Raw genomic sequence first — 57671 nt, forward strand, 5'->3', positions numbered from 1 at the left:
GCAAAGGAAAAGCACGAATTAATTCTGTTGAACTTCTCCGGTTCAGACTGGTGCGGGCCTTGTATCGTGATGCGCAGAGACTATCTGGAAAATCAGGCTTTCACAGATATGGCAAATGCAAATCTGGTACTCGTTAATGCTGATTTTCCACGAAAGAAGAAAAACATTGGAACTCCCCAGCAGGTAAAGCGAAACGAGGATTTAGCCGAAATTTACAATAAAGAAGGAAGTTTCCCTTTAACTCTTCTTCTTGATGCTGATGGAAAAGTTCTTAAAACCTGGCACGGAAAACCAGAAACTACTCCTGAGCAGTGGACAGCCGAAATAAAAGCAATCTGTGACAGCAAAAAGTAACATACTGAAAAAACAGAAGTATTCCGAGTCCCTAAAACTCATGGGAAACAACTTTACTATAACTGTTGTGGCCGAAAATGAGAAAACAGGAAAGGAGAATATTAATCTTGCTATTGAAGAAATCAGACGCATCGAAAGGCTTTTGACTACGTATAAAGACGACAGTCAAACCAATCTGATTAATGAAAATGCAGGAATTAAACCTGTAAAAGTAGATCCTGAAGTTTTTAATCTTATCGAAAGATGTATTGGAATTTCAAGAATTACACAAGGGGCTTTTGATATTTCATACGGAAGTATCGATAAAAGTCTATGGAATTTTGACAAGGCAATGACCCAGTTACCAGATGCCGAAACAGCCCTCAAAATGGTACACCTTATTGATTACAGAAATATCATTTTAGACCCGGAACACACAACCGTATTTTTAAAAGAAAAAGGAATGCGGATTGGTTTTGGCGGCATTGGAAAAGGATATGCCGCTGAAATGGCAAAACAAATACTTTTAAATCATAATGTGCAGAGCGGCATTATTAATGCCAGCGGAGATCTTTCGGCCTGGGGATTACAGCCAGACGGTAGAAAATGGACAATTGGCGTAGCCGATCCTAATTCGCCAAATGCAGCATTTTCGTATATGGAAATTTCCAATAAAGCAGTGGCAACCTCTGGAAATTATGAAAAGTTCGTGACCATTAACAGCAAAAAATATTCGCATACCATTGACCCAAAAACAGGACTTCCGATAACCGGAATAAAAAGCGTGACCATTATTAGTGGAAACGCAGAATTTGCAGATGCAATGGCAACACCAATAGCGGTTATGGGGATTAAAGCAGGCTTGTTTTTAATAAATCAGATAGCAGATCTATATTGTATTATCATCGACGACAACAATAAAATTTACACTTCTAAAAACATTAACCTGAAATGAAAAAGCCCAAACAAAAAGCGCTCGTACTGTTATGCAGCATTACTTTTACGGGCATTCTACTCACCTCCTGCACATCGGTAAAAGAGTACCAGAAAGGAAAAATCAACGATTCTGAAATGGTCCTTTCCAACAGGAAAATAGAAAAAACAGAACTTAGTTTTCAATCCTACCGTGAAGGAGCTTCCGGAGCAAATTCAGGAAAAAGCGGCGGCGGCTGTGGTTGTAACTAATTTTCATACCATTAAAAAATGAAAAGAATATTCATTACAGGATTTGCCTTACTGGCATTATTTCAAACAAGAGCACAAAATGTTCCTACAGATTCCACAGCTTACAAAAGCAGAAAATTAAAACTCGAGGAGGTAAATCTGGTTTCCAGCTATTACAAGCAGGACGGAAACAATTCAGCTGTTACCGGGGGGATTGGTTCTGAGCATCTTACCGATATTGCCAATACCATTGATGTTAAATTGATAAAATACGGAGAGACCGGAATCAAACATACTTTTGATATTGAAGCCGGTATTGACCACTATACCTCTGCCTCATCAGATATGATTGATTTAAGTGCCAATTCATCTGCATCTTCTTCAGACAACCGCTTTTACCCTTCTTTGACTTATCTGAGAGAAAATGAAGAAAAAGGAAGAACATTGGGTATTGGCGTTTCATCATCGACCGAATTTGATTATCAGTCGTTTGGAGGCAATATCAGCTTCTCCCAAAAAACAAAAGACAGAAACGGAGAATTTACTGCTAAATTTCAAACCTTTCTCGATCAGTTAAAACTGATTGAACCTGTTGAGCTTCGCACTTCGGGAGGCGAAGGCTACGGAAGCGCGAACCGAAATACTTTTGCAGGAACTTTGAGTTATTCTCAGGTGGTAAACAAAAATCTGCAGGTAATGCTTGTAGGTGATGTTATCAGCCAAAACGGGTATTTAAGCCTTCCTTTTCACAGGGTTTATTTTACTGACGGATCTGTACATCAGGAAAAAATGCCCGATACCAGATTAAAAATTCCACTAGGAATCAGGGCTAGTTACTTTTTGGGAGATAATGTAATTATTCGTGCTTATTACAGATATTATTCAGATGACTGGAGCTTAAAAGCCCATACTGCTGATCTTGAAATTCCGGTGAAATTAACGCAGGCCTTTTCAGTGAGTCCGTTTTACAGGTATTATACCCAGACAGGAACGAAGTATTTTAAACCCTACGGAGAACATACGGCAGCTGATGAATACTACACCAGCAACTATGATTTGTCTAAGTTTGACAGCAGTTTCTTTGGAATGGGTATGAAATTCACGCCCCTAAACGGAATCTTCGGCCTCAAACACTGGAATACACTGGAGATTCGTTACGGTCATTATACAAGAACTACCAATATGACTTCTGATATTATCAGCATCAACATTAAATATAAATAATCCCTGGGATTTAAAAATGTTCAATATAAAATGTAAACCTCCAATTATTTGATTTTGGCGGGTTTACATTTTTTATGATAATTGCGAAACTTATAAGAATATTTCTTTGCTGGTTGAAGAAAATGGTATATCAAAGTAGTATAAGGTCTTAAGTATAGAAAGCGGCTAACAGAAATCACATTATTGCTGCAGTAATTGTTGAGTTCTTACTTTATAGAGATTTGCTTACTCCTAAAATGTCATTGCCATCGCTAAACCATATTGTTTTCCATTGTAAGTGGGCATAATTACTCCATTCAGGTTTTCTTTTTTTCTGAATACTGTTTTCGTGACAAGCGGATGAATCCAATATGCTATTTTAGTGCTTAAAATTCCAATACCGGCTCCGGCGGCTACATCACTAAACCAATGCCTGTCATTGTACATTCTAAAAAATCCGGTTCCAGCAGCGACTAAATAACCAGAAATTCCATACCATACCGATACATCTTTATATTCCTGGTATAAAAATTCAGCACCCATAAAAGCTGTTGCCGTGTGTCCGGAAGGAAAGGAGTTGTTTGAAGTCATGTCTGGGCGCATCTCGTTTCCTGTATGTTTTATAATATTGACTGTTGTGCCCATAATCAAATAGGCAGTGGTTAAAATAACTGTACGGTGCCTGAAATTATTTTTCCCTTTTACCCCGGCTGCATTTAGTGCATATACAGAGAGAAAAGTACTGTACTGCGAAAAATCATCAATAGTGAACTTCTCGTCAATATGTTCATTGAGTTCTGTTTTGGTATCGGTATTGATATCTTTAATAGTATGGCTCTCCAGTCCAATAACTCCATAGCTGATTAAAGAAACGGGAATAACCAATGCCTCGTATTTAAATTTGATATTCTTTTTTGCAGTTATACTGTCGTTGCTTTTCTCCTGCCCAAAAATGTTTAAGGCCAAGAGACCAAATAAAATCAGTAATTTTTTTTTCATCAAATTTATTTTGAAGTATTTACAGCTGCAAGCTTTAAAAAATTTCATATCCAAGTTTTTACCTGGCCTTGCTTTTCAAATATATACTTTTTTTTAAAACCATACGGGTAGTGATCAAACTCTTTACTAAAATACTAGATAGTACTTCTGTTTTATTTTCTACATCACTAGATCTTAATTTCAGTATTTATACCCAAAACAGCAGTACTTTGTAACTATGAAAGGAAAATTTGTACAGAAAAAGTATTAAAATCAACCCTGTCCTGATTTTTGGCTACATACATAAATCCCATAGTGGTATTCTCTTAAAATAAAAGCCAAATTTCAGCAACTGGGCTTGATTTTTTTATTATGGGAAGATCAAAAGAAAAAATGTAAATTTATCTTATTTTTTTTGTGAATTGGAGACCTTTTTTCCACAGAGATTTAAGAAGCTATTAGCAATACATCATTTTTAATTTCGTGGTAGAAATGTATCACTGGGTGTTTGGAATGGATACCTTTTTTGCCAGAATAAGCTAAGGCGGTTTTGGCAAAGAGAGTAACGATTTGTGTTCTTGACTCTACATTTTCGTGCAATCACCAACAGGGCATCCAAACCAAATTGCTGAAGCCACTGAAAGTCATTCCCTACCAATAGTAAGCCAATCTCTTCAAATCTTCCAAAAATTTTGTTGAAATTTGTCACGTAGAGATCACAAACAAGCCAAATGGCGCAAATTGAAGACAATCGGTGCCATTTTTTTATAACTTTCCTTATTTTTATTAGTCTAAAGAAGCCGGGCTCCTCGGCAGCCCCAGCACCGATTGCTTCGCCAGTTCGCTTCGCTCGTGTGCAGTGAAATCCTTTTGTGCCAGGGTTTGGTACAAAAGATTGGAACGAATAGCGGAAGAGCTGCTAAAAATAGCTTTACGGAAAGATGAAACTTATAAACCCTGTGCTGGATCACGCCATAATCCACAATTACTCCTCTAATCTTCATCATTTCTTCAATATCCCGGTAACTAAGTGCAAATCTTAATTTAAAATCTAGCGCCTGAAGAATTATGTGTTTTGGATAACAATGACCTTTTGTATCCATTTTTTTGACAGGTTTAAAAATATAAAGATAAAAGTTATTCAAAGACGCGAGAGAACCAATTAAAAAACAGTTAAGACTAAATATAGGAAAATATTGCTAAATTTAAAATCATCAAGAAAAAATTACAAATTATTTCAATCAGTAAAACATTAAATAACATGTTTTTTTAACCAGATTAAGATGAGTATTTAAATTTTAATTATTAACTTTAATTAAAAATTAGATTGTTAAATTAAATAATACGCAATTATGATAAGTTTCAAACAGAGCTGCGCTATATTGATGCTTCTATTTACGATTCTAAACTTCGCACAGAATAAAAGCACTGCTAAACTTGACAAAATAATAAAAAAAGATTACCAGATCATTGAGTGCAAAATTTCAAAGATGTCTGACAGCACCGTTGAATATTCCCTGCCGGGAGAAACAATGCAGATCTCTTTGGAGATAAGCAAAATTGCCAGAATTGATTTTGCAAGCGGCAGGTCGCAGACTTTTGATACAGGAGCAGCTGCCGGCACCAGTGCTGGTCCGCAGACATCTCAGGTTATTGAAAATGCCCCGATGAAAACAAATACAATTGCTGTACTTCCCATACCCTACGTGAATTCAGATAACCTGCAGAGTTCTGAGGATATGGCAAAGTTTGCCCAAAACGACATCTACAACAAACTCATTGATAAATCTTCGAATATTTTTCCTTTGACTGTACAGGATTTAAGGGTAACCAACAGTCTGCTGCATAAGGCAGGAATAAACAGTGCCAATATTGATGATACACCAATAGAGGATCTGCAGAAAATTTTGGGAGTCGACAATATTGTTGCCGCTAAAATATCCTATACCATAACCGAAGGGCAGACCACTTCAACTTACAATTCAGGATCAGCCAAAGTAAATGACAGCTACACTAAAGCCAAAACAAACAACAGTTCGGTGACAACTGCCAATACACAGGTGTATTATCATTATACTGTTTATTTTGATATGTATAAAAACGGAACAAAAATATATACCCAGACCAGAAAACCATTTCTTAATTTAAAAGACAGCTGGATCGATTCGATCACTTACCTGCTAAAACGAAGTCCTATTTATGTTAAATAATAAACCAAAAACAATGTAATTGTGAGAGTGCCGGTGGTGCGATTCCGATAGAATGGAAAAAAAGCGTTCAAAATATTCGTTATTCAATCCTTTTTCCTGTATTCCAAAATAGAAATTAAGGTATATTGAGATACGAAAGCTCCTCTGGATCAAAAAAACTGATCAATATTAAATATGAGCCATACCTGCAAAAACTGTGGAAATATATTCGAAGGCAACTACTGCAATTACTGCGGACAGGCTGCTGAAACCCATCAAATAAATGCTTCTTTTGTACTGCATGACCTCCAGCATGGTCTAATCCATCTGGATGGGGGAATATTACATTCGGCACGTGAATTATTTACAAGACCCGGGCACAGTGTCCGGGACTATATAGAGGGAAAACGCATAAAGCATTATAAACCTTTTTCAATGCTTATTGTTGTTGCGGGCCTTTACGGCCTTCTGTATCATACATTAAAAATAGATCCTTATAAAGATATACATGACAGTACATTTAATTATGAGCAGTTCAACGAGTGGATTTCACACCACTTCTCTATTATTACCCTGCTGCTGCTGCCGGTATTATCATTAAATTCTTTTTTATTATTTCATAAGCAGGGCTATAATTTTACAGAACATTTGGTCATTAATGCATTTTACAGCACTCAGAAACTCTGGGCAGAAAATGCACAATTCATCCTGAAGATTCTACTAGTGATAGATTTTGCATTGATGTTGTGGATTTACGGCCAATTCTTCAAAAATATCTCCAGAATAAAAACCTTTATATTAACACTTTCAGCAGCTGTTTTAAATTTTCTAATCGTATTGGCGGCAACTTCAATAGCTATAATGTTCACCATGCCTTGATTGGAATGGATACCTTTTCTGCCACAAAAAGTTACGGCGGTTTTCCAAAAAAATATTTTAACCTATTGAAGTTTCATGGCAGAATCGTGGCGCACCAATATTGTAAAAACAGAAAACGATTTATGATAGCGGATCCAATAGTCAGGTTCGAATTTGCGGCTCTCCGACTAAATTTTTTCAATAAAAATTACATTTTCAATAGCTAAGCCAATACAAGATTTACAGTAATTAGTTATAAATCGGCATCAATCCCCAGCAGGACATCCAAACCAAATTTACTAAGCCAATGAAAGACAGCGTCTACATGTAGTAGGCCAATACCTTTAAATCTTCCATAAATTTTGTTGAAATTTGTCCCGTGGAGGTCACCAAATTAAAATCCCATTTCTAACGAAATGGGATTTTTTATGCTTTTTCGTTGCAGTTTAGTATACTATTTTAATATATTATTACTTTCAATGTAAGCACTCATAAGCTAAAATCTCATACTAACTGGTAGACGATATTTTTCTAACATAAACGACTGTGTAATTTATTTAATAAAAGAGATATTCTTATTACTAATCGAATATGCAGTTTTCCATTCCTTTTTTTAAATAAAAAATTCAATAAATTAAAGTAGCTGGTACGCCATTTTTTTGAGGATATGAAAACTCTAATGAAATATAATTTAGATGAATAACATATCTTTGTATCATATGTCTATTCAAAAACTCATATCACATTTTAACAACTATCTTCCTTTAAACTTGGAAGAAATAGATGCTATTACAAAAATAGCTACTGAAAGAAAGATTAAGCGGCGACAATTTGTTTTACAAGAAGGAGACCGATGCAAACATTATAATTTTATTGTTAGCGGGTGTTTTAAAATGTACAACGTTGACAATGCCGGAAAAGAGCACAATTTACAATTTGGAGCAGAAAATGCCTGGCTTACTGATATGGCTAGCTTCCATTCTGTAAAGCCAGTTGATTTTAAAAATCCTAATGCAGGTAAACCAAGCCTGTTGTTTATTGAAGCAGTCGAGCATTCTGTAATTATTCAAATAGAGCAAAAAAAATTGGTTTTCCTATTTGAAAACTTTCCCAAGTTCAATAGAATTTTTAGAGTAATAGTTGAAAATAATTTTATCGAGCTTCAAAATAGAATGTTGCAAAATATTAGCATGACAGCAGAGGATCGCTATCTTTCCTTTTTAGAACAATATCCAGATCTTTCCAAGAGACTTCCTAATACTCAAATAGCCTCTTTCCTAGGAATTACGCCTGAATTTCTGAGCAATATTCGAAAAAACATCGCTAGTAAATAACCGTACTCTTAAACTATCTTAATCTTATTTCTTAAACTTTATTATTAGCCAGTTTTTCTTGCTTGTCTCATCTTTGTATGACAATTATAAAACATAGATTATGAAAAAATTATCACAGGAACTCAACTCTCGATATTCTCTGAGGAGACAAACTCATAAACAATTTTTAGTCGTAATGTTAATAATCATAACTATGGGCTTTCAAACAACACAAGGACAAGTAACTAAAAAAAGAACAGAAGAAAAAATGACACTAGAACAAAACAAACAGGTAATAATTAAGTTTAATAAGGAATTTTTCGAATTGGGAAATATAGAAATTACAAAAGAACTTTTATCACATTCATTTACGAATCATACTGCCCCACCAAATGCTCCAAAAGATGCAAGCGCAATGATTATATTTATAAAAGACTTTCATAAAAGTTTTTCTAATATTTCAGTTCGAATTGATGAAGTGCTAGCAGAAGCCGATAAAGTATCTCTGAGAAAAACGATAACCGCAACACATACTGGTGAGTTTATGGGAAAGACCGCCACGGGAAAAAAAATAGAAATGAATGTCATAGAAATAGATATTCTTGAAGATGGAAAGATAACAGACCACTGGAGTAGAAACGATTTTATGCAGATTGTGCAAGGTTTGTAGAGCTATAACAGACCGATTATACGATACGCCAATCTCTTAAATCTTCCATAAAAGCATAGAAATTTATCCCTTCGAGGTCACTCTTAGTTATAAAACTAATAGTTTGTAAATTCCATATATCGAAAAATCAGTTTTCTTTGCACCTAAATTTCGTAAGTTTTAAACAAAACAAAAAGCTGAATACATTAATATTCAGCTTTTCTATTTTAAATTTCTTTCTGATGGAAAAACCATCTTAATACTTTTATTTTTGTTACGATTTTAAAAACCGTACATACCGCCCGAAACGGAAATTTGCTCTCCAGTTATCCAACCAGCGTCATCGGAAGCTAAAAATACTGCAGCTTTCGCAATATCTGAAGGCTGTCCTCTTCGACCAAGCGGTGTTTTTTCTACAAACATTTTTTCGTAATCACTGCCAGCGGTAACGCCTGCGCTTGCCGCGCCTTCTGTATCAGTAGCACCAGGCAAAATGGAATTAATACGAACGTTTTTAGCTCCCAACTCTTTAGATAAAGCAATTGTAAACGCATCTAGTGCAGCTTTTGTTGAAGAGTACAAAGAAGCATTTTGGAGCGGAGACTTACTTGCACCCGAACTGATATTAATAACGTTACCTCCCTTATCGCCAAAAAGTTTTAAAGCTGACTGAATAGTTAAAATTGGACCCAACACGTTAACATTAAAACTTTGATGAAAGTCTTCTGCCGAAATGAGTTCAATTGGCGCATATCCCTGAGATACTGCATTATTTACTAAAATATCAAGTGTACCAAATGACTTCTCAGTTTCGTTAAATAATCTGGTCACATCAGCTTCTTTCGATACATCTGCTTGAATTGCAATGGCTATTCCGCCATTATCTATTATCTCTTTAACAACCTTGTCTGCTCCTTCTTTGCTTGAAGCATAATTTACAACAACCTTTGCGCCTGCCGCTGCAAAGTGTTTCGCGATAGCTGCACCTATTCCTTTGGAAGCACCTGTAACTACTGCGACCTTGTTTTCTAATTTACTCATGATTTCGACTATTGATTATATTTAAATCTTCAATTTTTTTTCGTTCTGAAGAATATTCAAAGTTGTGAAATCATGACAAACTGTAGATTGACATAAATCATTAAATATAGATGACAAATGTCATGTCAAATTGATGACTTAAGTCAAAAAAAATAAGATAAGCATCGTGAAACAAAACAATTACAACTTAAATTACATTTATAAATACTTTTCCTTAATTTGAAAAAAATAATCACTATGTCTCGAATTAGTTTAAATATTAAAATTAATTGATACATTATTATTAAAAATCCGACTTAATAAGTAGAGCATTTTTGTATAAAGTAAACCTGAAATAAAAAAAGGATTATTATAAAACGTTTTTCTTAATACGGCTTAAAGTTTCAGAAGACAACCCTAAGTAAGAAGCAATCATGTTTTGCGGAAACCGTTGAAGGAAATGAGGATAATTCTTGACCAATTCTTCGTAACGCTCTTCTGCCGAATAATTAATAGCCTGCATTCTTTTCTGGGCTGCAATGGTGTTATTTTGACTAATCACGTTTGACATCGCTGAAAAAGCAGGTATTTGTTTAAGAAAATCTTCAATTTCTACATTAGTTGACTGCAGGATCTCAAGCTCTTCCAAAGCTTCAATATTAAAGCGGCTTGGCGTTAATAGATAAAAGCTTTCAAAATCTGTCAGCCACCACTTTTCTACAGACAATTTTAATATCTGTTCATTTCCTTTTTTATCTACCGTAAAGGTCTTGGCAGATCCTTTTACAATAAAGGCTATGTATTTGCAGACGTCACCTTCCTGCAGAAAATATTGTCGTTTTCGAAGTTTTCTCGGTTTGAAATGTGCTATCAACAAATTCTTATCTTCATCTGATAATAGTTTACCAGATATTTTTTGAATGTAATCGAAAAACGTTTCAAAATTGGACATTATAAAAGTATTTTAAAAGTTCGCAATTTACTTAATTTAAAATATATCTCAATTATGTCGAGAAATTTATCCGATCCCGCAGATTTGTAATCCGTGCCCGCAAAGTATATCACAACAAATAAAAAAAGTAAGTCTAGTTTTTATTAATACATAGGAAAGCGCACGGAAAGAATTTCCGCACTATCGTTGCTTGCGGAACTATCCGTACAAATTTTTTATCTCCGCCATGACAAATGTACTTTGGGTGCTGCCTATGCTTTCAACTGAGCCTAATTTATTAAAGACAAAATCCTGATAGTGCTTCATATCTTTGGCAGATACTTTCATTAAAAAATCGTAATCACCTGAGATATTGTAACATTCCACAATTTCTTCTATTTTCATAATATCACTAACAAACTGATTCCCAATATTGCGATCGTGCTGTTTAAGTTTGATATTACAGAAAACAATGAATCCCCTGTTTAATTTTTCTGCATCAAGGAGTGCTATATATTTTTTAATATAGCCACTGTTTTCCAATCTTTTAATTCGCTCAAAAACTGGCGATGCCGAAAGATTTACCATTTTAGCAAGCTCTTTTACAGTGTATTTAGAATTATCGTGAAGTATATTTAATAACTGAAGATCAATTTCATCTATCTGCTCCATAAAATTTTTATTTTGAATTTTTGATTTAATTTATTTCTAAATTAGAATAAAATTCTTCAAATACAACTAAAAGCAACACAAAAATCTTATTTTAAACAAATTAAAAACATAACAACCTGCAAAACGTACTTTTACAGTATAAAAATCTAAAAAGGCATTATTTTATAGCAGGGAACGTTATCCTTGGTGCCCTTTATCGAAAAAGATAAAGGGCCACATCATAAATAAAATTATACTTCTTTTCGTCGAGCCATACCCTGAGCGATGATACTGGCGGCAATCAATTGCAAGGCATGGTAAAGCATGAGCGGCAGCAATACGATACCGGTGATGGTACTGTGCTGAAAAAGTACTTTTGACATAACGGTGCCGTGTACCAATGACTTTTTAGACCCGCAGAATAAGACAGTAATGCGGTCTTCATCTGAAAAACCAAGCAGGCGGCTGAGTAGTCCGACACAAAAGAATACGGCAAAAAACAAAGCCATCATCCCTGCAGCGAGTCCGGCAAGTTCAAGGGCGGTGAAATCCTCAAAAAGATGTTCGGAAAATGACTTGCAAAACGACGTGTAAATAATCGTTAGAATAACTGCCTGATCGAAATATTTGAGCTGTTTCTTGTATTTTTCGGCAATGGCGCCGAAACGGGAATTGAGGCTTATGCCAATGATGACAGGCAGCAAGACTTGCAAAATTAACTTTATGACGATTTGAGTAACATCAAAATCCCCTGTCGCAGAAGCTATAAACAGCCCAACCCAGATAGGCGTAACGACTACTCCGATCAAACTGGAAATACTCGCATTGAAAATGGCTGCGGGAATGTTTCCTTTAGCGATGGAAACCATGACCACGGAAGAGGAAACTGTAGACGGTAAAGCTGCCAGAAAAAATACACCCAGCCAAAGCAGCTCGAAGCCATTATTGACAAACAACGGGCGAAACGCCAAAACAATGAGCGGAAAAAACAAAAAAGTTGTCAACTGGACTACAATGTGCATTTTCCAGTTGGAAAGTCCGGCTTTTAGTTTCTCAGAACTCAGTCGCATGCCATAAAACAAGAAAATCAAGGAAACGCCAGCATTGGCAATCTCCTCCAGCGAAACAGGTTCTTTGACCATGCCTGGCTTTGGCAAAAAATAAGCCATCAGAATCATGGTGGCTATCATTAACAGGAAACCGTCAAAACCTGCTTTTTTTAATACTTCTAATAATTTCTTCAATGTGTTTTAAATATTATTCCTCCGTAGAGGTACGGACTCCATTATTAATATATTGAGACTAAATCCCAAGTTCTTTGCGTATAATTTCTGCTCCTGCGCTTAAAGCGCTTAACTTGCCTCTTGCTATGTTTCGAGATAGCGGGGCCATACCGCAGTTTGTAGAAGGATAAAGATTTTCGGCATCTACAAACTCAAGGGCTTTACGCAGGGTAGCAGCTACTTCTTCTGGTGTTTCGATAGTGTTAGTTGCTACATCAATGGCACCGACCATTACTTTTTTACCGCGAACAAGTTCCATTAAATCTAAAGGCACATTGGAGTTGTGACATTCTAAAGACACTACATCAATTTTAGATTTTTGAATTTTCGGGAAAATTTCTTCGTATTGTCGCCACTCAGAACCTAATGTCTTTTTCCAATCAGTATTGGCCTGTATTCCATAACCATAGCAAATATGAACCGCCGTTTGACAGTGTAAACCTTCAATGGCTCTTTCTAATGCTGCCATTCCCCAATCGTTTACTTCATCAAAGAACACATTAAATGCAGGTTCATCAAACTGGATAATATCTACCCCTGCGTCCTGAAGTTCTCTTGCTTCTTCATTGAGTGCTTTCGCAAATTCCCACGCCAATTTTTCCCGGCTTTTATAATGGTCGTCGTATAAAGTATCTACCATTGTCAGCGGGCCTGGCAATGCCCATTTTATAGGCTTATTAGTCTGTTTACGTAAAAATTTAGCATCTTCAACAAAAACTGCTTTTTGACGTGCAACCTCACCTACCACCACTGGAACACTCGCGTCATAACGGTTACGGATTTTTACTGTTTTACGATTTTCAAAATCTACACCGCTTAAATGCTCGATAAAAGTCGTTACAAAATGCTGGCGTGTCTGCTCGCCGTCACAAATGATATCTAGATCTGCCAATTGTTGTTCTTGCAGAGAAATGCGTAAAGCATCTTGTTTCCCTTCAATTAGCTGATCGCCTTCTAATTTCCATGGTGACCAAAGTTTTTCGGGTGGTGCAAGCCAGGCAGGTTTGGGTAAACTTCCAACAATAGAGGTGGGTAATAATAATTTCTTCATAATAGTATAATTTTAATGCGTTGTAATCAATTAAAGGGTAAAATTAGCAGCCCATTGTTCCAGGAGACTTTTGTAAGGCTTAATGAAATGCTCTTCTGCATATTTACCCTGTTCAACAGCCAGACGGCTGCGCTCTTCGCGGTCATAATCCACACGAGTCAGTGAATAATCTTCGTGTTTAAGACTAGGTTGATAGATTTTCCCGGCCACTGAATTTGCATTGTAAATTTCAGGGCGATAAATCTTCTGGAAAGTCTCCATCGTGCTGATTGAGCTGATTAGTCCAAGATCAGTATAATCAGCAAGCAGATCTCCGGAATGATAAAAAGCCATCGGTGCCACACTATTCGGAGGCATAAAAAAACGAACCTTTAAGCCCATTTTAGAGAAATATTCATCAGTGATAGAATACTGATCCTGCAGATATTCAAAACCCAGAACCGGATGCTGATACTCAGTGCGAGTATAAGTTTTGTTGCCCGATACACTTAGACAAATGATCGGTGACATCTTAAAGTGCTCTTTATAAGTGGCTGAACTCACAAAGCACTTATAAAGTTTTCCGTGCAAATCACCAAAATTTTCAGGAATACAAAAACTAGATTTATTTTTATTGTGCTCGATCAATAAAATACTGAAATCATAATCACGAACATAAGACGAAAAATTATTTCCGGCAACTCCTTCGATCTGCTGGCCAGTCTTACGGTCAAAAATATTCGTTTTTAAAACTTCAATCAACGGCAGATTGTTAATACCATTCTTATCATCAATACTCATCGTTACTGTGATGATTTCAAGTTCTACAAGGTAACGATCAGCTTTTGGATTATCCACATGAGCCAATGCATTGAATCGATTGTTAATCATATTTAAGGCATTACGTAAGTTTTGCTGGCGATTAGCTCCTCTAGCCAGGTTTGCAAAATTGGTTGTCAAACGCGTTTGACTTGAGGGGTGATAGTTTTCATCTAAACAAGTGCTCTCTAATGTGAATGCAAAATTATTCTGGGTATTTTCAATATCTTGCTTTTCGCTTATTCTTAAATCTTCTTGTATGTTCGCTTTCATTTGATGACAAGGTTTAGTTTTTTTACCCTGCAAATTTGAAAATAAAAGATTTAATATTTTACAAAACCAAAAAAATCAGATAATTATTCTTTTTTAATACTATTTTAAAGATTATTAATCTTTTTATAAATATAATAACAAAGGAAAACAGATAATTATTCTTTAGAGAACTAGGATATGACTGATTTGAAGTTTCCCATAGCAATTCAAGCCTCGAAAAACAAAACAAATAAATTTATATTTGTCAAAATTTAAGACAGACATAGCAATGAATTTGATAGAAAATTTAAAATGGCGCTACGCCACAAAAGCTTACAATAACATTAAAGTAACAGAAGAGAAGATCGATCAGATCTTAGAGGCTATAAATCTTTCAGCATCTTCTTGTGGTCTGCAATCTTATCGTGTTTTTGTTGTAAGCAACCCAGAAATCCAAAAGAAATTAGGTGCTGATTCGTTTAATGGACAGATTAGCTCTTGTTCTCATTTGTTGGTTTTTGCTGCATTCAATGATATGACTTCGACTTACATTGACGATTATATGGCAATGACAGAAAAGCAAAGAGGTCTTGACGCTGGTACCTTATCAGGATTTAGAAATGGATTGCATTCCTATTTCAGCGCTATCAACGCAGAGCAAAAAGCTCTTTGGGCAGCCAAACAGGCTTATATTGCACTAGGAACTGCACTTATTGCTGCGGCAGAATTGAGAGTGGACGCCACTCCTATCGAAGGATTTAATGCCGCCACTATCGATACCGTTTTGGGTTTGAAAGAAAAAGGGCTGCATTCTACCGTTATCCTCGCTTTAGGATACCGTGATTCGGAAAAAGACTATATGGCAGCTACGAAAAAAGTTCGTTTACCTATAGATGAAATGATAACGAAAGTTTATTAATAATCCCCAACAGGACATCTAAATCAAAATATTGAAGACTTGTAAAGACAGCCTCTACTTCCAGTAAGCCAATCTCTTCAAATCTTCTATAAAATGTTTTGGATTTTGTAACGTAGAGGTCACCACAGCCAAATGGCGTCAATTGAAAACAATTGACGCCATTTTTTCATATACTCTATTAATAAATGAGTTTGACTAGTTATAAATTAGCAAGAAACCATTCAGTAAACTTATTTTTTTAAAATCATTTTCTTAGATAAATTTCTTTTAAAATTTAAACATTACTTTATTCAAGAATGTTAATTACTTTATCATTGGCTTCCAAACCTTCCATAATATAAGGAATAATTACCTCATATTGCTGTTCTCTGGAATCGAAAAAACCGCAAATGTGCATTGGAGCCAACAATGATTCTCCACATATCGAAAAAGATGTCTGTTTGTTCATACCTCAAATTTACATAATTAATTGTATTCAATACACTTTCTCTATGCTGAAAATTTTAATATAATTTCCTGCATAACTTTCTATAGCAACCCGATCGCGCGGATTTGTAATCCGTGCCCACAAAAGTATATCTTGACAGATTAAAAAAAGAAAATACAATTCATAAAAATCATCAAATTAATAAAAAAACCTCCAAAGATTAACTTTGAAGGTTTCTTGAAATTTCCTGAGTAGAAATCTTCACGAATATGCGATTTCTATTTTTTTGATTTTAATATTTTCCTGATTTTTTTTACGTTATTGATCTTGATTCCCTCTGCTTCTACTAAGGTTAAATCTTCCAAAAACTCATCTTTAAAAGTGGAGTTGGGTTCTTCAAATGGCAGGTCTTTCAATTTAATATAAAGAGCCTCTGCTTCCTTATAATTCCCTTGTAATAAAAGCAGAAGCGGCCTGTTAGAAACCGGATATTTCGATTCGGGATCATACTTTATACTTTGATCTAAATAATACGCAACATCATTTAGCTGTTGCGTTACGATGCTATACCAAGCCAGGCTATTGTAATGACGTCCTATTTGTTTCTTTACAACACTATCGGGAGCAATTTTATAATAAGCAGCGTCTAAAGCAACCAAACCAAGATAATGAGCCCGTATATCGTTATTTGATTTTAATGATGTAATACCGGATTTTAAAAAATAGTTACGATATGCTTCTATACGATAAGTATCTGAGGTAAATAGCATTTGCGACCTAGCATCTAAAGTATAACGATAAGAAACCAAGCTCATTTGATACTTATAAGCAACATCATTTGTTGATTTTAAAATGTTTGAGATTAATGAATCAGCTCTGCTTATGTCGTTTTCCTGCAAATAGTATTCGTAGAATTTCAGCAAAATATCCGGACTTTTACCGCTGATAAGGTTTGCTGTATTTTTCTTTTTTAAATTAAATTCATCTCTTATGGTATCCGTTTCTATTTTGTTATTTTGATAATCCACATGTAATTTTACTTTTGCCTGAGATTTAGTGATACTTAGCATTAGTAACAGGAAGTATAATAGGGTTTTTAATTTCATTTTTAAAATTTATTTAAATTTAGTTCCTGCCCGACATTCTTTTAATACAATAACATCTTTTAATAATGGAGATTAACATCAAATATTATTCTCATATCATTATGATAATGTGTTGTAATTCTAAAAAAAAATCCGGCAATATTTTTTATTGAATAGATTAAAAGCAGATGGTGTACTGCTAATTTGACACACCTTTGGCTGTCACTTTTTGAATTTAACCTATTTTTGGTTTCAAATAAAGAGAAGAGAAACCCGAAGAAATTGAACTCTCGGGATGGTTAAATTTTTGATTTTTATTGCAAAAATCAGAATTTTCGGCTTGTGAAGCAGATAAGCTAAATACTAAAAAAACACTGGCTGATGGTGCGCAAGTGCATTTAGAATCTTTACAATTATGATTACAGCAATGATGTTTTTTATTTTTATGACCAGCAACAGCATCACAACAATCTTTTTTACTTTTAGATGATGGCATTTCTATGGCAGAATGATCATTTTTAGATTTACTTCCGCACGCAAAAGTAGTATCCGACATCAGAAAAATGCCTAATACTAGAAATACTAAAAAGTAAAATTTTCTCATTCGTAAAATTAAATCTTATACAAACATAATAATTATACGCTATTCAATACGGAAATACCTTTTAAAAATCACAATCAATAGATTACGATGCGCATGATCTGGTATATCTTACCCGATCGCGCGGATTTGTAATCCGTGCCCATAAAGTATATCATAAAAAGATTTAAAAAAAGAAAATCCAGTTTTTAACTATATACTTTACATCAGTTTTATTAATATAGGAACGGGCACGGAAAGAATTTCCGCGCTATCGTTGCGCATATCCGAGCGATCGGGTTTAAGGATAAACACAAAATTATCAACCCGAAGGCTTGGATATGTAGACAAAGATAGCGCGGATTTGCAATCCGTGCCCGCAAAGTATATCTTAAAAAGATTAAAAAAATAGAAAATCCAGTTTTATTAATATTAGGAACGGGCACGGAAAGAATTTCCGCACTATCGGGAATTTTTATTTTCCTCCTAACCAAACTTCACCTTTTTTAAAAATATAACATTCTCGATTTTCACCTAACCATTCAAACTTTTTTACCCGATGCTCCTTCTTCATTATTTTTTTAAATCGACGTCTGGATTCAAAATAGTCACTTTCAGAAATATACATTTCTTTATCTCCAACTTCATCATCATAATAGAAGACTTCATCTAAAAATAACTTCCAATCAAATAATTCTATTTTTGATTGCATTTCGTTACCATATCGGTCATTTTTAAAAACTATAATTTCTTCCGATGCTGTAAAAGTATTTTTGTAATAATCTATATCATTTCCGATTGCACAAACAACTTGAGAATTAGAAAATCTGGGTTCAAATAGCCAAATTTTTAAATAAAATGGTTTACCGGTTTTTTTTAGCAGTTCTTCCCAATGTGAATATATTTCTAATAGTGAAGATAAAATCAGTTTTTTTGTTTTTCCTTTAGGTTCAGGGATAATACTGTTCGTTATTGAAAGATCACAAAAAGGACTTACATGAATTTTAATATAATCTCTATGATTTTCATTTTCCAAATAAGGTTTTAAATTATATGACAAACTATTAAATTTCCATTTTTCAATTTGTCTGTGAATTCTATTATGTCCTCGTATTTTTTTTATTCTCATCGTTTTTTCAAAATGTTCTACAACATTCTTGTATTAAAATTAAAAGGTATTTACATCTACTTTTTGTAATGTTTGTCAAAATTTTATTTTTTCAACAAATAGTAATACAACTCTTTCAGCTTTATTCGGATTTTTGAATTAGATTTTTACTTATACCTTTTAATTTTCATTATAATTGATCGTCCAATTCAAACGATCTAATTCTTTAATTGTAAAAAGGTATTTTTTATTGTAAATACCACTTTTAAATATTGCTTTCCAGCCATATTTATCTACGCTGTCTTTTTTAATAATATAATATCTTATTTTTTGGTCATCACAAGTTTTAATGTATTCTTCCCAACGAGGTTTAACGATCAGATTGCAGTCCTCATTTTTGGCCTTTATCTCATGCGGAGGAAAGGAATATTTGGGAAGGCTGTCCATTTTAGTCAGCTCGCGATCAAGATAAAAACAATATATAGTATTATTAGATTTGTTGAGAGTAAGAATACATCTGCTGTCACTTACATCCATACAAGATGTCAATAATGAAATCAAAATCATACTATAAAATTTCAAATTTTTCATTTCTAAAGTTTAAAGTGGTACGCAAACTTATAAATTTCCTTCTTACTTAAATAATTTAAATCAATTAGGATATGGTCCCAACAATATCCCTCAACAAATCAACAACAATCGATATTCTCCTTCGTTTTCTATTGGTGCTCTATGAATACAAGGCAGCACTTGTTGTTTTGGATGATCGACAGCCAGTCGCCAAAGATGCCCTAAACCTAAATTAATAGGTTCTGCATCCTGATGCAGCTGATAATGCAAATCAAAATAGTTTTCCTTTAAAAAGTCTTCGAATTCTTCCGCTGGTCCATCATGCAGTTCTTTTAGCTTTGCCCGAATTTCCGGAATTAGAATTTTTTGCTCTGCCTGCGAATTAGCAACAATATCGCTTGCCGCTCCGTGATAAGTGCATAAAAAAGTATCTGTGGCAATGGGCGAACGGTCAACATGAAACGAATATACATCGGTCGATATGAAATCAAATTCGTCATCGCGTTCGTAACACTTCAATAAATTAAGAGAAGGCGAAGCGCCAAAATCAGCTAATAATTGTATGTCATTTAAGATTATTTCCCTTGCTGTATTTCCCTTTTCTGAGAGTTGGAGTGTGATTAGATCTTCGGGAGAAACTTCTGTTATATTTTCTTCTAAAGATAATTTGGCTACAATTTCGTTAAAATCGCCATCTAAATTTCTGTACCAGCATAGCGCATTCATTTCTCCCTTGAAATTGGTATGTACAAGATCAGAGAAATTTGATACGACTCCAATTTGGCTGTTGTCAGAAAATGTATTGTTCATAGTTTAAGAAAGAAGCTAGTTGCTTCATGCTTTGCAAAATTATGCAATATGTAGTGGGTTTAGAAATTTTTGGAGCTATAAACTTTTGGAGCTGTTTTCTTTTTTGTCACAAAAAGTTAAAGCTGTTTCAAATCAAAGATTTCATTTTAAAATTTCTTAAAATTTATTTTAGTTTCTCCCAACCTTTTAAATTAAATTGGCATCTATAATTAAAGAAATCTTTAGTTCCAATAATATGAATATTTTTAAAAAACCTTTTTTTCTGTTTATACTATTATCTCAAATTTGTTTTGGGCAAAAAGTCTTTAAAATTAAAGAAGGGCAACTTGAGTTTGTAAATCTTGAGAAAGGTGTTTTTGTAAAAAAAGGAAATTCATATTATGAAATAAGGCTGCAGAAAATTAATGATTATGAAGAATTTGCCAAAGATTCTAAATATGAGCTGCAAAGTGTAACGAAAGAAGAAATTGATGCCGTAAAAAAAGATAGCTCTACCATTTTTGCTTCTCGCATTGAAACTTATGATTTTAAAAATTTTGAAACTAAAAAGTTTACTACGATTAATGATGATAATAATTATCAGTTTTATAAATACAATAGAAATTTCTTTGGGATAGATTTTATAAAAGATTCTATTCATAAACCCATAAAAGGAGAAATTTTTCATTACTGCATTTTGGATTTTGGCAATAACAAGAAAATTATTTATCACGAAGGTGGATTTATTATTCCCACAAAAGAAAAGATTATTTTTTTGTTTAAGGAAAAGGACTTAGCTGCAGCTTTTAGAAATTATAAAATTTCGGAACTTAAAAGCTTAACAACAGCAGAAATTTTTTCAACAGAAACATCAAAACTAAGACTTAATGATGGTTTCTATACAATTGACAGCCTGAAAAATAAGCAAGTAAAAATTGTAGATATCTATAACGAAAATGCCGTAAATAAAACATTTGATTCTATTGCTTTTAATGACTTCTTTATAATTGGTTTTCAAAAAGGAAAAATTGCCCTTTATAATTATGCGCTTCAAGATTTAAAATTTACAAATTTAAAAGCTGTTGGAATGGAGCGATTTTATCCAAGTTTGCAAATTATTGATGAAAATTTGCTAAGACGTATAAACTTAATTGGAGAAAATTATCGTCCCGGAGATATTCAATATAGTCATGATTTCTCCAATTATTTCGATTCTTATAATGTTGAATTTAAAATCGTTAAAGAAGATTCCTCTTTTTATCTGTATACTGATAACATTTTTTCGCTTGTACCGAGTTTAGCAAGTTTTGAAAATCGTTTTACGTTATTTAATGCCAGCAAGTACGAAACTCTTGAATTTTTAGATAAAGATGCTTCGATAACATTGAATTCTGAAATGATGGATTATAATGTGAAATTTCCAATTATGATCTATGCAAAACTTAAAAATGGGAAATATGATTTGACTACGATAGAATATTTAGGCACAAAAAATCCCAATGATGAAATTACAACATTTAATAATAAATTGCCCAAAAACTTAGACGCTATCGAAGTAATAAGTGCACAAAACTATCTTATTCAAAAAAACGGATTGTGCACTTATTATCCCATTATGAAAGAGATTAAATATAAAAAGCTGGAGCCTTTTCAAGGAAATTTTGCCCGCTTCGAATTGCCAAATGGTCAAAAAGGCTGGCTGGATTTAAGAGGAAATGAATATTTAGATAATTAAAAAGATGAAACTTGCCTAACTAAAAAAATATGAACAAAATCAAAATACTTTTTATCCTGATCTTATTTTCACAATTTTCATTCTCCCAAAGCAGAATAATATATGGATCTGTTTTTGATGATACCGGATATCCATTACCGGGAGCAAATATCGTGATTGAAGGAACAAAAACATATACGCAAACCGATTTTGATGGCTGTTTTTCTATTAAAGTGAATTCAGATCAATTTTTAGTTTTTACTTATATGGGATTTATTTCCCAAAGATTAAGCGCATCTAAAAATGATATTGATGTGATACTGCAAACAGATCATTCAGTTAAGAACGATTGTATAATTCCGTCTTTGCCTGTAAAAAAAGAAAAATTTCGCGGTGCTATTACACGTATTTCTGCTGAAGAAATCAAACAGCAATAACGCTGAATACAATTTAAATTAATAAAAAAAGCAGTTCAAAATTAGGAACTGCTTTTTATTTAATGAAAGATTATCTGTAGTTGAAAAAGCTGCGAATAGCAATTAAACTTTATTTGCGTAATTTCTTCTCATCTTGATCTTCTTTCGTTTCAAATGATGCTCTTCTTATTCTGCTTAAAGAAGATTGTGTGATACCTAAATAGGAAGCTAAATAAGAAAGCGGTATTCTTTCTGCCTGAGCTGGAAAGTTGTTTAAAAATTTATGATAACGCTCCTTGGCTCCCTCAGTCATCATAGGGCTGATTCTATTGACTTTGTCAGCTAGTCCTTTAGATGTAATTTTTGCTATAATTTTATCCCACTCAATTATTGTGGATGACAATTCTTTCATTGCATTTTTAGAGAGCACAAAATATTTACAATCCGTAACTGCCTGAACATATTCTGTAGATGGAATTTCAAGATTATAACTATTTATATCAGCCAAAAAATTATTTTCATCAATAAAATATTTGGTAATTTCATCTCCTTTGTGATTGTAATAACAGACTCGCATAATTCCTTCTGTTAAAAAAATAATTTCAGTGGGTATCCTGCCGGCTTGATGGTAATACTCCTCTTTTTTAATCTCCCTGAAAACAAGTTTGCTTTTAATTAATTCAATTTGATGACTATTCAAATTTCCAAATTGCAATAAATAGTTAATTAAGGTTTCCATAGTTATTTCATTTGACTCATCACTAATTTATCAAATAATTTATCCGATACCATTTTTCTAATAAATAAAAATGGTTTTGCATTACTTGCAATATAACGCGTTTTTGGTGATTTTGATTCTATACCTTTTGCAATTAATTTTGCAATTTCTACAGCTTCAATCGCTTTCTCTTTTTGAGCGGCATACGATTTTGCGACTGCATTTGCTAAATTTTTGTATACTGTTTTCCCGGAAATACGTATTAAATCGGCAGTTCCATTCTCGATCATTTCTGATTTTGTTCCGCCCGGTTCAATAACGATTACATCTATACCAAATTGTTTTACTTCGTTACGCAGGCAGTCACTCAGTCCCTCAATAGCAAACTTACTTGCATGATACCAACTTCCCAGCGGGAGCCCGACTTTACCACCAATGGAAGAAATATTTACGATTTTCCCAAATTTATTTTTTCGCATTTCAGGCAGTACCAATTGTATTAAACGTGCAGCGCCAAAAAGGTTAATTTCCATTTGATTTTTTGCTTCTGCTATCGACACATCTTCTAATGCACCATAAGATCCCAAACCGGCATTATTTATTAAGATATCAATCCGAGAATCCTGATTCAAAATAGTACTTACGCATGACAAGATACTGTTGTCGTCTGTTACATCCAAAGCAATTGCTTTCACGCCGTATTCTTGTAAATCATGCAGGAGTTCTACTCTTCGTGCTGCACCATATACTTTGTATCCTCTTTGTGCTAAATAAATAGCTGTAGCTCTGCCTATTCCTGCTGAAGCTCCTGTTACCAAAACTGTTTTTACCATTTTTTAATTATTTCAAATTAATCATAATGTAAAAGTATGGGAACAAAAAACGACTGCATTTGTCATTTGGCAAATGCAGTCGTTTTTATTTTCAGTAAAGTTTATTATATTATCTTGAATGTCTTTCTTCTAATATAATATTCTGAGGCGTAATTACAAATTCGGCATCTTCTATATCGCAATCAAAATACTTATTATTGTAATTATAATATATTCTATCTGTAAATTTAAATGGCAAAACTATATTGTTATTAAAATCTATAATACCATACTTGTCATCTTTAAAGGCGTGAATATATCTTAAATCACTAATTTCTTTGATTGCATCATATTCATTCGGGATTATTGTATTTCCTTTTTGATCGATCATCCCCACTTTATTATCCTGATTTTTGGTAAGAATACAATAAAATTTAGAATTATAATTTTCCTTGCTGTCGTACTCTAATGTTTTAATTTCTGTAAAACCATCAGATATAATTTTTCCATTATCATCAATGAGATATTGCTTGTTGTCTTTTTGAATTATAAACAAATTATCAATTTCTATTTTTTGAACATTAGGATATTTATAATCGAAAATTAAATTCCCTTTATTATCTAAAATCCCTTGTTTGCCATCTTTAAAAATTTCGAAGTAATCCAGTTTATAATTTTCACGAAGAGAATCACATTTCACCTTAAACTTATAAAGGCCTGTACGGTCAAAAACAATTGAATAGTCCTTTTTTCTGGCAATTATCACACTCGTAATTATTTTACTGCCTATTTGAATATGATCAAAATCTGTTTCTAAAATTGGATTTAACTGGTTGTCTAAAAGCCCATATCTGCCTTTTTCTTTAACGATTATATTAAATGTTCTGGCCGAAAGGAGTCTTTCATCATCACGGTTACCTTTAGTTTCAAACAAATTCACCCATAGCAATTGATCGTATTTAATATCTAACAAAACTTGGCCTTTGGTGTCTAATATTCCTTTTTTACCGTTTTTTTCTGCTTCCAGAAAAAAATAATTATAATTCCAGGTTCTGTTTTCTATATAACTGATGGTATCACAAACAAATGGATATAATACTTTATTTTCAAAAGTTACTAAACCGTATTTATTATCTCTTTTAGTAATCAATGGATTTGCCCATGTTTTGATGTTGCTATAGCCATACTTTCTGTGATCGATTCGCTCATCATCAGAGTTATAACTTTCGTCTGCTATAATAGTTCCACTGCTGTTTATGAGTTGTACTCTTCTTTCTTTTTTTCCTGATTTTTCATCAGTGTAATATAAATTAGTGAAGATATTCCGAGTATAATCTCCATCCATTGAAACGCTTTTTGTTTTCAATACTATTTTACCTGCTTTTAAATCAAACATTTGAACAGAATCATTTGATTTAAAAAGCAGCAACCCTTTTGGGTTTCGAATGTAATACCATTTATAGCCTTTTTCTATTTTTTGAGTGGCAATTTTTCTCCCGCTTAAAGAAATATAATCGATGATATCATATTCTGAATCTGATTTATCAGTACACGCGAAGATATAGCTAATTTCTTCGGCTGTAAATTCATTATTTGGATAATGCAAACCAATTTCTGACTTGCTTATTGGCCTAATATCATCATACTTTTCTGCTTCTACAACTACATTTCCTTCAAAATCAATCAAACCGTTTCGCTCGGATTTTGTGCTTAAATAATATTTAAACAACGTTTTGGGTTGTGGAACATAATTTAAAAACAAAACTTTTGGAAAAGCTGCTTTTGATTTTTCTCCTATTTTATTGATAATTCCCATTTTATTATTCTCCTCGTACAAAGAATATCCATTCCATTGTGCAATGACGGCTTTTGTTCTTTTGGTCACACTTTCTGAAAGATAAATTTGATCTTCAAAAAACTGATCTTTTTTTAATAAATAGGTATCTGATTCTTTTATATAAATACTCTCTTTGAATTGTGAATCCAGAAATTCAGCTTTTGATAAGTCATAAAAACGAATTGTATCTTTTTCTTTAATTGATAACATTCTTTTGGAGTAACCTAAAAAACATTTAGAAAGTACTTCTTTATCAAACACATCTACAGCTTTTCCATTAGTAATTCTGATTAATGAAGCTACTGAAAACTCAAAATCTTGAAATCTTGAAAGAACAAAAAAATCATTAGAAGACAATCTCAAATGAGTCAGACTATATGGCTGTATTATAAATGGGTAAATTATTTTGTTTTCCTTGTTGAGAATACCGTATAATTCCTGATCATTCATGACTAAAAACAGCTCATCATTAATGGCTTGTACATCCTTATATACAGGAGGAATTATTTCTTTTTTGGTTGCGATATCATATATGCCTGTTTTAAGTCCATCATAAATTTTGTACAAATTATTTCTCAAACGATTTGTTCCTCTGTAGACAAACGGAATAAGTTCTTTTCCATTAAGATCCAGCAAACCTCCGCATTCATCGTTAGTTTGTATCAGGAATTTATCGCCATCCAGATAAATTTTTTTATAAATTGGCGGAATAATTTCTTTATTCTTTAAATCGGCAATACCATACAAACTGCCTTTTTTGATCATTTTTCTTTTAATTTCTCTATCATCATCACCGTCATAATCTAAATCTGAGTATTCAATAAAATTAGGATCCTTTCTTTTTCGATCTAATTCACGTTCTGCTTTACGTTCAGGATCATCCTCTTCTTCTTTTTTAGGTTGGGTTATATAATATTTTTTCTTCGTATAATTATATTGATAGATATACTGTTTTTCGTCAAGAAAAACTTTGGCGTTATTACCATCTCCTTCAATATAATCAAATTTCGGTTTGATTAATTCATTGTCTCGACCCAAAAAACCCCATTTTTTTCCTTTTTTAAAAATTAAAATTCTTGAAGAAAGATCAACTTCATCATATTCAGGTTCTAATCGTATATCGCCATAAATGTTTTTTACGCCATATTTGCCATTTTTAGAAAACACAAAAAAGGCCAGATTACTTCTTAAACCTTCAATACTATATCCTAAAGCTTTTGTTACAGGTTCATTGTAAATAAGGTTTTTCCATTCATTTTGATTCAGACAATTCAATAAAGATGAAATCGAATCGTAAACAGCCGGGAACAAATATTTTCTTTGTTTCAGGTTATAAATTCCTGTTTTATTATTCTTCTTTATAAAAAAATATTTTTCGTATTCTGATTCTTCTTTAATCCCGTTTTTAAGATTAAGAATGTAAGTGGCTAGTCGTAAATCTTCTGAATCAATATCCATTACAGTTTCAAAATCAGGATTTGGCTCAAGCACATTGGTTTTTACATTGTAAAAGAAACTCTGATTGTCCTTTCGAACCAAAACAAAATCAAAATCTTTGCTGTAATCAAACGGAACGCCTTTAATTTCAGAACAATTGTTTAAAACAATTTTGTTTTTCTCAATATCATACAACTGAAACTGGTTTTTATTGTTTTTTATGATAATGAAAGGATTAGTATAATCATAAATGATCTCAGTATTTGCAAGTAATAATTTCCCATTCAAATCATAAATAGCATATTGCGGTTCGTTAGACAACTCGCTGCTGTCAAATTGCTTGATATTAATGAGTCTGCTGTATGAACGAAATAGTATAGTATGATTCCCCAACGGAATAATTAATTTTCCCTCAGCATTACATAACCCGATTTTATTTGCTTTATGAACCAGGAAACCATTTTCATAACTATAGCCATTCATAAAATAGATTTTATCATAAACCGGCGGGATTACAAATTGTTTTTCAGTCGCATTATACACTCCATAATGTTCTAATAAGTCTGTTTTTATACTAACAATTCCAGAATTTTTGTTATAGTTTTGGTTCTGTACAAACTTCAAGTTTTGAATGTCCAAAATATGTTCTTTCCATATATTTACATTAGTATTTTCAAGTGTTTCTTTGTCTTGTATTTTTTCAAAACTTGCTAATGATTCCTTAATTTTTCCTTCATTAAAAAATTGCATTGCTTGTTTTCTCAAAGCTTCGCTGTTTTGAGAAAAACCAATTAAAGGTATTAAGACAAGTATGGCTAGTAGTATTTTTTTCATGCAGTTCTAATAAAGTATTATCGTTTTTTTTTGAAATTTTCACTTGATCTTTTGTTGTTCAATTTCATCCATGATTTGATCTATTTTTGTTTTAATCCATTCAATAGAAACATAATATCCATCGCCTTTAATGACTTTCACAGCTACTTTATTATTTTCCCAGTCCAAAATATAAAGTCCTGTTTTATCCAATCTTTTATTTTCAATTCCAATAAAATCATTTTGAAAATCGATATATAACGGTACCGAATTTTGATAATAAACAGTTAAAGTAAAAACACCTATATGCTCAGTATCTTTAGGATAATTTTCATATCTAACTTTATAAATTTCATTTCCCTTTTTTGATATAGTTATGGTTTCTTTATCAGAAAGAGTTCTTCCTAACTTATTTTTCGGCTTGAAACTTTTAATTTTTAAAGATTTGTAAGTATCAACTTCCTCAATAAATTGATTTGTCTGCTGAATTTCAGCATCATTGAATAAACTAACCATTGGGTCACCCCAAGTATCATATATTACATAACGAAATTTACCATCCACTTTTACCAATGCTATAGCCATTGTAGAATATCTGTCTCCTTTATCATAATATAGCAACTTGTAATTTTTGATGTTATTCTCGGCCATACAAAATGCAACGATTGGTGTTTCATCAGTATAATTTGTTTTTTTCCAATCAAAAATAAAATGGTTTAAACTGCCATGATTTTTATAAAATTTTTCAATTTCGGCTCTTTTGGCAATAATCAGGTCACGATAGATTACATTATTTTTATCTTGTGTTAAATTACCGCTGCTTTTTAGCAGGCAGAACATTTTATCTTTTTTATAGTAATAATATAACCCCAAATCTTTGTTTGGTTCACTATTTCCCGAACATTCACCGCTTTTGGTAATTTTTTCGAGATAAAAACAAATGTAATTTTTGTCTATAATTTTGTATTTACCTTTACTATCAGTAAAACAATCATTTCCACATTCTGCACTGTAAAAACTTGTAAAAGTTTGATCCGGATTTAATGTAATATGGTTTCCAATATTATAGCCATCAGGACTTTGAGGAAATAAAAAATATTCTTTTGTTTCGTCTGACAATAATAATTCGTTAGCTCCCCAAGTTCCTCTTAAATCTGTTATTGACGAATCATGTTTGACCTCATTAAAGCTCTTATAAAAGGACTTATAATCAGAGTTTTCAGGATTATTTTGTTTTTGTGTACAGCTAATAATCAAACCTGTCAGAAGTAGTAAAAGAATATTTTTCATGAATTTTTTTTAGTCATCCTTTTTTACCTTGGATAATCCAAAGTGTGCAAAACCTTTTTATGTTATAAGAAGTAAAAAAACAATAATTATTCCATTCCATTAACAATGAAATAAAAATCTTTAAAGAAAATTTCTTCTTATAAATATATAGATGTACGAAATTGAAGAAAGGTTGGGAAGGATATAAAAAATAATGTTTTTACCAGACTGTTCAAGGTTCGCTCATAAATTAAAAGTCATCCATTAATTACGATTAGCACTACTCGCCTGTCTGATTGCTTTTGGATCTGTTAAATTAAAACGATACACAAAACTAAGTCGGTAGCGGGCGGCATTTGGAATACTGTTTTCGGTAATATAATAATCTGTACCGGTTGTTGTGCTTTTATTTTGGCGTAAGTCAAAAGCATTTGAAACATCAAATACAATGGTAGCTTTATCTTTTAATAAAATTTTGCTTAAACCAAAATCAAGCGATTGCAATGCATCATTTCGTGTTTGTGCATTTTGCTGTGCACCTCGAAAATTATAACGCCCCTGAAAACTGAATTTTGACGGCAGTTTAACCTGAGTGCTTAAACGTCCGGTAAAAGTTTTTCCGCTATAATCAAGGTTTTCTTCCTGATAACTTCCTTTTTGGGTGAAATGATAAAAATTCATTTCTAAATTGACCTGAAGCCATTTTAACGGATTATATAAGGTCGAAAGTTCTATACCGCTTCGTATTTCATGCTGAATATTGATAGGCGTTGTAAAAAATATATCATTTTCACGATACGTAAAATCCTGAATATAACCACTCTCCCATTGATAATAAACAGAAGGATTCAGCGTAAGCTTTTTCCATGCTTTAAGGAAACCCAATTCAAACACATCAGAATAGGAAGGATTTAGATCTGGATTCCCAATATATTGCGCATTCAAATCGGTCAGTTCGTTAAAAGGATACAAAGCATATAACGGCGGACGGTTAATTCGTTTGCTGTAATTTAACTGCAAAGTCGATCCTTCAAACTTATAACTTAAATTAACGGTTGGAAATAATCGGTTGTATTTTTTATCATCGTTATAAGTGTTTTTAATATCTGTAATAGCAATTTTGGTGAATTCTGTACGAAGCCCGAACATATAATTAAATCTCCTAAACTTGTTGCTATATTGCGCATAAGCACTTGAAATGGTCTCGGTATAATTGAGATCATTGTCAATATTTTGGTAAATCGTCCAAATATTTCCTTCTTGCTGCTCTGCCAAAAACTGACTGGAAACTTTACGAATTTCTGTCTTCACACCCATTTCAAATACAGAAACAGAATCAATTGGCTGAACAAAATCACTCTGCATAAGTAAATCTTTACTGCTTCCTATTGAGTTGGTTCTAATGCCGGGATAGGCAAGCGTTTCCGGATATATACGCTGTGTTGAAAGGTCCCATTTTTTATCGCTGTTCCACCAATCATACTGAACATCGATAGTCCATTTTTTTGAAGGCTTTTTAAAAGTCTGGGTATAATTAAACTCAAATTGGTTGTAATCTCTTTTTTCTAATGATTTTCCTTCTCTTGTTAAAACACTGTCTTGTGTATGGTTTGCATTGCTGTAATCATATAACAAACGGGTTTTATCATCATCTTTCGTGGCATTTTTTAAAAATGCTGCGGTAATAGTACGATGTTCATCAATATAATAATCAGCACCCAAATAAATCAATTTTCCATCGTCGTGGCGATCCTCATTCTGTACGTGATTAAGATAGTTTGGAGCACCGTTATTTATAGTCGACTGATTCGTAGTATATAAACCAACGTAATCAGAAGAACGTATACCAAAATTGGAAAAGATATTAATTTTATCCGATTTAAAATTGATGCTTGGATTAAGACGACTGTCATTTGGTGATCCGGCAACTAATCTAACCTGACCGCTAAAACCGCTTTTTTTGTTTTTCTTTAATATAATATTGATAATTCCTGCCGAACCCGAAGCATCATATCGGGACGAAGGATTCGTTATTACTTCGACACGTTCAATTTGGTCGGCAGCGATTTGATCGAGTGAATTGCTTTGTGTTAAACCAGACTGACGCCCGTTAATTAATACCAATACGCTGCTGTTTCCACGAAGGCTTATTCCACCCGTTGGACTAACAGTTACCGAAGGAACTCCGTTTAAAACATCGTGAGCAGAGCCATTCTGCGAAAGCACATCTTTACCCACTTCAAAAACTTTTTTATCAAGTTTTAAGCTCACGCTGGATTTTTGTCCGGTTACTTCTACTGCATTTAATTGTACAGCATCGGTATTTAAAAGAATAGTTCCTAATTCTGTTTTGGGTTTTCCCGAAATGATTTCGAATGTTTGAATATAATTTTGATATCCGATATAACTAAAAGAAATGGTCATTTTACCGCTTGGCAGTTCTTCGAGATTAAACATTCCTTGATCATCTGTTACGCCAACTGCTATTGTTTTTGAGACATTATCTTGTATGGAAACTGTCACATACGGAATTGCTTCTTTAGTTGTATTGTCCTGAACTTTACCGGAAACAGCTGCTTTCTGCGCAAAGCTAAACATCGGAATAAATAAAATTAAAATACTGGTTATAAAGGTTTTCATGTTTATTGGTTTTGATGATACAAGATTACTTTATAAAATAAAATCTTACCTTTTAAAACATGCAAACGGCTCTAAGAGCTTTTGAAATGCATTTCGGTATTCGATATTTATTTTATCTTTATCTCATGTATCGATCGCCCTTTTTTATCGTTTTATTATTACTATTGTTTTCATCCTGTAAACAATATACTGAGTATGTTAAATCTGATGTAACCTATTATGTTGATGATGAAAATCGTCCTCATGATTATTTGGGCAAAGCCGACAACTCTGTTTTTAAAGTTCCAATAGATATCGAAATTCTTAAACGTGAAAATAAATCTACCCCGTTAGGTTTACAGGTAACTGCTTTTGGTTCTTTTGATGTTTATTGGGATGGTGTTTTTGTGGGAAGTAATGGTAAAATGGCAAAATCAGGTCAGCCTGAAATTCCGGGAACTGAACTGACTTATTATCAAATACCCGAAAAATTGGCTAATACAGGCAAACACATTGTCACGGTAATTGGAACACAAACTAAAGTTCGAGAAGCAAATCGCAGCATTGGCTTAAAATTGGAGAGTTTTTTAAGACTTCATCGTGCCCCGCTTGTTGTTATGTCTTTTATGAATCTTATGGCGGGGGCTTTTTTAATTGCTTTTATTTATTATTTTTTTCTCTACATAAACAGTACTCGTAAAGAAGCAACCGTTTTACTTTTTGGAATAATCTGTCTGCTCTTTTTCTGCCTGCTTATTATAGAATACGTGAAATTTTATATAGATATTCCGTATACTCATTTTTATACCCGATTACAGATTGTTGGTTTGCTGACATTTATAATTTCTATACTGGTTCCCTGGTATTTTATGCTGCAGTTTGGGTTTAAAAGAAAGCGGTTGTTTTTATTTCTTTTGATAGTAACTCTTCTAACGATTTATATTGTCTACTATGGTCATTACGATTATACGGCCATCTATTTTAGTTATGCCATGTGCGCTGTCTCGCTAATTATTGCCATCGATGCGGCATACCGAAAAATTAAAGGCGGCTTAATAGTAGTGATGGGTTTATTGGCAAGTGTAATTGTAAATAAATATATATTTTATGATTTTGGATTGTTTATAGCATTTACGATTATTGTTCTGTCTATGCTTTATCTGCACACAATTCGTGCAAAAGCTCTTGAAGAAGCTCATAATGCATCGTTATTGCTTTCATCGAGATTACAGTTAGAACTCGTTAAGAAAAATATTCAGCCGCATTTTCTTCGTAATACCCTGACTTCGTTGATAGATTGGATAGAAGAATCTCCGCAGCAAGGTGTTGTATTTATTCGGGCATTGGCAGATGAATTTGATATTATGAATTCTATTGCCGAGGATACCTTGATTCCTATTAGGCAGGAAATTGAATTATGCCGAAAACATTTAGAAGTAATGTCTTTTCGGAAAGAAGTAAGTTATAAATGGGAAGAAAAAAATATTGATGCAAACGAAGAAATTCCGCCTGCGGTTCTTCATACTATTATAGAAAACGGAATCACACACAGTTTGCCTCCAAAACAAGGCAGTATTACTTTTAGTTTAAGTTTTACCAGAGAAAAACAATACAAACAATACAAACAATATACCTTGTTAACCGTGGCAAAAAACCGAAATAGAAAGAAAGAAAACAGTAACGGAACAGGTTTTAAATACATAAAAGCCAGATTAAATGAAAGTTATGGCAGTAATTGGGAATTTGATTCTTTTGCTGTAGAAGAAGGATGGTGTACAACAATTAAAATTTTTAATAAAAAATGAAAATTCTAATTATTGAAGACGAAGCCCGAATTGCCAAAAGAATCGAAAGAATGACCCGTGATTTTTTTGATAAAGAGGTGCAGATTTTACTTAGTGATTCGGTTGAAAATGGATTAAACACAATCGAAAAACAATCTATTGATTTACTGCTTCTCGATTTGAATTTGAATGGTGAGGACGGATTTGAAGTGCTGCAGACGGTTGTCGCTAAATCTTTTCAAACCATTATTATTTCGGCTTATACGGATAAAGCGATTATGGCATTCAATTATGGCGTTTTGGATTTTGTACCTAAACCATTTGATGCAAACAGATTGGCTCAGGCCTTTACACGTTTTTCAACACCAGAAAAAACAAATAGTCAGGATATTCAGTTTTTAGCCGTAAAAAAGGGAAAAACTATTAAACTCATCACTATTAAAGATATAAGATACATAAAAGGCGCAGGAATTTATACCGAATTACATTTAGTAAATGGCCGTGTAGAATTACATGATAAATCTATGGAATCATTAGAAAAACTCCTCCCCGCAGATTTCGAGCGAATTCATAAATCTTATATTCTTTGCTGGCAGGAAGCAGATAAACTGATTGTAGAAGCCGGAGGAAAATATAATATGCTGCTTAAAAATGGTGAGTTATTACCTGTTGGTCGTTCAAAATATAAAGAAATCAGGCATAAATTGATTTAGTTTTTTGATAAAGTTTTTTCCTCTCTCAGCTTCTTTAGATTTTAATTTAGCTGCAACATATATTATACCAGAAAAACATTGAACTAAAATATAAATAGAAACGGTATAATATCTGACAAAATAGATGTATTATGGGATATTTTTTTATCTTTGAAACTCAGGATTTTTAATCCAAATGGCTTTATATTTGAGCCTTCAGAAAATTGATATTCATTATGGAACAAAAAATACATCAGGGAAGAAACGTAAAACGCTTTAGAGAAATGCTTAACATAAAGCAGGAAGCTTTAGCGTATGATCTTGGCGAAGAATGGAACCAAAAGAAAATTTCTTTACTGGAACAGAAAGATGTAATTGAAGATAATCTGTTGAAACAAATCTCTGCTGTTTTAAAAATTCCTGTTGAAGCTTTTCAGAATTTTGATGAAGAACAGGCTGTAAATATTATTGCTAACACTTTTCATGAAGGAGCAGTTGCTAACAATTCTGGATATATGAATTGTACTTTTAATCCGATTGATAAAATTGTACAAATTCATGAAGAAAAAATTGCGTTATATGAGCGTATGTTGAAAGAGAAAGATGAAATGATGGTGAGGCTTGAGAAATTGATTAATAGATAATTATTTATATATATAAAACAAAAAAAGAGACTTTAAAGTCTCTTTTTTTTAGGAGGCATCAACATCTTTGCCATATTGATATGAAATAAGTTTTTTTATAATCTTTTAGTTGAGTGATGCATTTCCAACCAATAATATCATCTAATATCTTAGTTAATGCTTTATTCCAAGCAATATCTTCTGGCTTTGGGTATATAAAACCGATAACATATTTTTCTCCTTCAAAATTTATAGAATCCAATTTTCTAAAATCTTTAAACAATCCTAGATTATTATTGCCAAAATAAAAATTTAAGTTTCTAGGTGTTTTTGCAGATTGACTTATCACTAAAGCTTTAAATTCTACCAATATTTTTTCCTTTGATTTCAGAGTAACCTGAAAATCTATATTATTGCCATTTCCGTTAGCTTTTTTTATTAAAAATTCTCTTTTGTAATCAATAATTTTTTTCTTTAAACATAATTCCTCCAAAATAAAAATCATTTCAGCTTTGAACCAACCTTCAATTCTTGAATCTACTTTCGAAAACAATTCAAGATAGTTTGACTTCGATTCAAAATGGTTTTTAATTTCTGATAATATTGTTTTCATCTAAAAGTTTTTCAAAATTAAAATGGGTGATTCCATAAACTACAATAAATCAAAAAGAAAATTTACAAATTTGCCAAATTATTATTTTTCATCTTTTCAAATTGGCTAATTGAATCATCTATTAACCATTTTAAAGAAACAAATTCAGTACAAGATCGAAAAAAATAATGGTCAGAAATCTTCAACATGCCTTCGGAATTTTCTTTATTTTGTGGTTTTATCGTAAAGATATATCGATCATTATCTGAATGGATGAAATCATAATTTTTAAAAGAGCAATAATTTTTTACTTCCTCAAAATCAATAATTATCAATATGACAAAATTACCGTCAAGAAAGTCTAAATAATCATTAGAATCTAAAAAACTTAAAGAAAAAGGATAATATCCTTGACCTGAAAATTTAAACTGATTTAAAGAAACCATTATGGGATTTTTTAATTGTTTAAAATTTCTTTCCATGAATCCTTCTTCAAATTCTCTCGAAACAAAATAATAAATTCCTTTTTCAACTTCAAAAATAGCGTTTTTAGTTTCTTTTGAAGATTGAATTAATTTATTTAATTCCTTAACATAATTTACTTCAACACTATTTACGTCAACACGTATTGTTTCTCCCTCAATCCCATATAAATTGTCAGTTTTATCGGTTTCGAAATACTTAACTATTTTATCCGCATTTTCTTTTTGTCTATGAATTCTTGAATTTTCGAATTTACTAGATTTAACTTCAATAAGATTAAAACCTCCAGGATAAACCACTGTTAAATCACAATATTTTAAAACACTAGTAATATCATTAAAAATTGCAATCCTTCCTTCCGAATAATTTTTTTTAAATACTTCTATTTCTTTTTTTAACCCTATCTTCTCTGAAATAAAACCGGCAGACTTTTTAAAGTTTTGTGGCTTAATATCCAATTTGTTAATAAAAGTAAAAGCTACTGCATCACCAATACTGCGATAAACCTCTATCAAAAACCTTATTTCTTCAAGTTTATTTTCTAAAGATTTAATTTTTGCTTTTATTTTAATAGATTCTTCTTTAGTTAATTTTTGAGAAGGATTTTTTCTGAGAATATTTAAATCGTTTTTTTCAGATTTTTTGTCTCGTATTCTATTTTCTAAGGATATGATTTTTTTTATGACATCTAATTGTACAAGTCTCCAAATTTCTGGATATAAATATGGTTCTTTACTAGCAAATTTTATCTGGTCCAAAAGCTTTTTTAAAGTGTTTCGATGGTATCTTATCATATCATTAATTATATTAATTTATCAGAATTGAATTTTACATTTCACTGTATAGCCCTTCTCTACAAAATGCACATTACAAATATTACCCCGATCGCGCGGATTTGTAATCCCTTCCCGCAAACTATGTGCATATTCAAGCTATTATATAAAAAAGATATTCTTACAATATAAACTCTGGGCCAAATTCGGTGAATTCTGCTATCTGTCCCTCATATGTATTTCGTGTGCTTCCTCCTTTTACTATTTTTTCTTGATGAACTACAGATCCAACACTAATATATATTGAAAACCCTATATCTGGTTTTTCCATAAAATCTTTTTTATTCTCTTTATTTAGTATAAAATTATTGTAATATAGACCTGAATCTTTGTTTATAACAGCCTTATTATATACTGTTATAGATTGTCCGCAACTTTGAGTATTAAAAATGAAATTTTCCAAATAGTTAATTGTATAATCTAATTCTCCTATAAATTGATTAATGTAAAAACCCATAAAAATCGGTTTTTCAATTTTATCGTAATATCTGATTTTAAAAGCCTTTTCTAATATTGCTACGAAAACGGGATCAAACTCTTGAGTTACGTCACTGTTAACTTTAGCCACCAGATTTTTGAGCTGTTCGAATCTGTCAAAATGATAATTATACCATTCTCTTTCCTGTAGATTAAAAACAATTATTGCTTTCAAATATTTTTCTACGGCTATGCTGGCAAGAGTCAACCCTTGAACGATATAATGGTTATTAAGTAAAAAGCGCGCCGCAATATAATCTCTGTATCCAAGATCAGTAAACGAATATCCAGTGGATAATTTTTCCATAAATGTAATTGATCTGTCCATAATTTCGTGTTTTTATAATTTATAAAATCAGTCATAACTATTAATGATCCAAAGATATTCAAGCAGTACGCAATTATTTTGCGCAGTTAAATAATACATTCAGATTTCTCAGTTCCGGGAAGGTTTTTGAGATCTCAAAACCATATTTCTGCAAGTCCTGACACGTTAATAACCAGCTCTTAAAGCCGATCGAAAAAGATATCTGTTTGTTCATGTATCAAATATACATAACTAGTTTTTTTGAATACACTTCAGTGCAGTCACAAAAAAACTCTAAATCAATGATTTAGAGTTTTTATTATTTCTTATGCTTAAAATTTATTGCTGGGACAATTCTGCCTCTGTATGCAATGCACAAACCCAATTGTCATTTTGTTTAATCCAGGTAGAAGTGCAGGCACATTTTGTGGGAGTTTTTTGTTTATCATCCGTTATTCCTAATTCTATTATATATCCTATAATCGCTGTATTTTCGGCAATTAACTTTGTTTCTACATTAGAAATATTCAATACTTTGATTTTGTCACCATCGCCAGATTCAAACATCTTTTTAAATTGAGATTCGTCTACACTTTGTACACCATTTTTACTGGCAATTATACAAGGAAACAGCGTAAGGTTTTTTACCGTTTCATACTCATGGTTTTCCATTCCCTGCCAATATTTTTTTTCTAGTTCAATAATTTGCGTTTCCATAATCAATCATCATTTATTAGTTAACAAGTTTATAGAAAATGTGAACAAAAGAGTTATTTGTTATCAAATTCTCTTCGGTTGTAAAAGCCGTCATCATCACTATAATATCCAGAGTCAGGATCATTCTCAGGATAATAGGACTTCATTACTTTTCTTTCATACTCCCTGTCAAAATTGTTTACACTGTTGTATCTGTTTGTATTTCTAAATGTATTGTAGCCAATACTGTTAGCCATGACAATTTTAGTGTCTTTATTGATACTTACAGATCCAATTGGTATAATAATATGGCTGTCTCCATCTTTATAAATAAGCTCTCTGTTATGGTCGCCGGCTATAACATCATGCACCTCGTTTCGGCTGTCTTCTATGAGCGCTTTATCTACTTTTACGTCAAGGTAAACCACGCGCTGCATGTCCTTATTTACCCAGAGGTTGTCAATTTTACCAATAGTGCGGTTGTCAGCATCTACTATTTTCCACCCTCTTACATCAGAATAATTAGATGCAATTTTATAATCAGATAATTCGTCGAGTCTATATAAATTTCTATGTTTATTTTCCATAATTTCTTTTTTAATTAATGTATATTTTTTCAGATTTCTGCCAAATTTAACTGCGTAACAATAGAGCTGGTAAATACCTGCGTATTCTGTGGGAGTTAAATTTTTTGAAAATTCATTAAACAACAGTCTTATTCTGCACTTGTAGTGTTTTCGATTTCTACGCTGTTGTCACTTTTAACCTGATGATCTACAAAATAGATGTAGTATATAATTGCACCAATTACCAATAGTACTGCAATCCAAGGCCATACTCTTTTCTTTTTCTCTATTTTTATCTCTGCCATAACTTTTATTTTTTGATTTTATAATAGTTTTATTATACTATTAAAGGTACAAATGACAAGAGACTGGAACGTATTAAATTTCAGCAGGATGTTACAAAATTTCCAGTAGAACTCTTTTACGGAATAGTTCAAAATATCAATTTCTTTTTTTGAAACTGAAAAGCCCATTTCATTAGAAATGGGCTTTTTTATACTTTCATTGGTTTGTTATTTTTAATTTAAAAACTTTATTTATTAACCAAAGATATTAAGGTTTTCACCATTTACAAGTCCTAAATATTGTTTTTTAATAGCTTTAGTGCTGTAATTTTTTTCTGGATTCCAGTCTGGATTCCAATTGCTGCTGCTAAAACTGTAAACGTTTAAATCCTTCATTGCTTCTATAGCATTAGCAATATGATTATCAATGTTTTTAATCGACGCAACATTGGTACTAATACTTTGTCCTTTCCATGATGAATCCGGGATATTTTTAGCTGCTTCAAACGGAATAGGGTAAAACGTTATATCTCCTTTTTTTAATACCCTTTTGGCTTTATCTACTTCGAGTTTAAGAGCTGTTACCGGATTCCTTGAAAACATCGCACCTTTATCATCAATTTGATTTAAAATCATTTGAGAAGGACCAAAAACATAAATATCTCCTGCAGGTGTTATAAAAGGAACTACTTTTAAAAAGGAACTAAAAGCACTATAATTTCTGGGTAAAAAAGAACAAGTTTTTAAATTATGCCAAACTCTTGTAAAATCATTGAAATGATCTGCGTTTTTAATTGAATCTTCAATAGATTTTCCTTTATGCAGTACTCCTAATCCTAATTCTGCACTACGCAAAAATTTAATTTCATTCCATTTTTCATAAATTTTCCGAGCGTCATAACCCAGACCACCTAATGCATTTTGTATAACAGCAGCATCATCAAAATTATCTCTGACATATCCGGCTTGAGCGCTAAAATTTTGTGCAAGTTGTACAAAATCAGCCATTTTAAACTCTTCATGTGAAGTCCCGGTGGCCTCGAGCATAAAATATGTTTTTGCTAAAGTAAGAAAGTCCTGAATCATACACTGCTTTTTAATGATTTCTAGTGTAGAGCTTATATTATCTATTTGGTTTAAATAACCGGTAGCCATCCAAGGAAACAAGTCTGCCCAGTTAGCAATCCAGACACCAAGCACAGTAAAGCCACTATTGTCAGTTGTTTCTATTTCGGCAGCGCTGGTTTCTAAATGTTCTTCTATTTCAAAACCGGTGTTAAACTGAACATCACCTGCCAGTACATCTAAATCATTGATAGCAATACCATCCTGAAGTTCCATAACATTTTGAGGGTTTGCATTTTCTTCTGAAAGACTTAAGAATTCTTTCAATGTTAATTGTGAACCTTCCGCTTTTGCTTTTTCATAAGCGGCTGCCTTTGCAAATGCTTCCAACCCCTTTAAATCTTTTATTTCTTTTATTCTGTCAGTAATTTTTGGCTCTCTCTCAGGGGCTTTAAATTCTGGTACTTTTGGGGGATCGTTAACCGTACCAATTTCAGGTGCTTTTTCTAATAATTCGATTGAGCTAATCTCACTAAAAGCCTTGCCTTTTACTAGTTTACTCCATTCCTCTACTTGTGACTCCACGCAATTTCCTATATGCCATGTCTTAGTTTGTACAGTAACCTTTGATTCTCTGTTTGTATTGCTTCCATCATAGGCCGCTTCGACCGTTACGGCTTTGCCAAGTCCTGCGTATGTAAAATTACCTTTAGTGCCATATTTCCAACTGTTTTCTGTTGATTCATTATTCATAGTTAAAGAAACGGTTCCAATTCCTCCCCAAACTGCACCTACTACAATTCCATCGCCATAATTATTAAAAAAAAGCTGAACAGAACTTACCCATTCTTTAACCAGTGAAACAATTTTAGGATCTGGTTCCTTTTCTTTTAGAATTTCTAAAAGACGATCGGCCGTTCCTATTTTTACCATTATTTTATTGTACTTATCCAGTGAGTCTAATGCGCCATCCTTTGGTCCTCCCTTCAAAGAATTAATTAAATCTTCTACATTTAATTGCTCAAAATCTATGTACTCAACACCCGATATCATTTGTACATTAAAATTAACCTTTACTTCCTTGCTAAGCTCAGCAATTGAATTGCCTGTATGTGCTGACAATCCTGAATTAATCCTTGCTAATCCTGAAAGTCCGTATGAACCTGAAACTCCTGCAAAACCCTGATTTAAAGAATCGTCGTACACATACGAACTAGCTCCCGTCATACTTTTTTGTACATCTTGGTCTTTAATCATTACTGTAATACCTACATCTTTATTATTAACTTTTCTTGTTGTTATTATTGGCGCCTGAAAACGCCCCGTAGCACCTCTTATAACACTTCCAATCCTCACCGCAAAAAAAGGATTGTTTACACCATTTGTAGTTTTAGTATTTTTCATAATATTATTTTGTATTACGTTTATTTATTTCTTGATTAATATAAGGGTAACCACACCTATACCTCCTGACCTACTACCTCCTGACATTTTAGTGTAATAAATCTCCTCATCGGCAACTTGTGCCAAATTAAAACTATTCTTTTTCAACCATGGACAATCCCATTTAAATCTACCTACTTTGATATCTCCATGATACAAGTCGATATGGCCTGTTGTACCTTCAGCCGCACCATCCCTACCTGATGAAAAAATCCAGCCAACTTCGCCAGACTTTATTGTTATTCCATTTATATCAGATGGGCTAATCACCGCATTTTGATTTTCTGCTCTGTGAAACTTACCCGGCTTTATTGTTGCATTTCTCACGGTTAAGGTCATGTTTTCTGATACAATTTTAATTGCGATCCATTGTGCGTGTGCCATAATATTTCTAAATTTAGTTCCTACTTCTTGGCCTTTCGGATATTGCCACGTTTATTAAAGTGGGGTCTACTCCACTGTATTAAATTATAATTATTAATACTTTCTCTTAAAAAAGTAAAAATTTTACATTAAAAGTAATCAGTATTAAAAGAATCAATAACTAAATTGTTATAAACAGGCTTTTTTCAGGTATGGCTAATCTATTTAGTGTCATAAGCACACCAATTCCTAAAATGAATATTATCATTCACTTTATTAGTTGTTTAGGAATGGATAGCGGGTATCTTTCAGATTAAAAAAAGGCAAAAAAAAAGCCTCTAATTAAAGAGGCTTTTTTTAATATATCATAATCAGAACATTATAAATGTCATATCAGTTATGCTTTAACTCCATTCCGGAAACTGGGTTTTATTTAAGTCCAGCTTTTCAATTGCACTTATATCTCCCTTATCAAGTTTGAAATTAAATATATCCAAATTTTCTACAATATGTGCTTTTTGAGAAGATCTCGGAATGGAAACAATACCACGTTGATAATGCCATCTTAAATTTACCTGAGCAACGGTTTTGTTATGCTTTTTGGCAATCTGAGTGAATACTTCATTTGTAAAAAGTCCATTACGGCCTTCTGCAAAAGGTGCCCACGCTTCCATCTCAATATTATGTTTCTTTAGCAAATTATATGCCTCTCCCTGCTGAAAATAAGCATGTGTTTCAATCTGGTTTATAACCGGTTTTACCTGCGCATAAGACAAAAGATCAGCTAATTGGTTTGAATCGAAGTTGCTGATGCCAATAGCCCTAATTTTTCCAGCTTTGTAAAGTTCTTCCATTGCTTTCCAGGATCCTTTCACATCACCTCTTGGACGGTGTATAAGGTATAGATCTAGATAATCAAGTCCCAATTTAGTCAATGTTTCTTCAAAACCCTTTTTAGCATTTTCATATCCGGCATCATCAACCCATAGTTTTGAGGTAACAAAAAGATCTTTTCTGTTAATCCCACTTTGTTTTATTCCTTTGCCCACTGCTTCTTCATTTCCATACACTTTTGCAGTATCAATAAGACGATAGCCTACTGATAGAGCATCAGCCACAGATTGCTGGCATACTTCGCCTCTAAGTCCGTAAGTTCCAAATCCGAGCATCGGCATTTTTACGCCGTTATTTAGCTTAACATTTGTAATCTCTGCGGCATTATTATCCATTATTTCATTTGCAAATAATTTAGGCATGCCAAACAGACCTAGATAAATTCCTGCGGCTGCGGTGCTTTGTAAAAATCTGCGACGGTTTATTTCATTTTTTGGGTTTTGGTTATTCATATAGTTAGTGTATTAGTCAATTTATATCAGTTAATAAAAGTATATATTATATTTTAAATTGAATATTAATTTTTCAATATGGAATTAATTATTAGAAGGTTAACGTTTACCACATATAAAAAAACTCTAAATCAATGATTTAGAGTTTTTTTATATTGCTATAAGTAAAAATATTCTACATCAATAAAACTACTTCATGACAAAAAAAAGTCATTCTGTAACGTTTTATCTTATCATTTTAAATGAGTTTTTAATTTTAAATCAGATTTCTCGAAACGCTCTGCCGAATACAATCTAATTGAAAAATATCCCTCCATTGTAAAAGCCTTTTTTAGAAATTAGAGCTGTCTTACAGAAAACAATTCACCTAATTAATTTAACCTTAAACCTCAAAAAAAATGAAAACAAAAATCCTTTCAATCTGCGGAAGCGCAGTATTATTAATACTTTTTTCCTGTAATGATAAAGGAAAAGACTGTCCGGAAACTCCGGCTTTAAGAGAACGAATTATAACGGCAAAAGAGCAAGCAGCTTTAACGCCAGAAGCCGTTATTAAAAGCCTTAAAGAAGGCAACGCACTATTTGTTGCTAACAATGTTACAGCCAGAGATCATTCAGCAATGGTCAGAAATGCTGTTCAGGGGCAATTTCCAAAAGCGGTAATTCTTTCCTGCCTTGACAGCAGAATTCCTGTAGAAGATGTTTTTAACAAAGGCATTGGTGATCTTTTTGTAGGTCGTGTAGCGGGTAATTTTGCCAACACCGACTTATTAGGAAGCATGGAATTTGGCTGTAAACTTATGGGCGCAAAAGTGGTTATTGTTTTAGGACACGAATCGTGTGGTGCCATAACATCTGCTATAAATAATAATGTAACATTAGGTAATCTTCCTGCAATGCTTGAAAACATAAGACCTGCAGTAACAAATTCACAAGACTTTTCTGGAGATAAAACTTCAGCAAATAAAGAATTTGTGGCCTATGTTTCAAAAAATAACGTACTCAATACTATAAAAGTTATTAGAGAAAAAAGTCCAACCTTAAAAGAAATGGAAGACAAAGGCCAAATTAAGATAGTTGGAGCTTATTATAATATGAGTTCTGGGAAAGTAGATTTTTTATAAAGACAATCTTTATACTAAACGAAATAATATGATAAACAAAAGCTCCCTCAAAAAGGGAGCTTTTTATATTTTCAAAAATTAACGCCAGCCCAATTCCGGGGCGATATATTTTAGAATAGAAGACAATATATGTACATTATAATCAACCCCCAAAGTGTTGGGTATTGTTAGCAATACTGTATCTGCTTCCTGAATTGCTTCATCCTGAGCAAGCTCTGCGATAAGTTTTTCCGGTTCGGCTGCATAACTTTTTCCGAAGATGGCACGTTTATCGCTTTCTATATAACCAAAACTATCAGCAGCTTTACCCTGATTTCCAAAGTAAAGTTTATCCTGATCATTAACCAGAGCAAAAATAGATCGGCTTACCGAAACTCTTGGTTCGCGATCATGTCCGGCTTTTTTCCAGGCTTCTTTATATATCCTGATTTGTTCTGCCTGCTGGATATGGAAAGGTTTTCCGTTTTCGTCAAATTTCAACGTTGAACTTTGCAGATGCATTCCGTTTTCTGCTGCCCAAATGGCAGTAGCATTCGAGGCTGCTCCCCACCAAATTCGATCGCGTAATCCTTCAGAATGTGGTTCCAAACGTAATAATCCGGGCGGATTTGGAAACATCGGATATGGATTTGGTTCGGCAAATCCTACACCATCTAACCTCTCTAAAAACTCCAACGCTTTTTTGCGTCCCATATCAGCATCTGTTTCCCCTTCTAAAGGTTCATAACCAAAAGAGCGCCAGCCGTCAATAACTTGTTCCGGAGATCCCCTGCTGATTCCTAATTGTAAACGTCCTTCTGAAATTAAGTCTGCGGCACCGGCATCTTCAACCATATACAAAGGATTTTCATATCGCATATCGATAACGCCTGTCCCAATTTCTATTTTGCTTGTTTTGGCACCAATGACCGAAAGCAAAGGAAAAGGAGACGCAAGCTGCTGTGCAAAATGATGTACTCTGAAATAAGCTCCGTCTATGCCTATTTCTTCTGCAGCAACAGCTAAATCAATAGATTGAAGAAGTGTATCGCTTGCTGTACGTGCTTTATATGATGGATGATTGGCCCAATGCCCAAACGATAAAAATCCTATTTTTTTCATAGATAGCATTGTTATAATTTATAATCTCAAATATACGCATCATTTTAATTATTGGCTGTCGAAAAATGGCTGATCTTCAAATTTATAATTATTTCATCAACAAATTATAACAGTTCTTTAAAAATTTTTTGATCCAAAAAGTAGGAGCAATTCTGCTTTTTTCAATAGTAAAATCGACTGATTCCTTTGTTTCTTTAACTGCTGATGTTTCTATTTTATTTTTAAATGAGTTCGAAAAGAAATTTTTCTTAGATAAGTTTATTTTAGGGTCAATTATAGGATTTATAATTTTCATAATCTTTAAAATAAATTCTGTTACTACGACCTAAACTATTTTAGAGATTAACAAAACAGCAATGAAGAAAACTATGGCAAATACCATTAAATTGATAAATCTATCCTTATTCTGTAAAGATTTTTTTGATACATATAGTTTCGTAATCTCCTTACTCCTTGTTTTATTTGCTTTCATATTAGTTTTAATTGATATTGATTTATTTAAATTTATCTAACAGAAACAAACTACATGCCAGAGCATTTTAGATAAAAGCAAAATACTAACTATCAATAAACTACAAAAAAAGCATAGCCCTCTTATTTTCAAATACCTATCAAAATGATACGATAGGCTATTCAAAATGAAAGGGATATGCTGTAATAAGGAAGTTCAAAAAGCGAAGCAATGAACTTAATTCGACTACCTATTTTAAATTCTTCAAAAGAATAACGGTTTTTCTCTAATTATTTTTTGGATAATTCTAATTCAAGTTCTTTTACTCTATTTTCCAAATCAGAAATATATTTTTTCTGCGGTAATAAGGCCTGTTCAATTTCTTCAGTTGAATAACGCGGAGTAATATGCTGCGGACAGTTCCAGTCGTAAGCCTGAATTTCAAAAACCATCATTCGCTCCGGACGAAACTTGTAATCTTCTGGTTTTAAAAGGTCATATAATTCCTTGTTTTCTTCTAAATCAACAATTTTCGCTTTTGCATAAAGTTTTAATCTTGCTCTTTGCGGATATGAAACCATAATTAAAGCTACTTTTTCATTCTTAGAAATATTACCCGTAGAAATATATTGTCGGTTACCCGAAAAGTCAACAATTCCAATTGTTTTGTTATCGATCACTTTAATAAATCCGGCTGGTCCGCCGCGATGTTGAATGTATGGATATTCATTTTCTCCAAAACTCGCCATATAAAAACTATCTCTGTCACCAATAAAGTTAACTTCGTTTTCTGTCAATCCGTCTACAACCGACATTTTTTCCATACGATCATAAGCGCTTCTGCTTCCCGCTTCTTCCTGCATTTTTTTAATAGTATCTGTAAAAGCTAATTGTCCGTAATTCATAATAGAAAATTTAAATTGTTCTTAAATCTATTCTGTAGTGCATTACAAAGTTCAACTATTATATAGTAATATGAAATGGACAATTTTTACATTATGATGGATAATTATTATAGATGCAGAAAAAAAGGTTCGCTATTGCTAGCGAACCAAATCATCTTTTTTAATACCTAAACTGCTGTCTATTTTTTCGTTTAGTTCTATTCTCGCTTTCAGTATATAAGTGATCGCTGTGCTAATTAGAAAAAATAAGGAAATAATCAATATTACCAATGTAACCAGAAGTCCTTTTATTATTTTCCAGGAGTTCATCATCTTAAAACAAACGAACAGATAATCCTGCCTGAATTTGCTGGCTGTTTGCCTTTTCTCCAAAGTTACTCACATCAGAAAATCCCCAGATATATCTTCCATAAATCGTAATGGGTCTTATATTTATTTCGGCTCCGGCAACAACAGCAAAATCTGTTTTTTTGAAAAGCTTTTTACTATTATCTAAAACACTTTGATTACCGCTGGCCAAAAAACTGAACTGAGGCCCCGCCGTAAAAGTGATGAACCCTTCACTGTTTAAACGCAGCAATACTGGCACGCTTACATAATTAAGTGTTTTATCTTTTTTGAAAGCATCTTTAAAAATATCTTTATAACTATCTGTGATTTTGGTATTAGTCTGATTGAATAATACTTCTCCCTGAATACCTACAAAATCAGTAAAATTGTAATATACAAAACCACCCAGCTGATAACCCAGCTCAAAATCACTATCAAAATTTTTACCATCTAATTTATTCATATTTACCCCGCCTTTAACACCAAGATGAACCTGACTGTAACTAAATACAGACATGAATAAGGCTGTGGCTGCAATAATTTTTTTCATTTTTTAATCTTTTAAATTTGAATTTTGTAATACTATTTTTTTACGTAATTTGAGTATTCCGTAATCGTTTGTATGTTAGTTGCCTGACCTATAAATTTAGCTTCCATAGTAAGGTTTTCATTTACAGGAACAAATTGTTTTGCCTGATCGTTCCACTTGTATTTCAAGACAATATCAAATTTATCAGCAGTAAGGATATTCACTTTTACCGGCTTTTCGTTAAGCGTTTGTACTTGTTCCAGTTTTTTAGTTTTAAGATTGATTGTCATATAAAATCGGCAGTCTTTTACAAAAGCATTTTCTTTAGCAAGAGAGCTTGGATCTACTTTGTAACTAATTACCAATTGATCTTGTGTTTCCTTTTCAATTTTATACGTTGCATCGTCTGTTGGAGTTGGAGCTGCTTCTGAAGCTTTTCTTTGATTTTTTCTAAAAGAATTCACCTCTGATTTTGATGGCGATTTTCCATCAATAGAAACAACAGTCCATGGCTCAGTTCCTGCATTAGAAGGGTCAAATTTGGCGATTGTTTCCGTTTCCTTTGCGCTCGTTATAATGGTTTGTTTAAAATCGAAAGCAAAGTTGTCAGGTTTTCTTATTTTTTCAGGATTAAGAATACTAGAGTCAATTCCGTATTTAAAAAAGGTGTCTAATATTTTTGATTTTTGTGCCGAAACCGCAGAAGTAAACAGTACCATAAAAAAAAGAATTAATGCATTACGCTTATAATTTTGCAATTGAGAATTTGATTTTGCAATACTGAAATCTTCCTTTGTCATTACCATTGTTTTTTTCATTTTTGTGATATTAATTGTTATAATTATGGCGCAAAAATATTGTTGATAAATCTCTTTCAGGGAATTTTTAAAGTGAAGCGGCAAATCTGTGCGGTGAATCGTCAATTTGAGATATTGAACTGAAATGGGATTGTTTCTGTTTTGCGAAAGCCTTTATATACATGCATTTACAGATGAGTAAATAAATTAAAAGTACCGCTGTTTTATTTTAAAATCCTTTTATTTGCACTCTCAAAAAGGAATCTAACCAACTTTTGATTTCCTCTAAAAACAAATTTTGTGAACCACACCGACGAAATAACTGATCCTGTAAAAAAGAGCCACTTAAAGAGTCTGCTCTTAATTACGTTTTTATTTTTAGGCTCATACTCTACCCTGTTTATCATATTTCCATTTGCTTACTGGAAGGAATATTTTAACCTGCCAGCTCATTTAATGCTGATTGATATTTCAACGAATATCCTTTTTTGTATTACAATATTAGTTACCAGCCTTTTTATTGACAGAGTTTTAAATAAGAAAATATCATGGATGGTTCGCCCTATAACACGCCTGATCATTCAAATTGTATGTCAAACCTTTGGGGCTCTGCTTGTCACTATTGTTTTAAGCACTATATATTATATCTACGGAGAGTATTTAATTGTGATACAACCAATTAATGTAGGCGTACGAGAAGCAGTATATACCATTATTTCGATCGTTTTATGGGCTTTAATGGTGAGTGCTCTTAATACGGGCGATTTTTTATTAAAAAACTGGAAAAATGCGACTTTAAAAGCCGCAGAATATAAAGTAAAGGCGGCTGAAAGTAAACAAATTGCTGCCGAGATAGAATTGCAGGCACTCAAATTACAGCTGGATCCGCATTTTGTATTTAATAATCTTAGTGTACTTTCGGAGTTAATTCTTAAAGATCAGCAGTTAGGATATGACTTCACCGAAAATTTTGCCAAAGTGTATCGTTATTTGCTTCTTAATTCTAAAAAGAAATTGATTCCGTTACAAGAAGAATTAGATTTTCTTGACGCTTATCTTTTTCTTATTCAGAACCGTATGGGCGATAGCTGTACTTTTCAAATTGACATTGACAAATCGAAACTAAGTATGCAGATTCCGCCTATTACGCTGCAGCTTTTTATTGAAAATGCCTTAAAACATAATCGCACGGAAGAAGAAAATCCATTGCTTGTTAAGATATATTCTAATGATAATGATGAATTAGTGATATCGAATACGATTTTACCGCTTATAAAAAAAGCTTATTCTACCGGAATTGGATTGAAAAACATCGTAAATCGTTATGCTTTATTAAGTGATAGAAAAGTTTCTATAGAAGAAAACAAAGAGACTTTTACCATAAAAGTACCACTCATCAAATGAATACTATAAAAAAAATATTGATCCTTGAGGATGAAAAACTGAATTCGGAAAGAATTAAACGTTTGATAGTCAAAATAAAACCCGATACAGAAATTGTGGGTGTTTTGTCGAGCGTTAAAAATACGGTTTCATGGCTCTCTGAAAACCCATCACCAGATCTTATCCTGATGGATATTCAATTAGCAGACGGATTGAGTTTTGAAATTTTCAATCTCACCAATCTCACCTGCCCTATTATATTTACAACGGCGTATGATGAATATGCGATTAAAGCTTTTAAATACAATAGTGTGGATTATCTGCTTAAACCAATTGAAAAAAATGAACTTGAAGCCGCTATAATAAAGTTAGAAAATTCTTTACAACAGCCTGTCAATCCTAATTCACAGATTGAAGAACTTCTTGCTTACATGCAGCCGAAGGAATACCGAAATCGCTTTCTAATTCCTTACCGGGACGGTTACAGAAAAATTGATGTAGAGGATATTGCTTGTTTTTATTCGAACCTGAATATTAATTATGCATATTTGTTTAATGGTGAAGAAGTTGTTGTACCGCATACGCTGGAAACACTGGAACAGGAATTAAACCCAAAAAGTTTTTTCAGGGCAAACAGGCAGTATATTATTCATATCAATTCGATTGAAAAAGTAAACAATTATTTTAATGGTAAATTGCAGCTTAAGATAAAACACAGCAAAGATGAGGCTGTAATTGTAAGCAGAACAAAAGCTTCATTATTAAAATTGTGGTTAGATTATTAAAAGAAATTTAAACACATAGAAACATAGCCTTTAACACTTTCAAAAAACGCGTTTCACTTATTTACAACACACATAGACAGCTATGTGTTAGAAACATGTTTCTTTTTATATTCTTTTGCACACATAAAACCTATGTTTCTATGTGTTAAAAGATTACTTTTTTACTTGATTCAAAAAAACTTTTTGTAATCTTATAAAAATCAATACATTTGTCGCTCATCCTAAACAGAAAATGAAAAACTTAATTAACATCACTATTATTAGCAGCATTATTATCATTCGATAATGATCAGGGATGTTATATAAATAAGTACACGATACAATTTAAAACCTCCCTATTTGGGAGGTTTTTTTATTTAAAATATACATGAAAAATTCAATACAAATTATTATCAGCGCAATTATCATTATTCGTCTACCGTGACGAGGCAGGATTCTATTGCATAATAAAAGCCTTTCTCTGTCAAATGAGAAAGGCTTTTTTATTTCAAAAAAACACTATTTACAAATAATTCAAATAATTAAACTTTTAAATGAAACAAGAATATACTTTAACCGCCTATACAGAAGATCAAATGGGATTACTGAATAAAATAACCGTTATACTTTCGCGACGAAAAATCAGTTTAGAAAGCCTGAATATCTCTACTTGCGAAATCGACAAAATGTACCGATGCACGCTCGTTATCAATGATACTTTTGAAATCGTTAGAAACGTAGCGCTTCAAATCGAAAAAATCATAGAGGTCTATAAATGTTACTACAGCACAAACGACGAAATCGTATGGAAACAAATAGCATTATTTAAAGTAACTACTTCGAGTATCATGAACGAAGAAATGAATGATTTATTTAGAAAATATAATACCCAATTTATAACTATCGAAAAAGATTTTATGGTTTTTGAAGCAACGGGACATGAAAACGAAATTAATAATTTAGCTTTAGAATTAAAGGAATTTGAATTGATCGAATTTATAAAAAGTGCCCGAATTGCTGTTACTTTAAATAGTGGAGCTTTTGAAGTATAATTATTTCAATTCCATTTGAAGTGTTTCTCCGTTCATTTTTCCATTTAAAATTAACCGATTATTTGATCGTATCAATTTGCCTTTAAAATTATCTAATTTATCAGAAGGATATCGCCAGCGAATGGTAATTGAATCGTTTTTTTCGTTTAGAAAATATGTGCCAATATATCTGTATCTCCAATCATTAAAGTCAAAAGCTATTTCATCGTCGAGATCCATATAAACGGTTGTCAATACGCTGTCTTTAGGACTCTTTGCTTTCAGGGAAATATTATTTATTTTTAAATTTTGAACCTGATATTTTCCGGTTAATTGCGGATGTTTATTGGGATAATCATAAATGAAATAGAAAAATATCGGCCAGATAAATAGAGATATTCTGTATATATTTTTATAATGATTGGAAATATTTAAACTTTTAGTGCCTTCTAAAGGTTTAAATATAAAACTGATTAGTCTTTTTGAATCCTGAGATAAAAAGTAAAACACGCCCAACAATAATATTATACCATGCATCAACGGACCTGCCGGCATGTGATAAAAGATATCCAGACAGTTTATGAAAACTAACATAGGTACTAACAGAATCAGTCCAAAAAGTCTTGTTCTTGAAAAGAGTAAAAGTACTGCACTTAAGATTTGTAATAAGGCAATGAAAACAGTAAAAGGATAGGAATATTTGAAAAATGACCATAGTAGGGTTTCACCCGATAAACTACTAAATGGCGTATCTAATATACCTAGCGGCACTATCATTTGAAGCCCTTCAATTTTATGAAAACCAAACATAATCATATCTAATGAAAAGGCGTAAATAATACGATGCTCGAGTCTTGTTTTTAATTCGATGCCATTTATAGATTTTTGCTTTTCCATAGAATGCCACACAAAAGGCAAAATCAAAGATGCAATTAAAAAAAGAATCGTAGCAGTAATTAAAAAAGGCGGCGGAATCCAGGGAGAAAAATACTTAATAGATAATCGTAAAAAGATTGCACCGATAACTAAGCCAAAGCACAAACCTAACCAAATTTTGTTTTTTAAAGATGTTGAATACATAATGTTGCTGTTTAAATTCTCAGCAAAAAAACATTTTATCAGAACTTAAGTCGTCCTGATGTACCCATTCAGACCTCTTTTGGCATGTTTATTTTCATGTATTCGCTTGGAGTAAGTCCTGTTTCTTTTTTAAAGGCATTATTAAAAGTTGATTTTGAGGTAAACCCTGCTTCATAAGCAATCCCAAGAATGGTTAAATGACTGAATTGCTTTTTTGACAGCATGTCTTTAACTTTTTCTACTCTGTAATTATTAATTAATGCGTAGAAATTCATGTTGTAACTGTTGTTGATTACAAAAGACAAATTATTCATTGAAATTCCAACTTTATCAGCAAGCGAAGCCAAATTAATTTCAGGATCTGTAAACACTTCTTCTTGTTCTAAAAGAGTATTCAAAATTGATTTATATTTTAATAGCTCATCATCTTGTAATCGGGATACAGGCTTTTCGGTTTGAAAGCTAAGATTAGGGTATATAATATTTTCAAGTGCTATGTTTTCGTTTTTATTAGTTAAGAAAACTTCTTTTTGCCTTAAAAGGTTATAAACCATAAATAGTGTCAATATCAAATACAAATAAGTACTAAGGGAATTAAGAAAGTCATTTTCTTTTATTTTCATGATTATAGACAAGACAATCATTAAGAGTATCCAAACTAGTATGTTTAACAGCCATTTTAAATCTCTTTCTTTTTTTTGAGATGAAAACAACAATATACTGCTTCTGTGTTTTTTTAATAATTGATACGATAAAATCCAATACGTGATGAGTTGAACAGGGAATACTGATGCCATCAAACGTCCAAGTATATGGCTTGCGCGTTGTCCTATTAGATCAGAAATATTTCCCAGTGAAAGAAAATAAGGCAGCGATACCACAAGAATAAATACTATTGCTGGTATAAAATGCATCCATTTTTTTCCAAACTTTATTTTACCCAAATGTGTGTAGTACCAAATACTTAAATAAAAGCTTGGAGCAACAACAAAACGAGATAATTCAGAAACTGGAATAATATAAGGAAACTTTACATCCAGCCCTTCCTCCCATACTATTTTGCTCAACAAAGCAAATCCCATTGACAAAAGAAAAATACCAAACCACAGATTCCCTTTTCTATTATACGGAATATAAAAAATGGCTAATATCCCTATTAGAAAGCAAATCGCGACTGAAAATGAGTTAAGAATAATCTCCGGCATTTAACTGGTTTTTAATTTTACTTATCAAATGTAAAATTTTAGATCTTATTTTCTTCAAATTGCCTTCATATATTCCTGCATTATAAACGTTTTCAAGTTCTAAAAAAATTAGCACCAATCCAACGCTCCTTCCAACTGTTCCAAACTTGTTCAAATTGAACATCATTTTCTTTATAATGAATTTTAAACAATTCTTTTGCCACAGCAATATCTTTATGCTCTTTCAGAATACATAAAAAATCATATTGCTCTTTGTGCAGATCGTAAATTGCCAGTTTAAATTTATGTCGTAAAACCACGCAATAACTTTCGTTTTGAAGAGGTAAATCAGGATTCTTGTCATTTTTGAATTCAGAATAGTACTTTCGAACAGGAAACTGGAACTTAAATAAGGCACATACAGGCACTAATTTTAGTTCATCTTCGGGTGTATCGATTGTGGCTAATTGGTAATTTTCGTCTGCTTTTTCATCAAAAAGAACACCAATGGCGTATTCAAATTTGGCGAGTTCAATCATAAAATCAATCCAATCTTCTTTCTCATCCTCATTAGCATCGGGTCTGTTATTTTCCAGATATTCTGCAAAATGGGCTCCCAGAAAAGATAAATTGTAATTATAAGAAGGTTTTGACGCCAGATAATCATCTGCGAAAGCGCAAAAAATTGCTTCGCCTAAAGCATATTCTAAAGCACTAAATTGTTGTGACATGCAATTTCGCAACCTTGCAATATAACTTCGCTGGTAAATCGCTAAATGTTCCTGAGCAGTAAGCTTTTCTGAATGACAAATTACATCTTCAATTGAAGCTGCATTTTCTGCATTCGAAAGCAAATCATTAGGGTTTACTCCTGTTTGCTGATAAGGATCGAGCAAAAGCTGCTGCATCCATTGCTGAAAGTCTTTTAATGGTATTTTTACCGTTTTCTGCATCTTTGGAGTTTATAAAAATTTGTCAACAGCGAATAAATTCAATGGGTTTGAAACTTGTTCTTTATCAATAGAAAAAACTTCTTTTTCAACCCCTACAAATGCTGCATCCATATATTGTTTTGATTTAAGCAATTCAGAATGGTACACATCAAAAGCCGGAATGTTTCCATCCCATTCTAATAAAATGGATGCCTGATCTGCCAATTGATAAGCTTGCTGAAACAATTTCCAAACCTGACTGTTTACTTCCCTATCGTGTGTATCAATAATATAATTACCGCAATTTTGATGGCCTGCCAAATGCATTTGAACTATTTTATCATGCGGAATTCCGTTGATGTATTCTACGGGATCAAAATCATTATTAAAAGAAGAAACATATACGTTGTTTACATCCAAAAGTAATCCACAGCCGGTTTCTTCGGTCATAATTCGCAAAAATTCCCATTCCGGAAGTGTCGAATTATTGAAGGCTGCGTAGGTACTTGGGTTTTCTACAATCAGCGGTCGTTCTAAATAATCCTGAACTTGTCTGATTCGGTTACAAACATGTTTTAATGAATCTTCGTTTAACGGAAGCGGTAATAAATCGTGCGAATTGGTGGTTAAAACTCCAGTCCAGCACAAATGATCACTAATCCAGGCTGGCTGAACCTCAGCTGCCAATTGTTTTAAACTCTTTAGATAATCAAAATTTAAGGGATCAGTGCTTCCTATAGAAAGCGATACCCCGTGCATTACCACGGGATATTTTTCTGCTATTTGTTGTAAAATGTGTCTCGGACGTCCATGTGAATCCATAAAATTCTCAGAAATTACCTCAAACCAATCTACGGCAGGGTTCTTTTCCAGAATATGTTCAAAATGCTGACTTCTGAGTCCTAATCCCAATCCTAAATTGGGTAATCCAAGTCTAGTGTCCATTATTTTTGGGTTGACAATTTGAAAGACTTTCTGGTAATTTTTTAGCGCTTTCTTCTTCCATTTTCAAAACTCTTTCGGCTGCTGCAATTTTTCTTTTAGCAGGATCGTTGATATACGAACAAGATCTTGAACCGCTTTGCCCGCAAGAAGAATAATCTACTCCTGAAGTTCCGCGAATTGAGTTTACATATTCATCGCTTGGTCCGTATTTTTCCGGAGCATCTCCAAAGGGCTTTTTATTTTTCTTTCTTTTCTCTTCAAAGCGAATTCTGGCTAATTGCCAAACACTAAGTCCTTTATTAGGACCTTGTGCCATAAAACGGGAAGACAAAATGGGTACACCACAGCTTCCTTGATAACGACAATCATTTTCACCGGGATGACAAAGTTCTTCGGTAGTTCCAAAAATTCCGCATCCTCCCTGCCCTTTACAAGCGTTTAAGGTGTGGCAAGGATGACCAACTGCTGTTGAACAATCGCCTTGACCTGCACAATCATTATTTCCTGAATATCCCGCATTTTTGCATGAATTAAGCCCCATGCATACATGAAGTTCTTTAGTTACTAATTCTGACATGTTGTATATTTTTATATTAATGATGGTTTTTGTAAGGTGTACTTGGTACTTTAGGAATATCGGCTTCGATACTATAATCCAATCCTACGTCTGGTAAAGACGGGAAATAATTTTCGCTTTTTATAGCCCAGCCCCAATTTACAGGATCGGCTTTTGCCAATTGATCAACCAAACTCATGATTTGTGCTTTTGGTCTTAAGAAACTTTGTTCAAACGAAAAAGGTTCAAATGTCAAAGCTCCTTTAAAAGCCTGATTGCCTTTAGTATAAGTGTATTGATTAATTTGATTACCCACACCGCTTAAAAGCCAGATCATTGATTTATGAATACCAAAAATGAATAAATCATATTGTGTACTTTCGTCTTTATGATAACACGCTTCAATCATTAAAAGGATATAAGCAAAAACTGCATTACCTAATTGTGAACATAATGCCAGTGCCTGATTGTTTGAAGCTATATAATCGGCTGTTTTAGGATTAGCATCGGTATCATATACAAAATAGCTGAAGAAATCATCTAAGCCCTGAATTTTACGGAACTTTTCCTGATAGTGCCCGCCAAGTGTATAAGCTTCCAGAAATTTGGCAAAATGAGCGGGTTCTTTTCCAGAATCATCATAATCACCTTCCCAAAAAACTACTTTGCCATCAACAATATCCATTGGCACAGGCATTTTATTTTCGCCCCAAATTAAGGTATGCTGCTTGTATTTACTTTTTCCTTCTCCCTGATCAATGATGCGCTGAATAGCTTCAATTGCCGATTTAGCGTCGTGTACACCAACAAGTCCTTCACTATCATCTGTATTGGCAAATTGAGGATTGTGGTCTCTGTCATAATGTACCGTATTCATTGAATTTTGAGAATAATACGGTCTTGGACGATCCGGGTGAGCCGGAGGAAGCAATTGTGGTCTATGATGCTTATAAGGTCCCGGAAAATCTTCTTTTATACATTTAATAATCATTTCATATAAAAGTCCAATAGTTTGATATTCAACCGTATCAAGCAATTGTGCATTTGCATAAGGATCTTTAAACGGCTCAGGACTTTCAATTTGTAAAAATGTAGTCAATTGCTTCAATGACAATTTTGCTGCATCAATTTGAAATTCAGGAATATGTCCGTCTAATTCTGTTGGAAATGTTAATACTTTTCCAATTCCCATTAAATCCGGTGCCGATTGACAAACTGC

At 32.8% G+C, this 57671-nt stretch carries 56 protein-coding genes (1 of these 56 only partly in view); 18 read left to right on the forward strand and 38 right to left on the reverse strand.

What is annotated here, in order from left to right:
* From B3C18_RS05370 to B3C18_RS05385, 4 genes are all read left to right on the forward strand, one after another.
* Positions 1-354: thioredoxin family protein (locus tag B3C18_RS05370; RefSeq protein ID WP_291143568.1), on the forward strand; the 354-nt coding region annotated here is incomplete at its 5' end.
* A gap of 40 nt (positions 355-394) precedes the next feature.
* Positions 395-1288, forward strand: coding sequence for an FAD:protein FMN transferase (locus B3C18_RS05375; RefSeq protein ID WP_291143571.1), 894 nt, complete (start codon positions 395-397; stop codon positions 1286-1288).
* Positions 1285-1518, forward strand: a complete 234-nt coding sequence (locus B3C18_RS05380; protein ID WP_291143573.1) for a DUF4266 domain-containing protein — start codon at positions 1285-1287, stop codon at positions 1516-1518. The genes B3C18_RS05375 and B3C18_RS05380 overlap by 4 nt, the downstream gene beginning before the upstream one ends.
* An 18-nt stretch (positions 1519-1536) precedes the next feature.
* Complete coding sequence (locus B3C18_RS05385; RefSeq protein ID WP_291143576.1) at positions 1537-2721, forward strand: DUF3570 domain-containing protein; 1185 nt, start codon at positions 1537-1539, stop codon at positions 2719-2721.
* 231 nt (positions 2722-2952) lie between these two features.
* Here the strand turns inward: B3C18_RS05385 and B3C18_RS05390 are convergent, their stop codons facing one another.
* Complete coding sequence (locus B3C18_RS05390) at positions 2953-3699, reverse strand: phosphatase PAP2 family protein (RefSeq protein ID WP_291143579.1); 747 nt, start codon at positions 3697-3699, stop codon at positions 2953-2955.
* Positions 3700-5168: 1469 nt separating this feature from the next.
* Here B3C18_RS05390 and B3C18_RS05395 point away from each other — a divergent pair.
* The 4 genes from B3C18_RS05395 to B3C18_RS05410 all read left to right on the forward strand — a co-directional run bounded on the left by B3C18_RS05395 (position 5169) and on the right by B3C18_RS05410 (position 8708).
* Complete coding sequence (locus tag B3C18_RS05395) at positions 5169-5888, forward strand: hypothetical protein (protein ID WP_291143582.1); 720 nt, start codon at positions 5169-5171, stop codon at positions 5886-5888.
* Between the two features lie 174 nt (positions 5889-6062).
* Positions 6063-6746: a DUF3667 domain-containing protein gene (locus B3C18_RS05400; protein WP_291143585.1), complete on the forward strand. Its 684-nt coding sequence runs from the start codon at positions 6063-6065 to the stop codon at positions 6744-6746.
* Positions 6747-7420: 674 nt separating this feature from the next.
* On the forward strand, positions 7421-8059 hold the full coding sequence (locus tag B3C18_RS05405; RefSeq protein ID WP_291143587.1) for a Crp/Fnr family transcriptional regulator: 639 nt from the start codon (positions 7421-7423) through the stop codon (positions 8057-8059).
* Positions 8060-8159: 100 nt separating this feature from the next.
* Positions 8160-8708: an ester cyclase gene (locus B3C18_RS05410; RefSeq protein ID WP_291143589.1), complete on the forward strand. Its 549-nt coding sequence runs from the start codon at positions 8160-8162 to the stop codon at positions 8706-8708.
* A 261-nt stretch (positions 8709-8969) separates the two neighbouring features.
* Here the strand turns inward: B3C18_RS05410 and B3C18_RS05415 are convergent, their stop codons facing one another.
* The 6 genes from B3C18_RS05415 to B3C18_RS05440 all read right to left on the reverse strand — a co-directional run bounded on the left by B3C18_RS05415 (position 8970) and on the right by B3C18_RS05440 (position 14694).
* Positions 8970-9728, reverse strand: coding sequence for an SDR family NAD(P)-dependent oxidoreductase (locus B3C18_RS05415; protein WP_291143591.1), 759 nt, complete (start codon positions 9726-9728; stop codon positions 8970-8972).
* 349 nt (positions 9729-10077) lie between these two features.
* Entirely contained in the window at positions 10078-10659 is a 582-nt protein-coding gene (locus B3C18_RS05420; protein WP_291143594.1) for a Crp/Fnr family transcriptional regulator, read from the reverse strand.
* A 198-nt stretch (positions 10660-10857) separates the two neighbouring features.
* Positions 10858-11310, reverse strand: a complete 453-nt coding sequence (locus tag B3C18_RS05425; protein ID WP_291143597.1) for an Lrp/AsnC family transcriptional regulator — start codon at positions 11308-11310, stop codon at positions 10858-10860.
* Between the two features lie 230 nt (positions 11311-11540).
* The gene (locus B3C18_RS05430; RefSeq protein WP_291143599.1) at positions 11541-12533 is read right to left on the reverse strand and encodes a bile acid:sodium symporter family protein; all 993 of its coding nucleotides are present in this window, start codon (positions 12531-12533) and stop codon (positions 11541-11543) included.
* 58 nt (positions 12534-12591) lie between these two features.
* Positions 12592-13623 carry a methionine synthase gene (locus B3C18_RS05435; RefSeq protein ID WP_055092455.1) on the reverse strand — a complete coding sequence of 344 codons (1032 nt, stop codon included), beginning with the start codon at positions 13621-13623 and terminating at the stop codon, positions 12592-12594.
* Positions 13624-13653: 30 nt separating this feature from the next.
* A complete protein-coding gene (locus tag B3C18_RS05440; protein WP_291143608.1) occupies positions 13654-14694 on the reverse strand; it encodes a DUF1852 domain-containing protein in 1041 nt (346 codons plus the stop codon).
* 268 nt (positions 14695-14962) lie between these two features.
* On the opposite strand from B3C18_RS05440, the gene B3C18_RS05445 reads away from it, so the two are divergent.
* Positions 14963-15592 carry a nitroreductase family protein gene (locus B3C18_RS05445; protein ID WP_291143610.1) on the forward strand — a complete coding sequence of 210 codons (630 nt, stop codon included), beginning with the start codon at positions 14963-14965 and terminating at the stop codon, positions 15590-15592.
* A 286-nt stretch (positions 15593-15878) separates the two neighbouring features.
* On the opposite strand, the gene B3C18_RS05450 is transcribed toward B3C18_RS05445, so the two are convergent.
* The 6 genes from B3C18_RS05450 to B3C18_RS05475 all read right to left on the reverse strand — a co-directional run bounded on the left by B3C18_RS05450 (position 15879) and on the right by B3C18_RS05475 (position 20172).
* Positions 15879-16040, reverse strand: a complete 162-nt coding sequence (locus B3C18_RS05450) for a hypothetical protein (RefSeq protein ID WP_291143613.1) — start codon at positions 16038-16040, stop codon at positions 15879-15881.
* Positions 16041-16297: 257 nt separating this feature from the next.
* Positions 16298-17125 carry a hypothetical protein gene (locus B3C18_RS05455; RefSeq protein WP_291143614.1) on the reverse strand — a complete coding sequence of 276 codons (828 nt, stop codon included), beginning with the start codon at positions 17123-17125 and terminating at the stop codon, positions 16298-16300.
* Between the two features lie 214 nt (positions 17126-17339).
* Positions 17340-17708: a hypothetical protein gene (locus B3C18_RS05460; RefSeq protein WP_291143617.1), complete on the reverse strand. Its 369-nt coding sequence runs from the start codon at positions 17706-17708 to the stop codon at positions 17340-17342.
* A gap of 451 nt (positions 17709-18159) precedes the next feature.
* Entirely contained in the window at positions 18160-18813 is a 654-nt protein-coding gene (locus tag B3C18_RS05465; protein WP_291143619.1) for a hypothetical protein, read from the reverse strand.
* 159 nt (positions 18814-18972) lie between these two features.
* Entirely contained in the window at positions 18973-19383 is a 411-nt protein-coding gene (locus B3C18_RS05470; protein ID WP_291143622.1) for a hypothetical protein, read from the reverse strand.
* 90 nt (positions 19384-19473) lie between these two features.
* Positions 19474-20172: a DUF1826 domain-containing protein gene (locus B3C18_RS05475; protein WP_291143625.1), complete on the reverse strand. Its 699-nt coding sequence runs from the start codon at positions 20170-20172 to the stop codon at positions 19474-19476.
* A gap of 235 nt (positions 20173-20407) precedes the next feature.
* Between B3C18_RS05475 and B3C18_RS05480 the strand changes: the two genes are divergently transcribed.
* The gene (locus B3C18_RS05480; protein ID WP_291143628.1) at positions 20408-21886 is read left to right on the forward strand and encodes a hypothetical protein; all 1479 of its coding nucleotides are present in this window, start codon (positions 20408-20410) and stop codon (positions 21884-21886) included.
* A 29-nt stretch (positions 21887-21915) separates the two neighbouring features.
* Complete coding sequence (locus B3C18_RS05485; RefSeq protein WP_291143632.1) at positions 21916-22302, forward strand: carboxypeptidase-like regulatory domain-containing protein; 387 nt, start codon at positions 21916-21918, stop codon at positions 22300-22302.
* A gap of 109 nt (positions 22303-22411) precedes the next feature.
* On the opposite strand, the gene B3C18_RS05490 is transcribed toward B3C18_RS05485, so the two are convergent.
* The 5 genes from B3C18_RS05490 to B3C18_RS05510 all read right to left on the reverse strand — a co-directional run bounded on the left by B3C18_RS05490 (position 22412) and on the right by B3C18_RS05510 (position 31807).
* Positions 22412-23020, reverse strand: coding sequence for a Crp/Fnr family transcriptional regulator (locus B3C18_RS05490; protein WP_291143635.1), 609 nt, complete (start codon positions 23018-23020; stop codon positions 22412-22414).
* A gap of 2 nt (positions 23021-23022) precedes the next feature.
* Positions 23023-23832, reverse strand: coding sequence for an oxidoreductase (locus B3C18_RS05495; protein WP_291143639.1), 810 nt, complete (start codon positions 23830-23832; stop codon positions 23023-23025).
* Between the two features lie 109 nt (positions 23833-23941).
* Positions 23942-27919, reverse strand: coding sequence for a WG repeat-containing protein (locus B3C18_RS05500; protein ID WP_291143642.1), 3978 nt, complete (start codon positions 27917-27919; stop codon positions 23942-23944).
* 39 nt (positions 27920-27958) lie between these two features.
* Positions 27959-29188: a hypothetical protein gene (locus tag B3C18_RS05505; protein ID WP_291143646.1), complete on the reverse strand. Its 1230-nt coding sequence runs from the start codon at positions 29186-29188 to the stop codon at positions 27959-27961.
* 243 nt (positions 29189-29431) lie between these two features.
* Positions 29432-31807, reverse strand: coding sequence for an outer membrane beta-barrel protein (locus tag B3C18_RS05510; RefSeq protein WP_291143649.1), 2376 nt, complete (start codon positions 31805-31807; stop codon positions 29432-29434).
* Positions 31808-31866: 59 nt separating this feature from the next.
* On the opposite strand from B3C18_RS05510, the gene B3C18_RS05515 reads away from it, so the two are divergent.
* From B3C18_RS05515 to B3C18_RS05525, 3 genes are all read left to right on the forward strand, one after another.
* Entirely contained in the window at positions 31867-33591 is a 1725-nt protein-coding gene (locus tag B3C18_RS05515) for a histidine kinase (RefSeq protein ID WP_291143651.1), read from the forward strand.
* The gene (locus tag B3C18_RS05520) at positions 33588-34283 is read left to right on the forward strand and encodes a LytR/AlgR family response regulator transcription factor (protein ID WP_291143654.1); all 696 of its coding nucleotides are present in this window, start codon (positions 33588-33590) and stop codon (positions 34281-34283) included. The genes B3C18_RS05515 and B3C18_RS05520 overlap by 4 nt, the downstream gene beginning before the upstream one ends.
* A gap of 215 nt (positions 34284-34498) precedes the next feature.
* Positions 34499-34906: a helix-turn-helix transcriptional regulator gene (locus B3C18_RS05525; RefSeq protein ID WP_291143657.1), complete on the forward strand. Its 408-nt coding sequence runs from the start codon at positions 34499-34501 to the stop codon at positions 34904-34906.
* 58 nt (positions 34907-34964) lie between these two features.
* Here B3C18_RS05525 and B3C18_RS05530 read toward each other — a convergent pair whose 3' ends face one another.
* From B3C18_RS05530 to B3C18_RS05570, 9 genes are all read right to left on the reverse strand, one after another.
* A complete protein-coding gene (locus B3C18_RS05530; protein WP_291143659.1) occupies positions 34965-35498 on the reverse strand; it encodes a hypothetical protein in 534 nt (177 codons plus the stop codon).
* A gap of 62 nt (positions 35499-35560) precedes the next feature.
* Positions 35561-36718 carry a hypothetical protein gene (locus tag B3C18_RS05535; protein ID WP_291143662.1) on the reverse strand — a complete coding sequence of 386 codons (1158 nt, stop codon included), beginning with the start codon at positions 36716-36718 and terminating at the stop codon, positions 35561-35563.
* A 196-nt stretch (positions 36719-36914) separates the two neighbouring features.
* Positions 36915-37598, reverse strand: a complete 684-nt coding sequence (locus tag B3C18_RS05540) for a hypothetical protein (RefSeq protein WP_291143665.1) — start codon at positions 37596-37598, stop codon at positions 36915-36917.
* Between the two features lie 318 nt (positions 37599-37916).
* Positions 37917-38294, reverse strand: coding sequence for a DUF4440 domain-containing protein (locus B3C18_RS05545; protein ID WP_291143668.1), 378 nt, complete (start codon positions 38292-38294; stop codon positions 37917-37919).
* A gap of 53 nt (positions 38295-38347) precedes the next feature.
* The gene (locus tag B3C18_RS05550; RefSeq protein WP_291143671.1) at positions 38348-38860 is read right to left on the reverse strand and encodes a PRC-barrel domain-containing protein; all 513 of its coding nucleotides are present in this window, start codon (positions 38858-38860) and stop codon (positions 38348-38350) included.
* Between the two features lie 128 nt (positions 38861-38988).
* On the reverse strand, positions 38989-39144 hold the full coding sequence (locus B3C18_RS05555; protein WP_291143674.1) for a hypothetical protein: 156 nt from the start codon (positions 39142-39144) through the stop codon (positions 38989-38991).
* Between the two features lie 234 nt (positions 39145-39378).
* Positions 39379-41592 carry a hypothetical protein gene (locus B3C18_RS05560; protein WP_291143677.1) on the reverse strand — a complete coding sequence of 738 codons (2214 nt, stop codon included), beginning with the start codon at positions 41590-41592 and terminating at the stop codon, positions 39379-39381.
* 24 nt (positions 41593-41616) lie between these two features.
* On the reverse strand, positions 41617-42015 hold the full coding sequence (locus B3C18_RS05565; RefSeq protein WP_291143680.1) for an aegerolysin family protein: 399 nt from the start codon (positions 42013-42015) through the stop codon (positions 41617-41619).
* Positions 42016-42398: 383 nt separating this feature from the next.
* Complete coding sequence (locus B3C18_RS05570) at positions 42399-43340, reverse strand: aldo/keto reductase (protein WP_291143682.1); 942 nt, start codon at positions 43338-43340, stop codon at positions 42399-42401.
* Between the two features lie 398 nt (positions 43341-43738).
* Between B3C18_RS05570 and B3C18_RS05575 the strand changes: the two genes are divergently transcribed.
* Positions 43739-44464, forward strand: a complete 726-nt coding sequence (locus B3C18_RS05575; RefSeq protein ID WP_291143685.1) for a carbonic anhydrase family protein — start codon at positions 43739-43741, stop codon at positions 44462-44464.
* 78 nt (positions 44465-44542) lie between these two features.
* Here B3C18_RS05575 and B3C18_RS05580 read toward each other — a convergent pair whose 3' ends face one another.
* From B3C18_RS05580 to B3C18_RS05600, 5 genes are all read right to left on the reverse strand, one after another.
* Positions 44543-45565, reverse strand: coding sequence for an LLM class flavin-dependent oxidoreductase (locus tag B3C18_RS05580; RefSeq protein ID WP_291143689.1), 1023 nt, complete (start codon positions 45563-45565; stop codon positions 44543-44545).
* 88 nt (positions 45566-45653) lie between these two features.
* Entirely contained in the window at positions 45654-45860 is a 207-nt protein-coding gene (locus B3C18_RS05585) for a hypothetical protein (RefSeq protein WP_291143692.1), read from the reverse strand.
* Between the two features lie 446 nt (positions 45861-46306).
* Complete coding sequence (locus B3C18_RS05590; protein ID WP_291143694.1) at positions 46307-46921, reverse strand: pyridoxamine 5'-phosphate oxidase family protein; 615 nt, start codon at positions 46919-46921, stop codon at positions 46307-46309.
* A 313-nt stretch (positions 46922-47234) separates the two neighbouring features.
* The gene (locus B3C18_RS05595; protein WP_291143697.1) at positions 47235-47801 is read right to left on the reverse strand and encodes a porin family protein; all 567 of its coding nucleotides are present in this window, start codon (positions 47799-47801) and stop codon (positions 47235-47237) included.
* Positions 47802-47833: 32 nt separating this feature from the next.
* Positions 47834-48598 carry a hypothetical protein gene (locus tag B3C18_RS05600; RefSeq protein WP_291143700.1) on the reverse strand — a complete coding sequence of 255 codons (765 nt, stop codon included), beginning with the start codon at positions 48596-48598 and terminating at the stop codon, positions 47834-47836.
* Positions 48599-48877: 279 nt separating this feature from the next.
* Between B3C18_RS05600 and B3C18_RS05605 the strand changes: the two genes are divergently transcribed.
* From B3C18_RS05605 to ilvN, 3 genes are all read left to right on the forward strand, one after another.
* Positions 48878-49981, forward strand: coding sequence for a sensor histidine kinase (locus B3C18_RS05605; RefSeq protein ID WP_291143703.1), 1104 nt, complete (start codon positions 48878-48880; stop codon positions 49979-49981).
* Positions 49978-50745, forward strand: a complete 768-nt coding sequence (locus B3C18_RS05610) for a LytR/AlgR family response regulator transcription factor (RefSeq protein ID WP_291143705.1) — start codon at positions 49978-49980, stop codon at positions 50743-50745. The genes B3C18_RS05605 and B3C18_RS05610 overlap by 4 nt, the downstream gene beginning before the upstream one ends.
* 533 nt (positions 50746-51278) lie before the next feature.
* Positions 51279-51776: an acetolactate synthase small subunit gene (gene ilvN, locus B3C18_RS05615; RefSeq protein WP_291143708.1), complete on the forward strand. Its 498-nt coding sequence runs from the start codon at positions 51279-51281 to the stop codon at positions 51774-51776.
* On the opposite strand, the gene B3C18_RS05620 is transcribed toward ilvN, so the two are convergent.
* The 6 genes from B3C18_RS05620 to B3C18_RS05645 form a co-directional block, all read right to left on the reverse strand.
* Entirely contained in the window at positions 51777-52835 is a 1059-nt protein-coding gene (locus B3C18_RS05620) for a hypothetical protein (protein ID WP_291143711.1), read from the reverse strand.
* Positions 52836-52903: 68 nt separating this feature from the next.
* Positions 52904-54040 (reverse strand): helix-turn-helix domain-containing protein, encoded by a 1137-nt coding sequence (locus B3C18_RS05625; RefSeq protein WP_291143714.1) that lies wholly within the window; start codon positions 54038-54040, stop codon positions 52904-52906.
* Between the two features lie 92 nt (positions 54041-54132).
* Positions 54133-54972, reverse strand: coding sequence for a DNA-binding domain-containing protein (locus tag B3C18_RS05630; RefSeq protein WP_291143716.1), 840 nt, complete (start codon positions 54970-54972; stop codon positions 54133-54135).
* 9 nt (positions 54973-54981) lie between these two features.
* Positions 54982-55896 carry a DUF692 domain-containing protein gene (locus tag B3C18_RS05635; protein WP_291143719.1) on the reverse strand — a complete coding sequence of 305 codons (915 nt, stop codon included), beginning with the start codon at positions 55894-55896 and terminating at the stop codon, positions 54982-54984.
* Positions 55886-56473: a hypothetical protein gene (locus tag B3C18_RS05640; protein ID WP_291143722.1), complete on the reverse strand. Its 588-nt coding sequence runs from the start codon at positions 56471-56473 to the stop codon at positions 55886-55888. The genes B3C18_RS05635 and B3C18_RS05640 overlap by 11 nt, the downstream gene beginning before the upstream one ends.
* A 16-nt stretch (positions 56474-56489) precedes the next feature.
* Positions 56490-57671 carry the 3' portion of a ferritin-like domain-containing protein gene (locus B3C18_RS05645; protein ID WP_291143725.1) on the reverse strand. It continues 336 nt past the right edge of the window, so 1182 of the gene's 1518 nt are visible here — the last part of the coding sequence; the start codon falls outside the window, past its right edge — the gene reads right to left on this strand; its stop codon occupies positions 56490-56492.

Origin of the sequence: Flavobacterium sp. UBA7680 (assembly GCF_002482975.1) — a bacterium.
GTDB lineage: Bacteria > Bacteroidota > Bacteroidia > Flavobacteriales > Flavobacteriaceae > Flavobacterium.

Coding starts and splice junctions, on each gene's coding strand:
- B3C18_RS05405 (WP_291143587.1), top strand. CDS start 7,421: ATGAATAACATATCTTTGTATCATATGTCTATTCAAAAACTCATATCA.
- B3C18_RS05560 (WP_291143677.1), bottom strand. CDS start 41,592: ATGAAAAATACTAAAACTACAAATGGTGTAAACAATCCTTTTTTTGCG.
- B3C18_RS05400 (WP_291143585.1), top strand. CDS start 6,063: ATGAGCCATACCTGCAAAAACTGTGGAAATATATTCGAAGGCAACTAC.
- B3C18_RS05385 (WP_291143576.1), top strand. CDS start 1,537: ATGAAAAGAATATTCATTACAGGATTTGCCTTACTGGCATTATTTCAA.
- B3C18_RS05565 (WP_291143680.1), bottom strand. CDS start 42,015: ATGGCACACGCACAATGGATCGCAATTAAAATTGTATCAGAAAACATG.
- B3C18_RS05440 (WP_291143608.1), bottom strand. CDS start 14,694: ATGAAAGCGAACATACAAGAAGATTTAAGAATAAGCGAAAAGCAAGAT.
- B3C18_RS05555 (WP_291143674.1), bottom strand. CDS start 39,144: ATGGCAGAGATAAAAATAGAGAAAAAGAAAAGAGTATGGCCTTGGATT.
- B3C18_RS05640 (WP_291143722.1), bottom strand. CDS start 56,473: ATGTCAGAATTAGTAACTAAAGAACTTCATGTATGCATGGGGCTTAAT.
- B3C18_RS05580 (WP_291143689.1), bottom strand. CDS start 45,565: ATGAAAAAAATAGGATTTTTATCGTTTGGGCATTGGGCCAATCATCCA.
- B3C18_RS05450 (WP_291143613.1), bottom strand. CDS start 16,040: ATGAACAAACAGACATCTTTTTCGATATGTGGAGAATCATTGTTGGCT.
- B3C18_RS05455 (WP_291143614.1), bottom strand. CDS start 17,125: ATGAAATTAAAAACCCTATTATACTTCCTGTTACTAATGCTAAGTATC.
- B3C18_RS05445 (WP_291143610.1), top strand. CDS start 14,963: ATGAATTTGATAGAAAATTTAAAATGGCGCTACGCCACAAAAGCTTAC.
- B3C18_RS05465 (WP_291143619.1), bottom strand. CDS start 18,813: ATGAGAATAAAAAAAATACGAGGACATAATAGAATTCACAGACAAATT.
- B3C18_RS05635 (WP_291143719.1), bottom strand. CDS start 55,896: ATGGACACTAGACTTGGATTACCCAATTTAGGATTGGGATTAGGACTC.
- B3C18_RS05515 (WP_291143651.1), top strand. CDS start 31,867: ATGCAAACGGCTCTAAGAGCTTTTGAAATGCATTTCGGTATTCGATAT.
- B3C18_RS05595 (WP_291143697.1), bottom strand. CDS start 47,801: ATGAAAAAAATTATTGCAGCCACAGCCTTATTCATGTCTGTATTTAGT.
- B3C18_RS05390 (WP_291143579.1), bottom strand. CDS start 3,699: ATGAAAAAAAAATTACTGATTTTATTTGGTCTCTTGGCCTTAAACATT.
- B3C18_RS05375 (WP_291143571.1), top strand. CDS start 395: ATGGGAAACAACTTTACTATAACTGTTGTGGCCGAAAATGAGAAAACA.
- B3C18_RS05410 (WP_291143589.1), top strand. CDS start 8,160: ATGAAAAAATTATCACAGGAACTCAACTCTCGATATTCTCTGAGGAGA.
- B3C18_RS05425 (WP_291143597.1), bottom strand. CDS start 11,310: ATGGAGCAGATAGATGAAATTGATCTTCAGTTATTAAATATACTTCAC.
- B3C18_RS05585 (WP_291143692.1), bottom strand. CDS start 45,860: ATGAAAATTATAAATCCTATAATTGACCCTAAAATAAACTTATCTAAG.
- B3C18_RS05495 (WP_291143639.1), bottom strand. CDS start 23,832: ATGGTAAAAACAGTTTTGGTAACAGGAGCTTCAGCAGGAATAGGCAGA.
- B3C18_RS05525 (WP_291143657.1), top strand. CDS start 34,499: ATGGAACAAAAAATACATCAGGGAAGAAACGTAAAACGCTTTAGAGAA.
- B3C18_RS05420 (WP_291143594.1), bottom strand. CDS start 10,659: ATGTCCAATTTTGAAACGTTTTTCGATTACATTCAAAAAATATCTGGT.
- B3C18_RS05505 (WP_291143646.1), bottom strand. CDS start 29,188: ATGAAAAATATTCTTTTACTACTTCTGACAGGTTTGATTATTAGCTGT.
- B3C18_RS05415 (WP_291143591.1), bottom strand. CDS start 9,728: ATGAGTAAATTAGAAAACAAGGTCGCAGTAGTTACAGGTGCTTCCAAA.
- B3C18_RS05630 (WP_291143716.1), bottom strand. CDS start 54,972: ATGCAGAAAACGGTAAAAATACCATTAAAAGACTTTCAGCAATGGATG.
- B3C18_RS05470 (WP_291143622.1), bottom strand. CDS start 19,383: ATGAAAAATTTGAAATTTTATAGTATGATTTTGATTTCATTATTGACA.
- B3C18_RS05490 (WP_291143635.1), bottom strand. CDS start 23,020: ATGGAAACCTTAATTAACTATTTATTGCAATTTGGAAATTTGAATAGT.
- B3C18_RS05520 (WP_291143654.1), top strand. CDS start 33,588: ATGAAAATTCTAATTATTGAAGACGAAGCCCGAATTGCCAAAAGAATC.
- B3C18_RS05395 (WP_291143582.1), top strand. CDS start 5,169: ATGTCTGACAGCACCGTTGAATATTCCCTGCCGGGAGAAACAATGCAG.
- B3C18_RS05575 (WP_291143685.1), top strand. CDS start 43,739: ATGAAAACAAAAATCCTTTCAATCTGCGGAAGCGCAGTATTATTAATA.
- B3C18_RS05625 (WP_291143714.1), bottom strand. CDS start 54,040: ATGCCGGAGATTATTCTTAACTCATTTTCAGTCGCGATTTGCTTTCTA.
- B3C18_RS05480 (WP_291143628.1), top strand. CDS start 20,408: ATGAATATTTTTAAAAAACCTTTTTTTCTGTTTATACTATTATCTCAA.
- B3C18_RS05600 (WP_291143700.1), bottom strand. CDS start 48,598: ATGAAAAAAACAATGGTAATGACAAAGGAAGATTTCAGTATTGCAAAA.
- B3C18_RS05435 (WP_055092455.1), bottom strand. CDS start 13,623: ATGAAGAAATTATTATTACCCACCTCTATTGTTGGAAGTTTACCCAAA.
- B3C18_RS05475 (WP_291143625.1), bottom strand. CDS start 20,172: ATGAACAATACATTTTCTGACAACAGCCAAATTGGAGTCGTATCAAAT.
- B3C18_RS05510 (WP_291143649.1), bottom strand. CDS start 31,807: ATGAAAACCTTTATAACCAGTATTTTAATTTTATTTATTCCGATGTTT.
- B3C18_RS05540 (WP_291143665.1), bottom strand. CDS start 37,598: ATGGACAGATCAATTACATTTATGGAAAAATTATCCACTGGATATTCG.
- B3C18_RS05460 (WP_291143617.1), bottom strand. CDS start 17,708: ATGAGAAAATTTTACTTTTTAGTATTTCTAGTATTAGGCATTTTTCTG.
- B3C18_RS05550 (WP_291143671.1), bottom strand. CDS start 38,860: ATGGAAAATAAACATAGAAATTTATATAGACTCGACGAATTATCTGAT.
- B3C18_RS05485 (WP_291143632.1), top strand. CDS start 21,916: ATGAACAAAATCAAAATACTTTTTATCCTGATCTTATTTTCACAATTT.
- B3C18_RS05500 (WP_291143642.1), bottom strand. CDS start 27,919: ATGAAAAAAATACTACTAGCCATACTTGTCTTAATACCTTTAATTGGT.
- B3C18_RS05590 (WP_291143694.1), bottom strand. CDS start 46,921: ATGAATTACGGACAATTAGCTTTTACAGATACTATTAAAAAAATGCAG.
- B3C18_RS05570 (WP_291143682.1), bottom strand. CDS start 43,340: ATGAATAACCAAAACCCAAAAAATGAAATAAACCGTCGCAGATTTTTA.
- B3C18_RS05530 (WP_291143659.1), bottom strand. CDS start 35,498: ATGAAAACAATATTATCAGAAATTAAAAACCATTTTGAATCGAAGTCA.
- B3C18_RS05380 (WP_291143573.1), top strand. CDS start 1,285: ATGAAAAAGCCCAAACAAAAAGCGCTCGTACTGTTATGCAGCATTACT.
- B3C18_RS05620 (WP_291143711.1), bottom strand. CDS start 52,835: ATGTATTCAACATCTTTAAAAAACAAAATTTGGTTAGGTTTGTGCTTT.
- ilvN (WP_291143708.1), top strand. CDS start 51,279: ATGAAACAAGAATATACTTTAACCGCCTATACAGAAGATCAAATGGGA.
- B3C18_RS05610 (WP_291143705.1), top strand. CDS start 49,978: ATGAATACTATAAAAAAAATATTGATCCTTGAGGATGAAAAACTGAAT.
- B3C18_RS05545 (WP_291143668.1), bottom strand. CDS start 38,294: ATGGAAACGCAAATTATTGAACTAGAAAAAAAATATTGGCAGGGAATG.